Here is a 57,671-nt window from a genome sequence, read left to right as displayed (position 1 = left end):
TTTGCAAATGCCTTAGTGTCTAATGAAACAACGCCAACAACATTACAAATTGCAATGCCAATACAACGTAAAGATATTAATGTAATGGCTGTAGATGATAATAGAGCGAACTTAAAACTTATCTCTGCAATGTTAACCGATAGAGTTCATCGAGTAACAACTTGTAAGAATGGTAAAGAAGCTGTTGAACATGCAAAAAATACACCTTTTGATATTATCTTTATGGATATACAAATGCCTATTTTAGATGGTGTCAGTGCTTGCGCCCAAATTAAAAAGGACTCGCTCAATCAAGAAAGTCCTATCATTGCAGTAACAGCTCATGTACTCCCTGGTGAAAAAGAGCAGTTCTTACAGAAAGGGATGGATGACTGTTTAGCAAAACCGATTGATGAACTCGCATTACAAGCTATTATTGATAAATGGGCACCAAATGCACAAATAATGGAGGCAGCTCCTCAAGAAGAAATAGCTAAGCTCCCTCATAAAAAAATACCAGCTATCGTAAAGAAATCTTTTGATTGGGAGTTGGCATTACAGCAATCAGCCGGCAAGAGTGATTTAGCTAAAGAGATGTTGAGTATGTTATTAGAAGAGTTTGATGATATTCGAAAAATAGCAAATAGTGCGATTAATGGCGATGTAGATAGTGAACAATTTGCAAAAGCAATCCATAAATTTCATGGTGGCTGTAGTTATAGCGGCGTTCCTAAATTAAAAAATATCGCAGGATTAATTGAAAAAGAGATCAAAAATTCGATCAATCCAGACTTGTTAGAACCTGAATTATTGGAACTATTAGATGAGCTGGATAATGTAGAAAAAGAAGCAAAGACTTATTTAGCATAAAAAAACTATCTACTGAGCACTTGCTCTGATAATTGAAAAATTAAAGATCGCGATGAATTTTAATACCGATTACATTAAATATGTTATCTAAATTTCGCGCTGGAAACACTGTTCCATTCAAAGCGTAAATGACTGTTTCTTTTGCGAAATTTACAACGAGGAATCAGGCTGTTTTAACAAGTAAAATAGATAAGCTATTTATTGTGATTGGTATAATAAGTAATTAACCTTAGTTCTGAATAAGCAAAGCGATACAACACTGCTATTTCCGTGGATTTCTGCGTTAAATTATCTATCAATAACCCGCTTTGAACTACGCAAAAGTAAAGGTACTGTATAATAAAAAATAAAGGCCTATCAATTATAGGCCTTCACTTTACTACTTTTTGAGATAACAAAGGTATCACTTACCTATTATTTAATACTGTCAGAGCTCTCTAATAAGTTTCTATGGTCATCCTTATCCATGTGCAATTGACGGGTAGGGAATGCGAATTCTGCCCCATGCTCAATCACTATATCGGCTACTTTTAATAAAACATCCTGCTTCACTTCATGAAACAAAATCCAATTAGTTGTTTTAGTGAAAGTATAGATAAAAAAGTCTAAAGATGAATTATTAAATAAATCAAAGTTAACAATCAAAGTCTGTGACTGATCGATATCAGGATGATTTTGTAACATCTCTCTAACCGCTTTTATAATATGCTCGACTTGTTGAATATCTTTATAACGCAGGCCAAAGTCTTCTTTAATACGTCGATTAGTCATACGAGATGGATTCTCTACAACAATGGTTGTAAATAAACTGTTTGGCACGTAAATAGGACGTTTATCAAAAGTACGAATACGCGTCACACGCCAACCAATTTCCTCTACAGTCCCTTCAATTGACTTGTCAGGGCTACGGATCCAATCCCCCACTTTAAAAGGTTTATCCATATAAACCATGGTTGCACCGAATAGATTTGATAATAAATCCTTAGCCGCCATACCAACAATTAATCCCCCCATACCACCAAATGCTAAGACACCAGAAATACTCACACCTAAAGTTTGAATAATAGATAAGGTAATGATGGTAATAATGGATAGTTTTGCTAATTTAGATAATGCGGTAACCGTCGTTGTATCTTTTGCATCATCGGCGATATAAGTATGTTCCGCTTTATAAACTAAACGCCAAAATACCCAACCAATCAAAAATAAAATGGCGACCTTTTGAACAGCCGGTAAATAGTCAGAAATGGCAAACTCTTCACTTTCTGCGATCACTCTCATTGACATTGATGTACCCATCAAGACAATCACCCAATTGATCGGTTTATTAACGGCATAGAAGACAATATCATCCCAACTATTTAACGTTTTAGCGATCATATTTTCTGCTCTTCTTGCAAAATAGCGCCAAACTAATTGCAATAAAAGAGTGATGCATAACATTAGAGCGAAGTTAGCAACCCAATTTCCAATATTTAAAGTAAGTAGCCAGTCACTTACATAAATTTCAGCTTGTTCAAACATATAAATCCTTAGGGTAAAACGAAGACGTTAAGATAATAGCAACTGATGATACTCATAAAAGACTAAAAGCTAAACCAGTTACAACTACTAAACAATTGATAAGTAGAGTCAATAAAACAACATGAACGAAAAAAAGTTCAGTATAAGCAATAAAAAAACACTTTTTATAGCAAGTAATATTACACTTTTTGCTATTAAGTAACCGTCATTAAACTCTAAAAAACGATCAATTCAATTCGAATAATACCGATGCATTCAATAAGTGATCTAAATTTTACGCAGGAAAAATGACTTAGTTTAAGGCGTAAATTGAGCCTTTCGAAGATTAACTTCGTTAATCGTCTATCGGAGAATTAACCAAAGGATGTTAATTCTTTAATGGTTGTTCCCTTTACGAAATTTACAACGAAGAAATAAGTTATTTTAACAAGTAAAATAGATCAGTTAATTAGTGTGATTGGTATAATTATCGATTAAAGTAGAAAATATTTCTTATTATTAAAAATCGCTTAACGCTCTATTTAAGACTCCATTAAGCCCAGCCGAAAATAACATCATATATTTAGCACCCACCAATAAATATAACCAAAAGTCAAAATCGATAAATATAAAAAGAACAATTTACACCAGGAAGGTCAATGATAACGATTGATAAACTGAGTTTATTTAAGGCATCGAATTTAAAGGTAATTTTTAATACGTTAAACCTTTGTCCTTCTTATGCCAGCCTATTACTTCTAATTTCAAAAAAATTTAAAGGTCGATTGAAAAGTAATAACACTATAACCATTAAAGCTAATCGTTCAAATGGAGTCGCTTTAATGGTTTAAAGGTTTAAAAGAAATAAAACTTTATTTATGATGCACATCCATTTGTGGATAAGGTATTTTAATGTTTTCACTATCTAGCGCATTTTTAATACTTTCAGTTAGGGCAAATCGTACAGACCAATAATCACCTGATTTGACCCAAGGTCGAACCACAAGGTTCACGCTTGAACTTGCCAACTCAGACACAGCGATTTGTGTGCCAGGTTCAGTTAATACTTTATCATTGGCTGATATTGTGGCCTCTAAAACGTGTTTGACATGTTTCAAATCAGATTGATAACTAACTCTTATAATGAGATCAATACGACGTACAGGCTTACGAGAGACATTCACAATATTACTTTTTAAAATCGCAGCATTGGGTACAACGATATGCTTATTATCACCTGTCCTTAATATGCAATGAAATAATTGAATGGATTCAACTGTCCCAGCAGTTCCCGCTGCCTCAATAAAGTGTCCTATTTTAAAAGGACGTAAAGTGACTAATAAAATACCCGCTGCAAAATTAGATAAGGCCCCTTTTAAGGCTAAGCCGACCGCAAGTCCTGCTGCAGCAAGAATAGCCACAAATGAAGCAGTTTGAATGCCTAAATGCCCTCCTCCTGCAATAAATGTCATTGCAATCAGCGTATAACGCGCAATAGCAGAAAGGAAATCGACAATAGTTTTATCAACTTTCTTCTTGGTTAATATACGCGATAAAAGGTTAGATAGTGTTCGCGCAATATATAAACCAATAACAATGATTAATATCGCAACAACAAAGTTCACGATATAACTTAATATCAGTTCATTATGATCACGTCCCCAACCAATAAGCTGCTGAAGAAAAGGAGTTTCTACTATTGAAGTGCTTGTCACTTCTGTGTTTTCTAATGACATTTTAATTCCTAATATGCCGATTTAATAATTTAAAGTTGATTAAAAAAATAACCAGTTTGAAGTTTATTAAGAAAGACGACTCAATGATGAATTCAGTCATTATATTCGTCCGAACATTTTTATTAATGCTTTATCGATTAATTAAATAATCTGTTACAAACTTCCTTTTTTACAACCTTCTTTTTACAAAATAAGGTTTACAAGGTTGCCTTCACAACATTGTTTTTACTACATACCTTTTACAGAGATTAGTAACGTAAAGCACACTGTTTAAATAAACAATACAGCGGCTATTTATTAAACTGACTACCTGATAAATAAAAGCGTATTAATAATATCAATTACATTAAATAAGTGTTCTAAATATTACGCAGGAAAAATGACTTAGTCTAAGGCATAAGTTGAGTCCTTTCGAAGAATAACTGAAAGAGGTTAATTAGAGTGATTGGTGATTGGTGATTGGTATAATCATATTATTCAAAAATCAATGACAAAAAAGCCACTTAGTTTTCACTAAATGGCTTCTCAATAAAGATAAATAATGGATGTTAGAAAAGATTATTCTCTAACGTAAATAACTTCCATCATTTCGTCTTCATCATCCCAATCTTCATCATCAATGTGAACAGCACCTTCAACAGCATCAATCGCTGCTTTATGGTAGTCATCCCATTGGAATTCAACTTGCTGACGCTCTTCTTCTGGTGTGAACTCTGTAGGTAACTCTTCAAGATACGCTACTAACTCTTTACATACGTCATGTGTACCTGTTTTAGAAATAGCAGCCACTTTATAAACTGGACCATCCCATTCAAGTGCATCTTTAACACGTTGCATCACTTCTTCAGCTTCATCTTCTAATAATAAATCAGTTTTATTAAAGACTAACCAACGTGGTTTAGCTGCCAATTTCGGGCTATGTTTCTTCAACTCTTCTAAAATGATCAACGCATTCTCAGCAGGATCACTTGCATCGGCTGGTAGTAAATCAATCATATGTAATAACACACGACAACGCTCTAAATGACGTAAGAATCGAGTTCCTAAACCAGCACCATCAGAAGCACCTTCAATCAATCCAGGAATGTCAGCAATAACAAAACTATTACCGTGTCCCATACTTACAACACCTAGATTCGGAATCAAGGTAGTAAACGGATAATCAGCTACTTTTGGCTTTGCAGCAGAAACACTTCGAATGAACGTTGATTTACCAGCATTAGGTAAACCTAACATGCCGACATCGGCTAAAAGTAATAACTCTAATAATAAATTACGCACTTCACCTGGCGTTCCTTCAGTCTTTTGACGAGGAGCTCGGTTAGTAGACGTTTTAAAACGTGCATTACCTAAACCGTGAAAACCACCTTTAGCAACCAGTAGTTTTTGGCCATTCTTAGTTAAATCACCAACGATCTCACCAGTATCATCATCACGACAACGAGTACCTACAGGTACTTTAATAATTTTATCTTTACCACGAGACCCAGTACAGTCTGAAACTTGGCCATTTTCACCACGATCTGCATTATAAAAACGAACAAAACGAAAATCGATCAGCGTGTTTAAATTTTCATCTGCTTCAAGGTAAACATCGCCACCATCACCGCCGTCGCCGCCATTCGGACCACCACGAGGAATATATTTTTCAGTACGAAAGCCGACGACTCCGTTGCCACCGTCACCAGCGTCAACTTTAATCTTTGCTTCATCAACAAACTTCATTACAACCTCCAAAAAACATATTCACTACTTAAGTAGCGATGATTATACCCATTTCTATTGATCATAGATCACATTTTTTATTTTCAATAGAAATAGATAGACAAAAAAAAACCTCGCATTTGCGAGGCTTTTTAAAATTTGCTTCGAAAAAATTATTCAGCAACAATGCTCACGAATGAACGTAAAGGCATGCCTTTCTTTTCGAATTTAACAGTACCAGTCGCTTTAGCGAATAGTGTGTGGTCTTTACCTAAGCCAACATTTAGACCAGCGTGGAATTTAGTACCACGTTGACGAACTAAAATGTTACCAGCTAAAACAGATTCGCCACCAAAACGTTTAACACCTAAGCGTTTACTTTCTGAGTCACGACCGTTATTAGTACTACCACCAGCTTTTTTATGTGCCATTTTTAATAACTCCTAATTAAGCGTTAATCGCAGTAATTTTAATTTCTGTAAACCACTGGCGGTGACCAGCTTGCTTACGAGAATGTTTACGACGGCGGAACTTAACAATTTTAACTTTCTTGCCACGACCGTGAGCTACTACTTCTGCAGTAACTTTACTACCTTCAACGTATGGAACACCAACTTTAACATCTTCAGCACTTGCTACTAATAGAACTTTATCAAATTCTACAGTTGCACCAGCTTCAACATCAAGTTTTTCCAAACGAAGAGTTTGTTCAACAGCAACACGGTGTTGCTTGCCACCACTCTGGATAACAGCGTACATGTTTCTTACTCCGTTCAGGCATCTCGTGTTGTTTTATTTCAAACATAACATCGAGAGCGCACTAATTAATCACAATGGACGCGGATTCTACAGAGACATTCTTACTTTGGCAACGAGTTTTGGTTAAAAAATTGCAATTAGTTTGTTGCTTCCTCTTTTAATCCTAAAACTTCAATAAAAAACATTGTAAATCAATGCTATGAAGATCGTGATATCAAAGCTTATGAATAATATTATTTTTAATTTATTTAACAACCGAAAACAAAACAAAAAAAACGATATTTAGCAGTAAAAAACAAGTTAAAATAATAATTAATAACGATTAATACAACGCAATAAAGTAATGAATAATCGAGCTAATTTAATGGCTATATTTTAAGTACTATTCCCTTTCTTATTTATTGAAAACAGCTTGCCAACAACCATTCAAGAGTAAGAAAAGCGATTTGTAATCAAAAATTGTTTTACTTATTTTATTGTTAATCGTTTTTTAAATGTGACTCAACATAAAACTACTAACGCTCTTTAAACGTAGTTTTATTTTAGAATTCACAGTAAAAGTAAAAAAGAGCAAAAAAAGCATTAAAAATGAACAAAATAACATACTAAAAATCAACTAAATAAAGCTTAATTTAACACTTATTGATTAAATGATGATTAAGCGTTTGTTAATGCAGTTAGGGTGTTGAGATATGTTCAATAAACGGCAATAATACACGCATTATTTTCAAGACATCCAATGGGACTTTTTAGGCATGGATATTAAACAAATTCAGCAGCTTTCTTCAACAAACATGACTCAAGTAAATCAATTGATTACTGAGCAATTAAGCTCTGATGTTGCGTTAATTAATCAGCTTGGCTTTTATATTATCAACAGTGGCGGTAAACGAATTCGCCCATTACTAACTGTGTTAGCAGCACAAGCGGTAAATGTTTATAACCCAGAGATCACCAAACTTGCAGCCATTATCGAGTTTATTCATACAGCTACCTTGTTACATGATGATGTTGTTGATGAATCAGATCTTCGTCGAGGTGAAAAAACCGCTAATGCTTTATTTGGTAATGCCGCCAGTGTTTTAGTAGGTGACTTTCTATATAGCCGCTCCTTTGAAATGATGACCGAGCTTGAAAATTTAAAAGTAATGAAAGTACTTGCAAGCGCGACCAATGTGATTGCAGAGGGTGAAGTATTACAATTAATGAATTGTAATAATCCTGATACCACTGAAAAAACGTATATGGATGTTATTTACTTTAAAACAGCAAAATTATTTGAAGCGGCAACACAGCTAGTGGCTGTATTAGGAAAGCAGACAACAGAAGTTGAAACTGCACTACTTAATTACGGTAAATATTTAGGCACTGCATTCCAATTAACAGATGATGTAATGGATTATGCATCTGATGCCAAAGAAATGGGTAAAAACACCGGTGATGACTTAGCAGAAGGTAAACCTACATTGCCATTACTTTATGCGATGCAGCATGGCACAGACGCTCAGAAAGCCTTAATTAGAGAAGCTATTGAAAAAGCCAATGGTATGCAAAACTTTGGTTTAATCATGCAAGCATTAAATGACACTAAAGCACTTGAATACACTAAACAACGTGCAATGGAAGAAGCTGATAAAGCCATTGAAGCGATTTCAATCTTACCTGAAAGTGATTACAAAGAGGCAATGATTAGTCTTGCTCATATTGCAGCTAATAGAACAAGCTAAGCAATAAAGATAATAGAGGATACAAAGAGAAAGCCCCCTTTCCTTTGTTCCCTTCTATCTGATGTATCAATATTAGCCTCAAATATCCGTTACATTTCAGCCGTACCTGATAGAAAGCCCCTTCTTTAAACTCACATTTTCATTCAGAATTCCAAGTCCACTAGTCCATTAATTTTTTAATTTAAGGTTATTGTTCATCTATTGATAAAGAATAGCGATCAAGGTAATCACTGCGTCTTAAAAAATTAATAATTAAAGTTAATACCGATTAAATTTAAATAAGTATTCTAAATTTCACGCAGGAAAAATGACTTAATTCAAGGCGTAAACTGACATAAATGGCTATTCCCTTTACGAAATTTACAACGAAGAAGCGGACTATTTTAACAAGTAAAATAGATAAGCTATTTATTGTGATTGGTATAAGTCGGCAGAAAAAACTCAATAATCTTAGTTGTGTATAAATCAGGAAAGTTATCGAAGCAATCGCCGAGTATCGATGCTTATTTAACACAGAAGTTTTCGGAGTTATATTGACCGATTCACTTATTCGGCATGACAATTAAACGACTATGTAACATTATTAAGATAAAAGGGTATAACTAAACGCAACCTTACATAAACAAGAAGCCCGTTATATTCTGCAATATAACGGGCTTCTTAAACAATCATTGTATTGATTAAATCAATTAGTTAAATGGGTTAACTTGAATAATTGTTTCGTTACGATCTGGACCAGTTGAAATTATATCCATTGGTACGCCAGTAATTTCTTCTAAACGCTTGATGTAAGCTTTAGCATTAGCAGGCAGTGCATCGTATGTTGTTACGCCAAATGAAACTTCAGACCAACCAGGCATTGTTTCATAAATTGGAACAGCTTGTTCATAGCCATCAGCACACATTGGCGGAACATCAACAACTTTGCCACCCGGCATAGTGTAACCAGTACATATTTTAATTTCTTCTAAGCCGTCTAATACATCAAGCTTAGTTAAACAAAAACCAGTAATACTGTTTAATTGAACAGCACGTTTAATTGCAACAGCATCAAACCAACCTGTACGACGTAAACGACCTGTTGTAGCACCAAATTCATGACCAATAGTACCCATGTGGTGACCAGCAGGGTCTAATTTATCAATACCATCGTAAAGTTCTGTAGGGAAAGGGCCAGAACCGACACGTGTAGTGTAAGCTTTAACGATACCTAACACGTAATCAAGATGTGTTGGACCAAAACCACTACCAGTAGCTACGCCACCCGCTGTCGTGTTTGAAGACGTCACGTATGGGTAAGTACCGTGGTCAATATCAAGTAATGTTCCTTGAGCACCTTCAAATAAGATGTTCTCACCACGAAGACGCGCTTTATCAAGCTCGTCTGTTACATCAATAACCATGCTGATTAAAAGCGGCGCCATTTCAGTCATTTGAGCAAGTACTTCTTCGTAATTTACTGCTTCTACTTTGTAGTAGTTAACTAATTGGAAGTTGTGGTATTCAATCACTTCTTTTAGTTTTACAGCAAATTTAGCCATATCGAATAAGTCATCTACACGCAAACCACGACGAGCAACTTTATCTTCGTAAGCTGGACCGATACCACGACCGGTTGTACCGATAGCTTTATTGCCACGCGCTTTTTCACGCGCTACGTCTAATGCAACATGGTAAGGAAGAATTAAAGGACAACCTTCACTGATTGAAAGACGTTCTTTGGCAGGAATACCTCTCTCGATAAGCATGTTCATTTCTCTGAACAATGCATCAGGCGCTAATACAACACCATTACCGATGACACATTTTACGTTTTCACGCAGTATGCCAGATGGAATCAAATGAAGTACAGTTTTCTCTCCATCGATTACTAGTGTATGGCCCGCATTGTGGCCACCTTGATAGCGTACAACCCATTGTGCTTTGTCTGTTAATAGGTCTACTACTTTACCTTTACCTTCATCACCCCATTGAGTGCCAAGAATTACTACATTTTTTCCCATCAGAATCACATATCTCTAGCGAATTGAGCGAGGATTTTAGCAAAGTTTAAACAGTTGAATCAATATCTTTGTTAGTTAATACGCAGATAAATAATTTTAAATAAAAAAAAGGCCGATAAATCGGCCTTTTTACAATAAGTTACTGTCATTTTCACCGAAGGTGATTCACATCAGTTTATTGTTTAGACCCCATGTATTTAAAGAAATCAGAGTCAGGACTTAACACCATTACGTCTTGTTTGTCTGCAAAACTCTTTTGGTAAGCTTGCATACTACGCATAAAGGCATAAAACTCAGGATCTTTAGAGAATGATTCAGAGTAAATTTTAGATGACTCTGCATCACCTCGACCACGTATCTCTGCCGACTCTTTATTTGCTTGAGCTAGCATGATTGATACTTTACGGTCGATATTAGCGCGAATGACTTCAGACTTCTCTTGACCTTCTGAACGATGTTCTCTTGCTACCGCTTGACGTTCTGCACGCATACGCTTGTAAATACTGTTGCTTACACCATCAGGTAAATTAATTTTCTTGATGCGTACATCAATTACTTTAATACCTAACTCAGATGAACGAGCCATACGTTTAAGTGCTGTTTCCATCACTTCACCACGTTTACCCGAGACAATATCTTTAATCGTATGAGAACCGATTTCGTTACGTAAACCATTATTAATTTTACGTTTCAATAATGCTTCAGCTTGTACTTTATTACCACCTGTTGATAAGTAGTAAACCGCTAAATCATCTATTTGCCATTTAACATAAGAATCAATAATTAAATCTTTCTTTTCTGATGTTACAAAGCGATCAGGTTGATCATCTAACGTTTGAATACGAGTATCCATAATACGAATAGAATCAATAAATGGCACTTTAAAGTGTAATCCAGGTCCGTAAACGACTGGATTATTATCACTATCACGCTTCACTTTACTGAATTGCATAACGATGCCGTTTTGGCCTTCAGATACAACAAATGCGCTGCTGATAAAAGCCAAAAACAAAATTGCTGGCAGTATTAATAATTTCTTCATTAGTCTCTCCCAGTAGTACGGGTGCTACGTGAATCTCGAACGCTAGTAGCAGCCTTTTCATCTAAATCCGCTTGTTCATCGGCACGAGAACGTGTTTCAATTTCTGTCTGAATAGGTAAACGAGAAGCACCATTAGCTGGGTTACTCATTAATTTATCAAGTGGTAAGAAGGTTAAGTTGCCACCAGCTTTGTTATCAATCAATACCTTAGAGCTATTGCTTAATACTTTTTCCATTGATTCGATGTATAAACGTTGACGAGTCACTTCAGGGTTAGCCTGATATTCAGGTAGTAACTGATTAAACTTAGCAACTGCACCTTGTGCTTGTAATACGATACCTTCTTCATAAGAACGTGCTTGTTGTTCAATACGTTTCACTTGACCACGAGCAATTGGTTCTTTCTCACGCTCATATGCTTCTGCTTCACGAACAAAACGTTCTTCATCTTCTTGTGCAGCGATTGCATCATCAAATGCATCTTTAACCTGCTCAGGAGGACGAGTCTGTTGTAAGTTCACATCAAGAATTTGAACACCCAAGTCGTAAGGTGCAATGATTTTATCAAGCATCTCCCACGTTTCTTGGCGAACAACTTCACGACCTGTTGTTAAAGCATCATCCATTGTTGAATGACCAATAACAAAACGTAAAGAACTGTCTAATGCTTGTAATAAACTATTATCAGGATTCGTTACACTGAATAAGTATTTTTCAGGTGAAACGATACGATATTGAATTTCCATTGACACTTGTACGATATTTTCATCTTCCGTCAACATAAAACCAGATGTTGGTAACGTACGGAAAGCTTCAACGTTAATAGGAATAATTTGATCTACAAATTTTGGATTCCAGTGTAAACCAGGTTCAACTTGTGAATGGTAAGCACCTAAACGTAGAACAACACCACGGTCAGATTCTTTTACTGTGTACCAACCACTTGCAAACCAAACAAGTACAATGATAGTTAAGATAGCAATAGCAACAAACTTCCCACCGTTAGCGTTACCGCTACCACCCGTTGGTCCTTGAGTTGATTTTTTGCCAAACAAGCTACCTAAAAACCCAGATATTTTTTGAAATACAACATCTAGGTCAGGCGGACCTTGCTCATTCTTTTTATCGTTTTTGTTCCACGGGTCTTGATCTTTTTTATCATCTTTACCCGGTTCATTCCAAGCCATGTTAGCTCCTGATTTACTCATAAATTGAATTAATAAAATCTGTTTAATAATGAATCATTTAAAAGAATTTACCACCTACTCAAACTGTTACTGCAATGTAACAATGTTCACTCTAATAATAAAGAGTTTATGACATATTAGGTCCATTCTTCCTTATCTAATTCTGCGACAGTTTCGTAGTTAGTATCCACTACAAACTCTTCTATATAATCGCCTTCTTGTTTTATCAGACGCTGCCAATCAGTATTATTAAGACGGATATTAATAACACTATTACCATTTTCTGCATACGCTTCATTTTCAATACATTCTAATTGATAGAATAAAGCACGTAATTTACCCTGTGCAGGTGGTATTGATAATTGCAAAGAACGAATCTTTCCAGATAATAGACTGGTTAATGCATTAAATAAAAGATCGACACCAATATCTTTTTGAGCAGATAACCAAACTCTGATCGGTTGCCCTAAGTCATCATAATCAATTCTCGGTTCCGCTTTTTCTAATGCATCTATTTTATTCATCACCATTAACGTAGGCACTTCGCCAGCGTCAATTTCATTTAACACATCTTCAACAGCATCAACGTTAGCTAAATAGTTCTCATCCGAACAATCAATGACATGCAGCAATAAGGTTGCTTCACGCGTTTCTTGTAATGTCGCTTTAAAAGCAGCAACAAGATCATGTGGTAAGTGACGAATAAAACCTACTGTATCGGCTAAAACACAGGTACCCACATCATCAACAGTAATTTTTCGTAATGTAGGGTCTAAAGTCGCGAACAGTTGATCGGCAGCATACACCTTCGCAGCGGTAATTTGATTAAATAATGTAGACTTACCCGCATTGGTATAACCAACCAGTGACACCGTAGGCACTTCATTACGTAAACGCGAACGACGACCTTGTTCTCGTTGTTTCGCCACTTTTTCTAAACGGGATTTAATAGTGGTAATACGCGCGCCTAATAAACGTCTATCACTTTCAAGCTGTGTTTCACCAGGACCACGCATCCCGACACCACCTTTTTGTTTATCAAGGTGTGACCAACCACGAATAAGACGACTCGACATATAATGCAATTGGGCAAGCTCAACTTGTAGCTTACCTTCATAAGTTCTTGCTCTTTGCGCAAAGATATCAAGAATAAGTGCTGTTCTATCAAGCACTAAACATTCACAAATCTTTTCCATATTACGTAATTGTGCTGGTGTTAAAGCATGATTAAAAATAACAATATCAGCTTCCATTGTACGCACTGTATCAGCGATTTCTTGTGCTTTACCAGTACCAACAAAATAACGAGCATGAGGTGATTTACGTGGGCCAGTTACGGTTGCAACTGAATTAACTCCGGCAGAACTGACCAGCAGCTTTAATTCATCAAGATCTTCTTTATTATTTTCATCTGAAAAAGAAACATGGACTAAAACAGCCTGTTCACCGGCTTCGTAACGTTCAAACAATTAACTCTCCAATAGATTAAGTAAGAATTATAAATAGACCTCAATCCTACCACAGCTATAAAATGATTAGATAAAAAAATGGCCTGCCTGTTGGCAAGCCGTTACTATAGCCATGATTATAAATGTAACCAAAATTTATAATTTACTTATTCTTCATGCGCAATAGTAGGGACAGCCCGAGAAGGAACGACTGTTGAAATTGCATGTTTATAAACCATTTGACTCACGGTATTCTTTAATAGAATAACAAATTGATCAAAAGACTCTATTTGCCCCTGTAATTTGATGCCATTGACTAAGTAAATAGCGACTGGAATACGCTCTTTACGCAGAGTGTTCAAGAATGGGTCTTGAAGGGATTGTCCTTTTGCCATTAGCTTGTCCTTATTATTATTTTTATTATAACTGGACGTCAGTATATCTAAGGCTTAAAAAAAAACCGAGTCAAAGACTAAAATTTTGATCCGCACCTCTTTCTATCCCTTTGTATTTTAAATAACTAACGGTTTAATCGATTTTACGCTGTGGTTATAAAATCGATTTAATCTTTTCGAAGTTATCTTGGCTAGCACTCTCTAACCACGTAATGTTTTGTTTCCAGCCTCGTAACCAGGTCATTTGCCTTTTAGCAAGTTGTCGAGTCGCCACAACACCTCTAAAACGCATCTCTTCATAATCTAATTTACCTTCAATATATTCCCACATTTGTCGATAGCCGACACAACGCATAGATGGTAAATCTAAATGTAAATCTCCACGTTCAAATAAGCCTTTTACTTCTTGTTCAAAACCAGCCTTTAGCATTAAATCAAAACGCCTTTCGATACGTTTATGTAAAACAGACTTCTCTGAAGGAGCAATCGCAAACTGATGCACATCAAAAGGAATCGGATCACTCTTAATCGCAGTCAACTCGGTCATACTTTTACCGCTAATACGATAAACTTCAATAGCCCTAGCTAAACGTTGTGGGTCATTGACATGAATGCGCTCAGCTGAAACAGGATCAATAATACGTAATTCATCGTGCAATGCTTGCCAGCTTGTTTCATTCACTTGTTGTTCTATCGCAGCTCTTATTTTTGTATCGGCACTAGGTAGTGGCGATAAGCCCTCAACTAATGCTTTATAATAAAGCATGGTGCCACCCACTAATAATGGAGTATTACCTCTAGTAACAATCTCATCCATTAAACGCAATGCATCATCACGAAAATTACCCGCGGAATAGCTTTCTTTTGGATCAATGATATCAACCAGTAGATGTGGAGCTAATGCTTGCTCTTCTGCACTGGGTTTTGCAGTACCAATATCCATTCCTTTATAAATAAGCGCAGAGTCGACACTGATAATTTCACAACGACATTGCTGTGCTAGTTTAATCGCTAAATCTGTTTTCCCCGATGCGGTTGGGCCCATTAAAAAAATAGCTTTTGGAAGTGGAGATGAACTGGTGTTGGACATACTACTGAATACCTTGTAATAACAACGATAAGTTGGGCTGTTTAAAGCAATTTTGTAAGTGTTCTACTGATAATTTAATTAATGAATCCAAAATTATTTCTATTTCAGATATCGATAATATTTTGCTTGGCTCATTTTCTGCCAATAAATGGCTCAACTGATCGCATAATGATTTAATCTGAGACTCATCATTCTTGATAGTTTCAAAGCTCATCGCATCTAAGCCGTCTGACTTCATACCAAGGTATTCAAATACTTTAGGTAGAATAGTTGCAATTGGTGCATGCCTAAAAGCGGCAGGAACTTGGCTAACAATTACAAATTGAGGTTGAAATTTATAAGTGAAGCCTAATCGATTTAATATCGTAGTCGTTTGCTGTGCGATATCTAACATATCAGACTCTAATTTAAAACGAACCGGTAGCAATAACGGTTGTGAAATTACTTCACCATCTTGCCATCCGCTATATAATCGTTCAGACACCAATGCTTTATTGGCTAATGTTAATGACATTAGTAACAACCCATTATTAGATAACTCACACCAAGCCGGAAAAACAGGTTGTATTAGCAAATGCTCAGCATCAATCATACTAATCACATGAGCCGCTTTATATTGGCTACTTTTACTATCAAAGGACGGTGCTGAAGGAGCAATATTTTGCTGGTACGCTTCAGCGACAAAATCACAATAGGCATCAACTTGTTGATGATCTAATTGAGGACGTGGAACCGCTCCTGAGTAATTTCCTTGGCCATAGCTATTACCTCTACTACTTCCTTGCGAACTATCATAACTATCATGACGACTAGGATTACTACTTCCTTCATAACTGCCGTTACTAACATTGTTAGCGTTACTCGGATTATGGTGAGCACTTGGACCTTGCTCATCATAATTGATATTAGAGGGTGGTTGATAAGCATGTTCTGAAACGCGTTGATTACCCGCTACTTGCACATTATCTTCATCTAGCTCATGCCCTAGCAGAGAACTGTCACTTAGCGTTGCATTTAATGTACTGCTAATAAAGTCATGCACCCAGCGCGCTTGATGGAATCTAACTTCATGTTTAGCAGGATGAACATTAACATCCACCTCTTTAGCATCACATTCAATATAAATGATATAACCAGGAAACATACCTTGCGGTAAGAAATGCGCATACACCTGCCTAATCGCATGATTAACTAATTTATCGCGAATCATTCGGCCATTAATATAACAATATTGAACATCAGCTAATGGCCTAGGGGATAACCGATCAGATACCCAACCTGAAATCTTTAATGCTTGATCCGCTGTTTCAAAAAAGACAGCATGCTGCATAAACTGTTCACTACAAATTGCCGCAATTCTCTTTTCTTGTTGAGCTTGTTCTGGCGCTGCACGATACTGTCTGATGACTTTATTATTATGCTTTAAGGTGACTGCAATATCGAAACGACTCAATGCAATACGTTTAATTAATTCATCAATATGCTGAAATTCAGTTTTCTCTGTTTTTAAAAAACGACGACGAGCAGGTGTATTAAAAAACAAATCCAATACTTCAACCGTCGTTCCTTGAGGATGAGCTGCAGGTTGAATACTTACTTGCATATCACGCCCTTCAGCAATAGCTTGCCATGCTTGCTCTTGGCCGACAGGTTTTGAAGTAAAAGTTAAACGAGAAACAGAGCTAACACTGGCTAATGCTTCTCCTCTAAAGCCTAAGCTTACAATCGCTTCGAGATCATCAAGGTGACTTATTTTACTCGTCGCATGACGACTTAAAGCAAGTGTTAATTGCTCTTTATCGACACCGTTACCGTTATCCTTAATGCGTATGCATTTAGCACCGCCCTGCTCAATCTCAATATCAATACGAGTTGCGCCCGCATCTAAACTATTTTCAACTAATTCTTTAACCACTGAAGCAGGTCTTTCAACCACTTCTCCAGCCGCTATTTGATTAGCTAATCGTGCAGGTAATATCTGAATAGGCATGATAATAAACTCGTAAAACTAACTAACAGGAATGGTTAACACTTGACCAATAGCCAATGATTTTGAACGCAACTTATTGGTTGATATAATCGCGCTTGTTGTGGTGCCATAACGTTTAGCGATCACAGACAAAGATTCACCACTTCGCACTTTATGTTTCTTTCTAACAAAGTTTGTCGACGGTATTTTTAACTTTTGCCCCACTTTTAACGAGTTAGATCGCAAGTTATTAAACTGTTTAAGTTGTTGTGTTGTTATGTCGTACTTATTAGCGATCACAGATAACGATTGCCCTCTACTCACTGTATGTGAAGCAGGACGAGTTGGCACAATATAATTTGAACTTGGGATTCTTAAAGTCTGCCCCGCAAGTAATCGCGAAGAGCTCAGATTGTTATACGCTTGAAACTGTTTAGCAGTGCGGCCATATCGTTTGGCAATAACAGACAGAGACTCGCCGCTTTTAACTTTATGGTGAGTAGGTTCAGGTGCTTTAACTACCTTTTTAACTGTACTAACATTTACACTGTTTTCACCAGGTATTTTAATCTTTTGACCAACGTATAAAGACGTCTTTTTCAAGTTATTATAAGCAACCAAATCCGCTGTGCTTTGATTATATTCTCGAGCAATCAAAGATAACGCTTCTCCAGATTTCACTGTATGTACAACCGGTTTTTTAATTACTTTTTTAACAACTTTAGGAGAGACCGAAGACTGAATTTTTCCTCCCGGAATGTTAATCTTTTGACCAACGTATAAACTGGTCTTTTTTAAGTTGTTATAAGCGACTAAATCAGCAGTGCTTTGATTATATTGTCGAGCAATCAAAGACAATGCTTCACCAGACTTTACTGTATGTACTATTGGTTTTTGAGCGACTCTTTTAACTACTTTTGGTTCTGATGAAATAGCAGTAGATTGGGTAACTCCACCCGGTATTTTAATTTTTTGACCAACGTATAAACTAGTCTTTTTTAAGTTGTTATAAGCGACTAAATCAGCAGTACTTTGATTATATTGTCGTGCAATCAAAGACAATGCTTCACCAGGTTTTACAATATGCGTTTGTTCTTTTTGAACTGGCTGTTGTGCTAGTGAAGATGCTTCATTGCTACCTGGGATCTTAATTTTTTGCCCTACAAGTAGAGACGTTTTTTGTAATTTATTATGAGCTACTAAACCCGCGATCGATTGATTATATTTATTCGCGATAATAGATAATGATTCGCCACGTTTTACAGTATGTGTCGTTGCTTGTTGAATTGGTGCAGCAGCTTGCTGTGAACTTGCTTCAGGCTTATCCTCAATGACATGATAATTCTCAGGAATACTCAATACTTGGCCAATACGTAAAGAGCTCGATTTTAAATGATTAAAATCTTTCAACTTGGCACTGCTAACACTATAACGTCTTGATAAGACTGAAAGTGATTCGCCGCTGCGCACGGTATGTTTAATAGCACGTTTTTTCTGTGCAAATAAACTACCTTGTGGAGGTTTCTCACTAAAATGTGTGTAAATACCTTTGAAAACGGCATTAGCAATTTTGTTTTGAAACTCAGCTTGATTCAATAAACGCTCTTCAGTGCGATTGGTAATAAAGCCGGCTTCCACTAAAATTGATGGAATGTCTGGAGATTTCAATACCGCTAAACTGGCATGCACAGGTTCTTTTTTATGCATGGTTGTAACTTTAGACAGTTCACTTGTTACTAAGCTACCAATGTTAAAACCAACACCCATTGTATTACCCATGGACATGTCTAATAACATTCTATTTAAGAATGGCACACTATCCGAGTCTTGAATTAAATCGCCAGCCCCACCTAATAGCTCTGATTGCGCTTCATTCCTTTCCATCCAGCGTCCTAACTCAGTAGTCGCTCTTCGGTTAGACAATACCCAAACAGAGGCCCCTTTAGGTCGACTTGAGGTAAACCCATCAGCATGAATAGACACTAAGAAATCAGCTTTACCTTTACGAGCAATCTCAGAACGTTTATTCAAGTTAACAAAGTAATCACCCGTTCTAATTAAAAAAGCCTGCATGCCTCTTTGAGCATCAATAACATTCTTTAAACGTTTGGCAATTTCTAACGTCACTTTTTTTTCATAACTATATTTACCTAAAGCGCCCGGATCATCACCTCCATGACCAGCATCAATAGCAACAATAATATTACGTCCATTAGGCGTCGCAGAAATTTGGTTAGGTACCTTTGTTGCAATCGTTGGTAAATCGATAACTAGACGATGCCCATAAGGTTTTGCAGGCGGTAAGCTGAAAATTTTAGCTTTACTGACTTCTTTTAAATCAATAACTAATCTAAAAGTATTCGCTTTAGCCGTTTTACTTTCTCTTATATCAGTTATTAATTTGCCTTTGTTTTTAATTGTTTTTAAATTAGCTTTATTGATTGTCCCAGTAAGATCAATCACTAAACGATCAGGGTTAGTCAGGTAATGGGTCTGATATTGAGGTTTATTGCTGAGATCAAACACAACACGAGTATTATCTGGAGAAGGCCATGTACGAACGCCTTTTAATTCAGTTTGTGCGGCAGAAACACTTAAACTAATACTTTGAATCATCAGTAAGCTGCACAAAAAAAGCACTCTCGAATAGGATAATCGCTTTAATAATATCGTGAAAGTTTGCTTTATCATCATAAGTTATTTAATACTCTTAAACCATTTTCGGTATTTGCTTGTAAGGTAATTTCTCGTTGTTCGCCAACATAAACAAGCGTTAAATCAATATCCGCGTTAGGTAAAAAACCTACACCACGTTCTGGCCATTCAACTAAAGAATGGCTCGTTTCACCAAAGTAATCGCGGATCCCCATAAATTCTAATTCTTCAGGATCTGATAAACGATATAAATCAAAATGGTACACTTGCCAATCAGCTAACTCATAAGGTTCTACCAAGGTATAAGTTGGACTTTTCACATTGCCCACATGGCCTAAACCTTGTATGAACCCTCGCGTCAACGTCGTTTTCCCTGCGCCTAAATCACCGTGTAAATAAATACAAGTTGCAAGCTCACAGGCTTTACTTAAGCGTTGGCCAAACAGAACTGTTTGCTCTGCATTCTCTAATTTTTCTTTTAATATATTCGACATTGAGTTTTATTAACTTCCAATATAAGTAACCAATTTAGGTAAATAGTGCCATTTAATAATATCTTGTTAGATAGTTATAATATTTTATTAAGTAACTATAATATCTTCTTAAGTAACTATAATATCTCGCAAAACAAGCATATCAATAGATAAACAGTATTAAGTCATTATTTTCAATAGTATCAGAAAGCATATAGACCTCACTACCCCTAGCAAAGTTCGCTTTAAAGCTGCTCTATCATAAACTAAGTCACCTGTTAAAAAACAGTACTTTTAGTCACTCAAAAAATATAACGAGTATGGTAAACTTACGCTAATAAAAGATGCTTAAATAACGAGCCCTTATTTTTAATTTAAAGTGAATAATTTAAAACAAATAATGAAAAATAATCAACACATTGAAAATACATCGCCAACAGACTCAATTCCCCAAGTTACTTTATCTGAAACAGCGCTTTCTGAACTTGCAGATAATATAAAAAAATGGGGAAAAGCGTTAGGTTTTCAAAAAGTGGGTATTACTGATATCGACCTTAAAGATCAAGAAGCTAATTTACAAAAATGGTTAGATAACGATTACCATGGCGAAATGGATTACATGGCAAAACACGGAATGAAACGTGCTCGTCCTGAAGAACTATTGCCAGGAACAGTACGTGTTATTTCTGCTCGTATGGATTATTTACCCGATGATGCGCAATTTGCGTCAAACCTAGAAGATAAAGATCTCGCTTACATTAGTCGTTATGCACTGGGCCGCGACTACCATAAAGTACTACGCAAAAAGCTAAAACAATTAGGCGATAAAATTCAAAGTGAAGTAAAAGCATTAGGTTTTCGACCTTTTGTTGATAGCGCACCAGTATTAGAACGTCCATTAGCAGAAAAAGCAGGATTAGGCTGGGTTGGGAAACATTCGTTATTACTTGATAAAGAGTCTGGATCTTGGTTTTTTATTGGTGAGTTATTAGTTGATTTAGCATTACCTGTCGACAAACCACAATCTAACCAATGTGGTCAATGTGTTGCGTGCATCAAGATTTGTCCAACTCAAGCTATTGTTGCACCTTATGTTGTGGATGGAAGACGCTGTATTTCATACCTGACTATTGAATTACAAGGTGCTATTCCTAATGAGTTTCGTAAAGCGATTGGTAATCGTATTTATGGTTGTGATGATTGCCAATTAATTTGCCCTTGGAATCGTTTTGCAGAAACTACTGAAGAATCCGACTATCAAGCGAAAGATTTTTTACAAAACCAATCCTTAGTGAGCTTATTCGGCTGGTCTGAAGAAATTTTTTTAAAGAATACAGAAGGATCTTCCATTCGAAGAATAGGTCATCAACGTTGGTTAAGAAATATAGCAATAGCCTTAGGCAATGCACCGAGCAGTATTGAAACAATCACAACTTTACAAGATAAACTAGCAACAAGTGATGATGAGATGGTCAATGAGCACATTGAATGGGCGTTATCAGAGCAACAACAAAAATTACCGATGAATATAGATAGATTAAATAATCGTTTAATTAACGCCGTTAAAAAAGGCTTACCAAGAGATGCCTAGTTTAAAGACTTAACTTAGAGACTTAATTTAGATAATTAGTGTAGGTACTTACATTGGAAAGGTTAGTCAGTTTGATTGATTTAGTTTGTTGCTAAGACGAAAACACGAGTATTTGAGGTTATCAGCAATAATGATAAGTAGTGTTTAAGCGAGTTAATTAGCTTAAACACTACTTTCTAAATATAGGTTATCTATAGCGAAGCATTGACACTTTCTAAATCTTGCAAAGGCCAACGTGGTTTCGCTTTTATTTCTAACCCTTGAGTGTGCCCTGCTTTAAGACGTTGCATCCCAGCATAAGCAATCATTGCACCATTATCGGTACAAAATTCACTGCGAGGATAAAACACTTCTCCGCCTAACTTTTTCATCGTAGCAGCAAGTTGTTCACGTAAAGCCGTATTGGCACTAACACCGCCAGCAACCACTAAACGTTTCAAGCCAGTCTGTTTTAAAGCACGCTTACATTTTATTGCAATCGTATCAATAACTGCTTCTTGAAAAGCATAAGCAATGTCAGCTTGTGTTTGAGCATCTTTACCTTCACGTGCAATCGTAACAGCTGCAGAGGTTTTTAAACCACTAAAGCTAAAGTCTAAACCAGGTCTATCTGTCATCGGACGTGGGAACTTAAAACGACCGGCAATACCTTGCTCAGCCATTTTAGCTAAACGCGGACCACCAGGGTAATCCAATCCTAGCAATTTCGCTGTTTTATCAAAAGCTTCACCAGCAGCATCATCAATACTTTCACCTAACAAAGTATATTCGCCAATATCATCAACTTGGACTAATAAGGTATGCCCACCTGACACTAATAATGCAACAAACGGAAAGTCAGGTTTATTCTCTTCTAACATAGGCGCTAGTAAGTGACCTTCCATGTGGTGTATTGCGATTGCAGGCTTATCCCAAGCAAAAGCTAAACTACGACCAATACAAGAGCCTACTAACAACGCCCCTACCAGACCAGGCCCAGCAGTATAAGCAATGGCATCTATGTCATCTTTAGTACAGTTAGCCAGTTCAAGCGCTTCTTTAATAAGCGGAATTGTTTTACGAACATGATCTCGAGAAGCTAATTCAGGAACAACACCACCATAATCAGCATGTAACTTAACTTGACTATATAATTGGTGAGATAATAAACCTTGTTGATCATCATAAACGGCAATACCCGTTTCATCACATGATGTTTCAATGCCCAAAATTCGCATAATAAACAACCTCATAGCAGTAATATCAGGCTAACTTAAGAGACGTTACCCAGATAAAATAAAAAACTAAATAAAAAATTAAACGCATTCTAGCGGAAAAGCACAGTAAAGATTGCTTTTTTTAACGATCTTCATTATAAAATGCAGATCTGAAGATCATTAGGATCTTTATACTTTTTTAATTAAAATTAATGCGGAATTTCTTTACATTATCCCCTAAATAGGATTAAAATCTCGCACCAATTTAAATGCACTGGTCAATTTACGACCGTAACCATAAAGGTAATAGGCATATGCCAGTAATTAAACTTCGTGAAAACGAACCATTTGACGTAGCACTACGTCGTTTTAAACGTTCTTGTGAAAAAGCAGGTATCTTAGCAGAAACACGTAAACGTGAATTCTTCGAAAAACCTACTACAGTTCGCAAACGTGCTAAAGCAGCAGCTGTTAAACGTCACTTGAAAAAACTTTCTCGTGATAACGCTCGTCGCGTTCGTCTATACTAGAATAGTTAAAGGTTCTCGATGTCTTTAAAAATAAGATTACAAGAAGAGCAAAAGCTTGCAATGCGTGCAAAGGATAAAGTCCGTTTATTGACTATCCGCTCATTAATAGCCGCTGTGAAACAAATTGAACTCGACGATCAAGTTGAGCTGGATAACGATGCTGTTACGGCAGTTTTAGTTAAATCAGTAAAACAACGTAAAGATTCAATTAGTCAGTTTGAAAAAGCTGACAGACATGATCTTGTTGATATTGAAAAAACAGAACTTGCTATCTTAGAAGAGTTTTTACCTCAAGCACTCACTTCGGAAGAAGTTGAAACACTTATCAAGCAAGCAATAGCATCTTCTGGTGCACAAGGTATGCAAGATATGGGTAAAGTGATGGGGCTACTCCAAAAAGACATTCAGGGAAGAGCAGATATGGCTCAAGTTAGTTCGCTTGTAAGAGCAAACTTAAAGTAGACATCACTTCTCGTCTCTGATTAAAAAAGCCCCAGCTTAATTTAAGTCTGGGGCTTTTTTGTTTTAATAGATAAATTTGTAAAGTAAAAAACTAATCCCTTAAGGTTTATTAGTTATTATTCCTAGCATTAACCGTTTCAAATAAATATCAATATTGATTGAACCAATGACAGTAAACTTCTCTCTATAATATATTCAGTTTAGTTATCTTGTATCGTTATAATAGTAACGAGTATACTACTGACTTTTCTACCTACAGGACTCAAAAATGGCTGGCCGTATTCCTAAAAATTTCATTGACGATCTAATTTCACGTACTGATATCGTTGATGTAATTGACAGCCGTCTTAAATTGAAGAAAAAAGGCAAAAGCTACCGTGCACGCTGTCCTTTCCATAATGGTAATAACGATTCAACTTTCTCAGTAAGTCCAGATCAACAGTTTTATCATTGTTTTAATTGTGGTGTCAGCGGTAATGTTTTATCTTTTTTAATGGAATATGATGGCATTGAATTTGTTGATGCGGTTGAAGTACTAGCAGAATCATTATCCATTGACATACCTCGAGAAGATTCAGGACAAACACAATCAACACCCACTTACGTTGACAGAAAAGATCTTTATCAATTAATGAGTGACATCACTCGTTTTTACCAGCAACAACTGCGTACACATAGCAATAGCGAAAAAGTGATTAGTTACCTAAAAAGTCGAGGCTTATCAGGTCAGACAGCTAAATACTTTCAAATTGGTTATGCCCCTGATGGTTGGGATGAAGTACGCAAAAAGTTTGCAATAAACAAACAAACTGAACAGCAATTAGTTGATGCAGGTATGCTGATCAGTAAAGATAGTGGCGGTAGTTACGATCGTTTCCGTGACCGCTTAATGTTTCCAATTCATGACAGACGTGGTCGAGTCATTGGTTTCGGTGGGCGCGTTTTTGATGATACAACACCAAAATATTTAAACTCGCCTGAAACACCTATATTTCATAAAGGCAAAGAACTTTATGGTTTATATCAAGTCAAACAATACGAGAAAGACGTTCAACGTATCTTAGTCGTTGAAGGTTATATGGATGTAGTTGCATTAGGGCAGTTTGATATTAACTACGCGGTTGCATCTTTAGGCACAGCGACCACACCAGATCATATTCAATTATTATTTAGACAAACCAGTGAAGTTGTTTGTTGTTTTGATGGTGATAGTGCAGGACGAACAGCCGCCTGGCGTGCACTTGAAAATGCCCTGCCCTCTATTCAAGATGGCAGAACATTACGCTTTATGTTCCTACCTGACGGAGAAGATCCTGATAGTTTAGTGCAAAAAGAAGGTAAAGCCTTTTTTGAAAAGCTTATCGATCAAGCAATGCCTTTATCTGATTTCCTATATCAGCACTTATTATCACAAGTTGATATGCGCAGTGCCGATAGTAAATCAAAATTAGCACAGCTAGCGATTCCATTACTCACTAAATTACCTGATTCAGTGTTTAGACAAATGATGGAAACACGCCTAATTAGCTTATTAGGTATTGAAAAAGAAGGATTAAAAAAATTATTACCTGCCGCCACAACAGTTGAAAGAAAGCAAACATCACAAAAAATAACGCCGATGCGTTTAGCGATTTCTCTATTACTACAACAACCAAAAATGGCTTATCAATTACCTGAAATACCTGAATTTAAAGAGATACAAATACCTGGGATAAATCTTTTGAATACACTACTTGAAATGTGTAGAAATGCCCCCCATATAAATACAGGAACGTTAATAGAGCATTGGCGAGGTTATCCCGAAGAAAAACAATTAATTACCTTAGCAACTTGGGATAATCAAATAAAAGAAGATAAATATGAAGAGTTTTTCTTTGATATATTAGATACTTTTTTATCAAAATACTTCACCCAACGTATTGAATTTTTAAAACAAAAGTCCAGACAGGGCGAGGTTTTAACAAAAGAGGAAAGAGTGCAACTAGCACAACTTTTCATAGAACAAAAATAAGATTAATGGGATTAGCATAAAAATCAATTTAAGCGTATACTCGAGCGCTTATATTTTTTCCCATTTACACCACATTTTACGACTACTTTTTGGATGGTACCTATGGCGCAAACACCTCAATCTCTACTGAAAGAATTGATCATTAAAGGTAAAGAGAACGGCTTCTTAACCTTCGCAGAAGTGAATGATCACCTTCCGCAAGATATCGTGGATTCAGAGCAAATTGAAGATATCATTCAAATGATCAATGACATGGGTATCCGAGTTGTTGAAACAGCTCCTGATGCAGATGATCTTATTTTATCTGGTACAGATAACGACGAACCTGATGAAGATGCAGTAGAAGCCGCAGCACAAGTGCTAGCGACTGTAGAATCTGAAATTGGTCGTACAACTGACCCAGTACGTATGTACATGCGTGAAATGGGCACAGTAGAACTACTGACACGTGAAGGCGAGATTGTTATCGCTAAACGTATCGAAGAAGGTATTAAAGAAGTACAAAATTCAGTTTCTGAATACCCAGCAACTATCCGTAACTTATTAGATAACTACGATAGCTACGAAGCTGAAGAAATGAAATTAACTGATTTAATCAGCGGTTTCATTGATCCAAATGATGATATGACTCAAGCAGTCAGTGCAACTAATATCGGTTCTGAATTATCAGAAAAAGAATTAGAAGATGACGATGCTGATAAAGAAAATGACGAAGAAGAGGAAGAAGGTCCTAAAGGTCCTTGTCCTGAAGAAGCCGCTGAGAAATTTGCAGAGCTACGTCGTTTAAATAACATTGTTGAAAAATCAATTACAAAAAATGGACGTAAACATGCAGATACATTAGCTGCAATTAGCGAACAAGCTGAATACTTCCAACAATTTAAACTTATCCCTAAACAGTTTGACCGTATGGTAAAACTGATACGCGGTAATATGAATGCAGCACGTGTTCAAGAACGTTTAATTCTAAAAATCTGTGTTGAACAGTGCAAAATGCCTAAAGCAGATTTCATTAAAATGTTTAAAGGCAATGAAACGAACAGCGCATGGTTAGAAAAACTATTATCAGGTAACGAAGTTTTCGTTGCAGGTATTAAAGAGTCAGAAGAAGACTTAGAGCGTTGTATTCGTAAAATGTTAGCAATCGAAGTGGAGAGCACACTAAGTATTACTAACTTAAAAGAAATATCTCGTGCAATGAGCATTGGTGAAACTAAAGCTCGTCGTGCTAAAAAAGAAATGGTTGAAGCTAACTTACGTCTAGTTATCTCGATTGCTAAAAAATACACCAACCGTGGTTTACAGTTCTTAGATTTAATCCAAGAAGGTAACATCGGTCTAATGAAAGCCGTTGATAAATTTGAATACCGTCGTGGTTACAAATTCTCAACATACGCTACATGGTGGATCCGTCAAGCAATCACTCGTTCTATCGCTGACCAAGCGCGTACAATCCGTATTCCTGTACACATGATTGAAACGATTAATAAGCTTAACCGTATCTCTCGTCAAATGTTACAAGAAATGGGTCGTGAGCCACAGCCTGAAGAATTAGCTGAACGCATGATGATGCCTGAAGATAAAATTCGTAAGGTATTGAAAATAGCTAAAGAGCCAATTTCAATGGAAACACCGATTGGTGATGATGAAGATTCACATTTAGGTGATTTCATTGAAGATACAACCATTGCATTACCGGTTGATAGTGCAACAAGCGAAAGCCTAAAAAATGCAACTAATGATGTATTAGAAGGTTTAACGGCTCGTGAAGCTAAAGTACTACGTATGCGTTTTGGTATCGATATGAATACTGACCACACGTTAGAAGAAGTGGGCAAACAGTTTGATGTAACACGTGAACGTATTCGTCAAATTGAAGCAAAAGCACTACGTAAACTTCGTCACCCAAGTCGTAGCGAACAACTTCGTAGCTTCTTAGACGAGTAAACTCTGCCATTAAAGTAAGGTTTATACATTTTGTTATATAAATCTTATCTTTAACGCTGATTAAATAAGCAATCAAACGCAATAAGCTAGACAGTTAAAAAACTAGCTTATATAATCAGCGAACAAATTTAGGCCCTTTAGCTCAGTTGGTTAGAGCATACGACTCATAATCGTCAGGTCCCCCGTTCGAGTCGGGGAAGGGCCACCATATTGTAGAAAGGCGTAATAGATTAATTTCTGTTACGCCTTTTTTTATATCTTCAATTTAAAGTTTAATAACTTGCTGTCGCTATAGATCAAATCAAAGGGTTTAATAAAACCTTCTATTAAAAAAAAGATTAAGTGACTACCTATAAAAATATAATTTAAGATCTTTCCACTTACCTTTTTACTGATTACTTATAATAAGAAAATCAGACTTCAAACAAATACTAATTATGCACCTTCGATGACAATCATCATTTTTTTTAGCTTGATTGGTTTTTAATGTTTTGGGCTATAAAGCCTGATCAATAAAAGATTAAAGCATGTAAAAGAACTTAACCTCAAAGAGTTTGAGGTTGATTGACCGTGGTTGCATGATAAAATGAAATTCCCTCCTGACATATGCCTATGCCTAGGGTTTCACTACAATAGAGTTAAAATATTTTATGAGTGCTTCTGGTTTAAATAGTATTGAAAAAAAAGCAGCATTTTCGCTTGCTGCTGTTTTTGGTCTTCGTATGCTTGGCCTATTTATGATCCTACCTGTTTTTGCTATCTATGGAGAACAATTAGCAGGATACAGCCCGATGTGGATTGGTTTAGCAATTGGTGCTTATGGTTTAACACAAGCGATGTTACAAATCCCAATGGGTATTTTGTCTGATAAATACGGTCGTAAACCAATTATTTTAATCGGCTTGTTAATTTTTCTTTTAGGTAGTGTTGTTGCAGCAATGTCAGATACTATTTATGGCGTAGTATTCGGTCGAGCACTACAAGGCACTGGTGCAATTGCCAGTGCAATATTAGCATTAGCAGCTGATTTAAGCCGTGAAGAGCAACGCCCGAAAGTAATGGCAACGATTGGTATGTTTATTGGTTTATCATTCACCATAGCAATGGTAATGGGCCCCATCGTAGCGAAAGCTTTTGGTTTGAGTGGTTTATTTTGGTTTATCGCTGTACTGACTATTTTAGCGATGCTATTGATTCAATTCATGGTACCTCACTCAGTTAATAAAGCTCCTCGAGGCGATAGTGTTGCTTTACCTGCACAGCTTAAGAAATTGGTTCGTCACCCTCAATTATCACGTCTAAACTTTGGTGTATTTACTCTCCATATGGCGATGACAGCCTGCTTTATTACTTTGCCTAAGCAGTTTGTTGCTAGTGGTTTAATGCTTGAAGATCATTGGCAATTATATTTACCTACGTTAATTGGCTCATTCTTTTTCATGGTGCCATTCATGATTTATGCAATCAAAAAGCAGAAAGAGAAACAAATGTTGTCGGCTTCCGTTTTATTGCTGACATTGGCTCTGTTCCTTTTATGGTATTTACCGATGGGCTTTGCAAGCCTAGTAGTATTAGTGATTATGTTCTTCACTGCGTTCAATTATTTAGAAGCGACTATGCCGTCCATACTATCGCGAATTGCGCCTGCAGGTGTGAAAGGTAGTGTTATGGGCATTTACTCTAGTAGTCAGTTTTTAGGGGCGTTTACGGGTGGCGTTTTAGGTGGTCTAATTGCCAGTCGTTTTGGTGAACAATCTATCTTCTTAGCCATGGGTATTATTAGCGCAGTATGGTTATTAGTCACACTGGGTATGAAGCCACTTAAAAAATCGAAAAACTTCAGCTTTGCCATTAATGTTGAAAATGAAAAGCAAGCAGGTGAAGTAGCTGAGCAATTAATTAATATGCCAGGTGTCATTGAAGCAACGATTGTATTCACTGAAGCGATAGCTTATTTAAAAATTGATGAGAAAATAGTTAATATTGCAGATATTAAAGCGCTGCTTAACCAACCGAAATAATCAAGTTAATAGGCTGTTAAGGACCAATAGCAGCCTATTAACTTCCTCGATTCGACCTCGCCTTTACTTCTTTATACAAATATCATTTCACTGTATTGAATAACAAACTGATCTTGAATAACAACTAGCTCTGGTTAATAAACCTGTTCTGAATAATGGAAAGTTGGTTGTGAATAACGCAGTATTTTAAGTATTAGTTCAAACGAGTTTAGATCGCTTGAAAGATATTGAATATGCTGTTCTTGTCTATTCTTAGCTCGTTTAGTTTATTATACCAATCTAATACCAAAAGAATTAATAAGGTGATCATTCTTACTGGTTAAAATCACCCCTAACTGCGTTCTGCGTTTTGAAGTGAGAACAACTATCTTCTACAACTCACGCCTTATTAGTGTTAATTTTTCCTTCGCAATTTCTGATCACTTATTTAATTCCATTGGTATAAGTAATTATCTAGTCATTTATACTTGTTAAAATAAACCCTAGCTTCATTGTTAATTTTGTAATGAGAATAACGAGTGACTGCAATCAACACCTTGCTATCATTCATTTTCCCTAACGCCTAAATAGACCCTTTATTTATCCAGATTGGTATTATTCAATACAGTAAATATCTTCATTGCTTTTTCTTTAGAATTTTTTCTTTATAAGTTTAAACGCTTGTCTCTTGCGCTAATCACTCACTAGAGTGATTCAAGTAGTGAAGAAGCAACTATTCATTAGGCAAGAAAAAAGGCCTAGAGTGTTAACCCTAGGCCTTTTATTCATATCATTTACGCATCGCCCTTCGTAATAAAAAGAGCGAAAGATTGGGTTAGTTAAACCCGATTATATGTGGCGCCATACTCTGATAATCCACCGCCATAGCAATGCTCAAAGCGGTAATATTAACAATAGAGAAAGCGAACACTTGGCGAGCCCAACCACTAACATCAATATTACGACGGTAGCCTCTCAATGCCATTAATAACCACCAAAAACTAGTGGTACAAGCAACAGCCATAAAGGCAGCTCCTGTATAACCATTAATTGGCAATAACATCACAACTAACGTATATATTGCGATATACAATACGATATGGCGTTTTGCTTTATCGATCCCTTGCGCTACTGGTAGAACAGGAATATTCGCCGCTTGGTAATCTTTAAAGCGGAAAATAGCAATCGCATATGAGTGTGGCATTTGCCATAAGCTAAACATAACTAATAGTATTAATGCACCCGTATCAAACTGACCAGTCACAGCACAGTAGCCAACGACGGGTGGCACTGCGCCAGATAAGCTACCGATAAACGTGCCATAAACTGAATTACGTTTCATATACAGGCTGTATACACCAACATAAATAAAGTAACCAAAGGCAGCAAAAAGCACGGCAACTTGTGTTGTATAAACAATTAATAGACCGAAACCTATTATCCCTAAAACAATGCCGTGACATAAAGCAGTCATACCAGACATCTCGCCAGTCACGGTTACTCGTGTACGAGTTCGTGCCATTTTGATATCTATATCTCTATCAATCACATTATTAATAGCACAACCCGAAGCAATAACGAGCGATAAGCCAATTAACGTAGCGGTCATTAACCAAAGGTCTACATCACCTTTTGATGCGAGTAAAAAACCGCCCGCAACACTGATGAAGTTTCCCATGATAATACCGGGTTTAGTCACACTCCAATAACGACGAAACATCTTTAACCTCTTCTTACAAACTATCAGTTACTTTAAATTAGTACATCATCATTGCGTTAGATTCGTAAATAATCCAAACAGATAATCCCACTACCATGACGATAATCAAGGCACTGAATAAGAACGAGAACGTACTCGCTCTTCCATCTTCAGTGATGAAATTAAGGTGTAAGAAATACTTTAAATGCACCCAAATTTGCACAATAGCTAACGTAATAATGGTCCATAACGTGGTCACTTTTGAAAAGTCACCTGTCATTACCATATAAAACGGAATGACCGTCAAAATAACCGCTAACACAAAACCAATTAGGTAACCTTTAACGGTACCGTGAGATGCATCATTATGTGTTTCGTTATGATTCATTACATTACTCCCATTAAATAAACAACGGTAAATACACAAATCCAAACAATGTCTAAGAAGTGCCAAAATAAACTTAAACACATTAGACGTGTCACGGTTGGTTTACCTAAACCACGGCGTGCAACTTCGATCATCATTATCGCCATCCAAATTAAACCCGCTGTTACATGTAAACCATGTAAACCAACTAAAGCAAAAAATGAGCTTAAAAAAGCACTTCCCTGCGGGCCATTACCATGTTCAATAAGGTGAGTGAATTCATAGATTTCCATACCGATAAAGGTAGCACCTAGACAAAAAGTGATCGCTAACCACATTAAAGTGAGTGCTTTCTTTTGCCCTTGTGCGCAAATCATCGCAAAACCAAAAGTAATACTACTGATCAATAACGCAGCAGTTTCAACGGCAACAAAATCAAGTTCAAAAATATCTTTACCGGACACTCCGCCAACCGTATTCATAAATAACACGGCATAAGTAGCAAAGAACGAAGCAAATAAAAGACAATCGGTCATTAAATATAACCAAAAACCAAATACAGTATCGCCAGAAGTATCATGATGCTCATGTGCATGATCATCATGTGAGGCTAGTGCTGTATTTTCAGCCTCTACGTTGATAGATAACGTACTCATGCTTTTATCCCCTTACTGTTATTTTTAGCCGAACCGCTTAAGTTGAAGGCATTCTCTGTTGCTAACACTTCTTCTGGTTGCACGTAATAGTCAACATCATTGCTGTAACAACGTTTAATAAATACTGCAATAGCACCGACTAAACCAACAATCGCTAACCACCAAACATGCCAAATCATAGCGAAACAGAAGATAGTTAATGTTAGGCCCATCAAGACACCAGCAGCAGTATTTTTAGGCATATGAATAGGTTCATAGCTTGCTTTAGACTGATAAACTTGTCCCTTTTCTTTCATATCTGTCCATGCATCAATGTCATGTACTTCAGGGATCACAGCGAAGTTATACGCTTGTGGAGGTGACGATGTCGCCCACTCAAGTGTATGACCATTCCATGGGTCGCCCGTTTCATCATCAAGCGCTTCACGATCTCTAAAGCTCACAAACAATTGAACAACTTGACAAATAATACCGAACATAATGAGTACAGCACCGCCAGCAGCGATATATAACCAGATATTCCAATCAGGGTTATTAGTGTGGTTTAAACGACGCGTCATACCTAGGAAACCAAGTACGTAAAGCGGCATAAATGCAACAAAGAACCCAACAATCCAGAACCAGAAAGCTGCTTTACCCCAACGTACGTTGAGTTTAAAGCCCATTGCTTTAGGGAACCAAAATGCAAAACCAGCAAGGTAACCAAAGACCGCACCACCAATGATCGTATTATGGAAATGTGCAATTAAGAATAGGCTGTTATGTAATACATAATCGGCACCTGGAATCGCTAATAACACACCTGTCATACCGCCTACCGTAAAAGTAACCATAAACCCAAGTGTCCACATTACTGGGACAGTCATTTGTAAACGGCCACGGTAAATAGTAAATAGCCAGTTGAAAAGCTTCACCCCTGTTGGGACAGCGATAATCATGGTCATCACACCAAAGAAGGCATTAACGTTAGCGCTAGACCCCATGGTAAAGAAGTGATGTAACCAAACAATAAAGCCTAAAATAGAGATCGCACCACTTGCGTATATCATCGATGTATAACCGAATAAACGCTTAGAAGTGAACGTAGAAATGATTTCAGAGAAAATACCAAAAGCAGGTAATACTAAAATATATACTTCAGGATGACCCCAAGCCCAGAACAGGTTGATGTACATCATGGCGTTACCGCCACCATCATTGGTAAAGAAGTGGAACCCTAAATAACGGTCAAGCGTTAACATTGTTAACACGGCAGTTAATATTGGGAATGATGCTGCAATTAAGATATTAGCCCATGTACAAGTCCAAGTGAAAATTGGCATTTTCATCAAAGTCATACCTGGCGCACGCATTTTAAACACAGTCACTAAAAAGTTAACTGCAGTTAATAACGTACCAAGCCCAGATATCTGTAAGGCCCAAATATAATAATCAACTCCGACCCCAGGGCTAAACGTCAGCTCTGATAGTGGTGGATAAGCTACCCAACCTGTTTTAGCAAACTCACCAAAAACAAGTGAAATATTAATTAAAATCGCACCGCTGGCTGTTAACCAAAAACTTAAGTTATTTAAGAATGGGAAAGCAACATCACGTGCTCCAATTTGCAGCGGCAAGATGATGTTCATTAAACCAATCATAAATGGCATAGCCATAAAGATGATCATAATAACACCATGCGCTGTAAATATTTGGTCGTAATGCTCTGGAGGTAAAATCCCCGGGGCACCACTTGTTGCAAGCGCAAGTTGAGTTCGCATCATGATTGCATCACTGAAACCACGGAACAGCATCACTAAAGCAACGAAGATGTACATGATACCTAAACGTTTATGGTCCACCGACGTGATCCAATCACGCCAAAGTACGCCCCATTTTTTATATTTTGTAATCAGTGTTAAGAGAACAAGTCCGCCAATAGCAATGGCAGCCATTGTGAACACAAGAATTGGTTCATGGTACGGAATTGCATCTAAAGATAATTTACCTAAAAACGACATACTTATTCCTCGCCTTGGCTAATAGATGGTGTTGCTGAATGTTCAGCCATGTCATGAGGCATATCAGTCATTTTTTTCATACCTTTCATGTCTTTCATACCTGGCATATATTTCATGATAATGGTGTGGAACAACCCTTTATCAACATCGCCGTAATAGGTTACTGGGTTATTTTCACTTGCTTTAGCTAGTTCGTAATAATTAGCTTTAGTCAGTTTATTACCCTTTGCTTTTACATCACTTACCCATTTATCAAAATCACCTTGGGTAGGCGTTGCAATTGCATTAAATTTCATACCTGAGAAACCCGCGCCACTGTAATTTGCAGAGAAGCCTTTAAAGGTACCTGGCTCATTAGCAATTAAATGCAACTTAGTTTCCATGCCGGCCATTGAGTAAATTTGACTACCCAATTGCGGAATGAAGAATGAGTTCATCGTGCTTTCTGACGTAATTTTGTATTCAACCGGCACATTAGCGGGGAACACCAATTCATTTACCGTGGCAATACCTTGCTCAGGATAAATAAATAACCACTTCCAGTTTAATGAGACGACTTCAACAGTAAGATGCTTACCTTTCCCTTCGATCGGTTTATAAGGGTCTAAACTATGGGTTGATTCCCAAGTAATGACACCTAAAACAATCACGATAACGATTGGCACAGCCCAAACAAAGGCTTCAATTTTATTTGAGTGAGCCCATTTCGGAGCATAAATTTCATGAGTTTGTGTATCTCTATATTTCCATGCGAAATATAAAGTCATCACAATAACGGGGATCACGACAAGCAGCATCAGTACAGTAGCAATGATGATTAAATTCTTCTCATCAATACCGATTTGACCTTTTGGATCAAGTACTCCGCCTGAACAGCCAGACAATGCCAGCACTGTACTAGCTAACGCTATATTACAAAGGTTGCGAATTAACAATGGACTATCCTACTAATACCTATCAGCATCATTATTTTGTAAGCATCACTTATCCAAATGGGCGATAACACTGTTTTCAATCCTAATAGCTCACTATTGGGATTAAAAACACCTTGTATTTATACCAAGTACACTAATTAACTGATCTATTTTACTGGTTAAAATAACTTATTTCTTCGTTGTAAGTTTCGTAAAGGGAACAACCATTTACCTCAACTTACGCCTTAAACTAAATCATTTTTTCTGCGTAAAATTTAGACCACTTATTTGATGTCGTTGGTATGACTCATTTTTCATATGTAATGTTAAACAATTTAATTAAGCTAAATCGGTATAACCTAAATGTTGAAAGATGTTGTTTAAAAAATAAGTAGTTTAAAAACAACAGAGTAGATAATTCCCCAGTGTATTTTTATCATCAATAGAAAATGCTAACGATTAAAATAATGAGAAAATTAAGAGAGTTGGTTGAATCGCAAAAGACCGCTTTTATATAACTTAAAGATGAGTAATATTAAAAATAAAGCTCAACATGAATTAAAGAATATAAATAACAGTTAGCGTTCAACTAATTACAGAGGTGGTGCACGGCAACCATGAGAATTAAGTCCAATAAAGGACTGAAGTTTTTCACTAGTAGCAAAGGCCGCTTTTTGCAAAGCAATAGCGGTACGGCGGGCTGAAAAAAATAGAAATATTAACCAGCATAAGCCAATAAGTAATTGACCAGATAATGCAGGATCAGATAAAAAACTGAATATATTAACTAAAGAAGAATCAGCTAAAGTGCCTTCTATTAATAAAGTGCTTAACTCAGTAACATATTCAATAACGCCACTAAACATCATGATCGCATTAACGAATACAATAGTTAATATAGACAACAACTTTTGCTCAGCACAAAGGTATCGCGCACTCAAATAAAATCTATTTAGCATAGATAGTATTTTTATTTGCAAATAACGTTGTAAACTCAAAGCATTGGCCTTAGTAGTTATATAGATTTATTAAAAATAAACGAGTTAAACCCAAACGGCCTACTTCATTTTCAAAGCGTCCAATGTGATTCAAATCAAAAAAGCCTTAGTAAGCACTAAATTTTGGCAAGTATAACAAAGTCATTGTAGGCAACAAGTATAAAAGCCCTCAACAAGTAAGTTATTTAGTTTTAATTAAAATATAACAACTGACTAACGGCTATTACGTTATTAAAACGCTTAGCTGAAGTTCGCTATATTCCTCAAAACTAAAGATCTTATTTTTTATGAGATACCTAAGTAACCTCAGTTCTGGATAAGCAAAGCGATACAACACCGCTATTTCTATGGACTTGTGCGTTAAATTATCTCTCAATAACCCATTATTGCTTCAATAATTCACCTTGAACTAAGCAAAACTAACGGCACTGACTAGTAAAAAAATAGTACCTTATGATTTTAAATACAATTCCGCTTTCATTAACCAGAATTGAATCTGCCATTCAATATAAAACCAATGTATTTATATACTTATGAAATCTCATAATGGATCAAATTAACGATTAATAAGTAAGAAATATATTTAAACCATTAAGCTTTATTCTGCCTGCTAATAGTAGGAGATAGATTTTTCATTAGGAGTTTTTGAAGGGCATTTCTCTTTAACATCTAACAAAACATAGTAACGAGCGGACTATTCTTTTATAGAAGGTAATTGCCTGCGAAAATATTTTTAATTTTAAAACAAACACTTATAAGATTAAACATTACTAAGAAGCGACAGCAACACGCCCTTTCCCTTGATGCTTTGCTTGATATAATGCTTTATCAGCTTCAGACAACAATGTTTCGATGTTATGTACTTGTTTTGATAATGAAGAAACACCAATACTAACGGAAAACTTTAAATGACCAGCATCAGTTATAACGGTTAACGTAGCTAAATCTTTACAAAGACGTTCGGCAATTAACTTTGCATGTTCAAGGTCAGTTTTTGGTAAAATAAGTACAAATTCATCCCCTCCCCAACGACCAATAAAATCGCTTTCTCTAAGATTCTTTTTAGCAGTAATAGCAAATGATTGGAGCACTTTGTCACCGCTATGATGACCATTTTTATCATTGATTTTTTTAAAATTGTCGATATCTATTAATACACAACACAAAGCATTCGAATGCTGCTGTGCATAATTAAATTCTTCTGCCAATAATTCATTAAAGGCACGACGTGTTAATAGGTTAGTTAATACATCATAATTAGCTCGGTGTTCTAGACGTTCACGAAGTAGTTGTTGCTCTGTAATATCGATTACCGTTATTTGCGTGGCTTGTTCACCATCCCAGATAACTGTTCTTGATAATAAACTCACCCAGACTGTTGAACCATCAACACATATCCCTTTACTTTCAGTCTTAATAACACTTTCATCTCCTGCAAGTAATGATCTATTATCTCGGTGGGCCTGTTCATGGAACTCTGAAGGAATTAGCGGAAGAATAGTTTCACTATCAAGCAACGCTTGTTCATTCTTGAAACCAAACATTTGCGCATAAGCATTATTACAAAATAAAGGTTTGAAATTTTTATGTACAAGAATTCCTTGAATTGATCCGTCGACTAAAACTCGATAACGCTCTTCACTTAACGTCAAATTACGCTGCACCTCAAATTGATAACTTAGGTCAATAATAATAACCTGCATTGCAGGCTTCCCTTCCCAATCAATAATATTATCAATGGCAAGTACTGTTAATTCATTATTTTCTTTATCAATGTTTTTATAAGTACGAACACCAGGTTTCTGCTTACCAGATATAAGATCTTTATATGCTTCTATGGCTTTTGGATGTTCTGCTGGAGAAATTAATTCTAATATACTAGTAAGCGATAAAATGTCTTGAGCATTCTTATAACCATAAAAACGTGCGTAATTGTCATCACTATAAAGCGGCTCAAAGTCACGATGGACTACAACACCATAATGAGGGTCAATAAGTAATTGTTCAGAAAAACCCGACATGCTGTACCTACTCCATGATTAGCATAAACTCAATATATTTTAACGTGCCATTATACGTCTTTTGATACTCAATCGCTTCATCATAAGCGCTGACAAAAAAATAAGATGATCCATAAGAAACAGAAAATATCACATTTAACTGTCTTTTTGTTTACATTTATTGATTTAATATTGGCATGAACATTCTCAGGTAAGTAATAATCGTTATTTTTACCATAAGGTGTTTGTGCTATTAATATGCAAAAAATTAATTACTTAAAATATTTTCTCCTTCTTCAGGGTCTCGAGCTTTAGCTGCTTGTTCTTTTATATCTTGATGATCACTACTAATATCATCATCGCTGTAGTCTTCGAATTTGTTAGTCATTTTACTGGAAGCATTGTTAAACAGGGGATCTTTCTGTTGTTTAAAAGGTCTATTATCTTCTATACTTTGTGACAAAATAATTCGCTCTCTCGCATCATCTGGCATCGTAATATTTTCTTCCAGAAAAACCTCAACTACTTTTTTCATCAGAACCGATGAGATTTTTAACTGACTGTTAATTTCACTGTTAATCCAAAAATAAAGTCGTAAATTACAAGTTGATGAGCCCAATGAGTTAACCAATACTTGAGGAGCAGGCTCTTCCAATATAGCAGGATGTTGTTTCATAATATTTTCAACTAAAGACTGAGCATAATCAAAATCAGCATCGTAACCAATACCAATATCAAAAGAGGCTCTTATGTTTGGATTTGCAGTAAGATTACGTATCGCATTTTTATAAATTGTCGCGTTAGGCAATTGAATATGATCGCCATTAAAATCAACCAACGTAGTTGCGCGAGAAGTCATTTTCTTGACAACACCTAAATATCCGGCTACTTCAATAATATCGCCTAGTTTAAAAGGACGTTGAATACTTAATAATAAACTCGATAGAAAATTTTCAGCAATATCTTTAAACGCAAAGCCAACAATTAACCCCAATACGCCTGTACCACTTAATAAAGCAACAGCAAATTGTGTCAGTCCAACAAGCCGTAATAATATGTATAGGCCTAGCAAAACGATTAATAGGCTCATCGTTCTACGAATCACTAATTGTATTAATCGGTTACTCATCGTTTTAGTTAATGGTTTAGTGATCAAATTAGCAATAGGTTTTGATAGCCAAAAAAAGTGACAAAAATAACTAAACCAATAAATATTGAAGGTAATTTATCTAATACTACTTGAGAAAACTGAACTAAATCATCTATGACCATTTGAATTTTCATCATTTTCCACTCATTATTATTGTTCTGAATAGGGTATCTTTTAAACTACTTAAATAGCCTTTATATGTAAATAACCTCATTAATGAAATAATTCTTTTAATAATTTAATCATAAGTTTTATTTAAATACAGATAGCCTTAACACACCTTACTCGCAATAAATAATATAAAACTAAGCTTATATTCTTAAGCCAATTACCGTTTAAGGTGAAAAATTCAGCAAACAATGAAATGAACAGATTCTAGACAGAAAGAGGAAGAGGAAGATCTAACGAGTTATACCAATGGAATTAAATAAGTGATCAGAGATTGCGCAGGAAAAATTGACACTAATAAGGCGTGATTTGTAGGAGATAGTTGTTTTCACTTCAAAACTCATAACGCAGTTAGGGGTGATTTTAACCAGCAAGAATCATCACCTTATTAATTCTTTTGGTATTAAAATCGACACTTTCTAATAACGAAAACGTTTGCTTCATAGTTTGCCCTTTGGCCGGTTAGCTTGAAAACTAATTCAGCGTTGTAACTTTTGTTAAGGACTAGCGATTGTCATCATGTTACGCCTTGACTTGGAGCTCAAGCTAACGACTAAACAAAGCACCTTGAACGGTTACAGTTACAACATACGATAAATAATGGGATTGGCATCTTAATCCTAGAATAAATTTATTGTTCTCGAAGAGACCTTAAAAGTTGCTTATATTACATGCCCTCTTTTCTTTATTTAGCAACTAATCAACAGTTGATAAAATCGCATCAACTTTAGCATTAATTTCTTTCAAATCCTGTTCAGCTAAAGACTGTTTAGATTGCTGCTCTTTAATCATTTTGGTTTGTCTAATAACAAAGTGTTTTTGTTCATCATTACCAGCAAACATCATCAACTCCTGCAAAGAGACAAGCAATCGAATAGTCACTGATACATTATTATTTGCCTGCTGTCTTATTTGATCAAATGCAGCCTTAGCAATGTATTTAAACGTAGGCACTTTGCAAATGACTCTTAATATACCAGCTTGATCAACATGTTGTTTTTCTGGAAATGTTCTTTTAGTTAATAAGCATAATGTAGTATTAAGTTTATCAATACAGGTAATGGCAGAATACGGGTCGTTAATACCTGGAGAAAGCGCACGTAATGCTATTTCTACTAATTGATGAATTGCAAACTCAGGATCTTGAACTGGCGTTCGACAAGCGCCAAGGACAATCAGTGCCGCTATTTTTTTAATAGCATTATCATCAATTGAAGTGTCTGAGTGAGCAATCGCCATAACCGAGCCTTCAACGACAAAATCACCGGGCTTAAAATGGCATTCAATTAATATATCGCTTTCTTTAGCAAGCATTAACAATCCTTCTATATCAACTGTTTGAACATAACCACTGCATATTGATAATATGTTTTTTTGATTGCTTCGCGCCCTAAAACCTTCACCTATCGAATTAAGTGACGTTTCTACTTTATTCGTGTATTGGCAGCTTGGAAATAACTTCTCAATACCATTTTGTAGTTCGCAATAAACATCATCAATGACAATATCTGCTTGGATAGATTTAGCCACATGGTGAATAAAGTAAATTAAAACACCAACACTAATACAGGTCATAGCAACAGCGATGATAACGGTTAACCCAGGTTTAAAAGCATAAGGTTCTTGAAAAGAAATAGCACAAAAAACTAAAATACAAAATAAGAAGTTTGAGATAAAGGCGCCGAGAACAAATTGAGTGCCTATATCCATCATGAAATTACATAGTAAACGTGGTCCAAATTGCGAAGAAGCTAAGGTTAAAGCAACAATCGTAATAGAGAAGGCAATACTGGTCACTGTAATCATCGCTCCAGCAATCATCGCTAACAAAGAGCGTATCGCCTCGATGTCCATTTTATAAATAATAGGAATAGAGAGATCTAAGCTAGTAATAAAGAAAGCATCAATACAGACTGTAAAAATGGCCAATAAAATAGAGGCTAACACCATAGCACCTGGTAAAAACCAAAAACTAGAGCGTGCTTTTTCTATCAATAATGCATATTTCATAAAATTAAATTGCAAATTTTCACCTTCTTTTTTATTCGGTAAGGTCTTTAAAATAACTAGTTTTGATAATAACTCATTTACGTGAGAATACTTTATAAAGAAACTGTTCAACTGAAAGGAAAAATATGTGTGGTATACAAAAGGGAAACTTAGAAAGAACAATTAGACGTTAAGAGAGCTGGTTTAATATTTTCTACTGAAAAAGCACTAACAATGCTTATTTAAAAAAATACCGCCATAAAATATTTTCATGGCGGTATTTTTATCTAATTACAATGCTATTTAACAGAGTTTAGTAATTAACAATCAGTGTCTTGAGCTGCAACACCCTCTTTAGCACTTTCACAAGCATCTTCAATTGCATTGCCTGCATCTGTTGCCATATCGCTTGCTTTATCAGTTACACTGTTAACAGCATCATTTACCGAATTACCTGCATCTGTTGCCATATCAGTTATTTTTTCGCCGCTTTCTTCAGCAGCAACATCAGCACTGTCAACCATCTCAGTCATTTTTTTACCCGCAGAGTCTGCTGCTTGACCAGCTTCAAGAACAACTTCATCGACTTTTTCACCAGCTTCTTTAACTACATTGTTTACATCAGTAGCTACCTCGTCAACCTTTTTACTTGTTGTACTTTCAGGCTTATCATCACATGCAGCTAAAGCAAATACAGCAGTTAAAGCGATAATAGAAGTTGTTAAATATTTTAATTTGATCATGATTATTTCCGTTGGTTAATTGAATTGTTAAGAGTCATTATTTGTAAATCCTTAATCTTTATTAGGTTCTGTATTAGTAAACAAAGAACGGTTAATAACTAAGGATTTAAGATAATTAACTCAAATATCGCTGGTGAGACAGGTATGAATCAAGAAAGTTCGGCTATTTGTCAAATAAGTAGGTTAAATATCAATGAGTAATCAAATATATAGTTTTTGTGAGTCTATACCTGCATTGATAAGGTTGGTTAATAAATTTAATTTTTTACTATACGATTTCTTCCCGTTGCTTTTGCTTTATACAGTGCATCGTCAGCTCTGTGTAGCCAGTCTTTAAACTCTTCACCTTCTTTCATGGTTACCATGCCAGTACTAAAAGTGATTTGACCAACTGTATCTAACTGAATTTTTGAAATTTTTTCTCGTATCTGATCCATCCTATTAAACGCGCCATCAGCAGTTGCCTCCCATAATAAAATAACAAATTCTTCGCCTCCCCAACGGCATATGAGGTCTTCTGTTCGCATATTATTAACGAGTTCATTAGCAAACCGACACAAAACCTGGTCACCGACGTTATGACCAAAGGTATCATTTACTTTCTTAAAATGATCAATATCTAGAATAGCTAACGTAATAGTTGCACCATGTCTCTTCGCTCTAGCAAGCTCTTTATCAAGTAAAGACATGAAAGCTCGACGATTATAAAGATGAGTTAAAGGATCTTTAGAAACAAGTTCTTCCAATTTGTCATTTTGTTCACTCAACAAAGCGTTTTTAGTGGATATTTCTTCTGTACGTTCATTCACTACTTTTTCTAAATGTTCTGTGTGTGAACGAATTTTTTTAAAACTACCTTTGAAAGCTTTGGATAATTGGCCAATTTCATCTTTAGAATTAACCCCTTCAAAGTCATGATTTTTACTGCTAACCGCTACTTTTATCTCTTTAGTTAATTTAATAATGGGCCTTGTTACACTATTAGATAGTTGGCTAATAAAAATTAAAAATATCGCCATTAAAATAGATGAAATAATTAATATGTTATATAAGATTTGATAGATAGCGATAAAGATTTCAGACTCTTTTGTCGTCACAAATAGTGTCCAACCAGGTAAGTAGTCGACTTTAGAAAATGTCACAATTTTAGACTCATTAATGGCAGCATCCATATAACGACCATAACCATGATCTTGTAAATTAATTTGTTTTACTATTTTATAAAAACCAGGATAACTTTTACTTTCTTCAGTTGAAAGTGTGCTTTTCAATACAAGCTTTGCAGAGGGGTGTGAAACAATTAAATTGTTTGAATCCACTAGCCAAGCATAACTCTGCTTTGTGAGTTTAATCGGTGACAATTTTTTAGTTAAAGCAGATATAGGCACTGCAACGGCAATACTACCTATCCACTCTTGTTGATTATTTAGGATAGGAACAGCCACCATTATCACAGGTGTTTTTTCAAACTTACTCTGCATGAGTACTGTAATATTATACTCTTTTCCTCGCCACTGCTCTCCATGCACGAACAAAGGATTAGTTACTTTATTTTCATGTCCTAACACATCGGTTAAATTAAAGTTTTTATCAACATAAATAGCATTAATGAAATTTCCTTTGCCTATCATCATCAGCCTTTGTAGCTGCTGCATAATAAAGGGTTTATCATTGGTTTTTAATTGAGGGTTATCGCTAACCATTTGCAACATAGCAACATACTGAGCAAACTCTTGACTGAGTAAGTTAGCATGCATTTTTGAGATGTCAGTCGATTTTTCCAATTCGAGATCTAGCACTCGTTCACGCTCATTAATAAAAACAATCGTTAGAAGGAGGCAGGTAAAGATAATCATCGCGAGAGAAAAAATAGTGATTACTTTTGCTTTAATACTTTGAAACATAAAGCCCCTAAAAATTTTCGACTTTCAATCTACCTAACTAAAAACGTCGAATAAAAAAGAATATTAGTTGAATATACATTGTAAAGTTGAATAAAAAAATAATTATCAAGTTTCAATCAAAAATAGCCACTATTATTAGGTATTAAATTAGAGACTAAATATTAAGTTTTAAAGATCAAATTCGACATATTAGAAACAAAAAATACGATAATATTTACTTTAAACGATTCAGGGCTCTAGTAAGTGAAACACTTATCAACACTGAATAACTCACCTTCTAATACGATACGTTTTCCGTTAAATAGAATGGTAAAAGTAAATCATTGTTATCTTAAGTAGAGTCTAATAGTTAGCATCAAAAATGATACAAGTTGTAATTAACAATACAGCCAGTTAAATATATCCTAGCAAAACAGAATATTTACTTTAAGCTAATCAATTATTAGATTTGTAATGAACAGGACTGCATATGAGTGACTTATCTCCATCACGTATTAAAGAAATTTTAAAATTTGACCAACAACAACGCTTTCAATACTTATGTAAAGAAGTTAATAAACAAAGACAAATTTGGTTATTAATAGATGAACATGGCTGCGTTATGCTTAATACGGAAGATGAAGATTGCGTTCCAGTATGGCCTAACAAAGAGTTCGCAGAAGAGTGGGCAACAGAAGAATGGGCACACTGTAAAGCAGAAGCAATAAGTTTAGATAAATGGTCTGAACGTTGGACACGAGGACTAGAAGACGATGAGTTATCAATAGTGGTATTCCCAGATAAAGACCTTAATGGATTAATCTTTTTCCCTGATGAATTTGAACATGAAATAAAACTACAAGCTAAAAAGTAAGCGTGTAGATTATTGTAAGTGTATGGCGCGTCATACATTTACAATATCCATTCACCATAAAACGTTCCAATAAAAAATAGTCGACCTACTGTAGTATTTTTAGAGTTAAAATGTAGAAAACTTAAAAGAGCGAACCATAAAAAATAAGAGTTTATATGAACAAAGTATTTATTTTATTACAACAAAATTGGTTTTCAAAAATAAGTTTCTTTTTTACACTACTGTTTCCTCTTACCCTATCTGCACACCCTCATGCATGGGTTGATACCAACACTTACATCGAAAGTGATGACACACATATTACTGCTTTACACATGACTTGGACATTTGATGCAGAAACATCCACCTACATGCTACAAGGCGAAGATGTGAGCCCTGAAAAAAAGGATGCAACATTACATAAGCTAGCACAAGGAGTGGTGGGCAATATGTATAACGAACATTATTTCACATACTTGTATGACGGAAATGAGCCCGTTCGCTATAAAGAAGCGCGTCATCCACAACTCGTCCAAGATGGTAATAAACTAGTGCTTAGTTTTGAATTACCCTTATCAAACCCAATTACTTTTAAAGATAAAAAATTCAAACTCTATATCTATGATGAAACTTACTTTGTCGATATGTCATGGTTAGATAAAAGTAATATTCAACTATCTGAACAACTAACAACACAATGTACGAATGAATTACTAGCTCCTAAAGCGTCAGATGAATTACGTGCATATACATTATCGCTAGCAAGTGACGTAGCACCCGATAATACAATCGGCCAATTATTCTCTCAGAAATATCAGCTACACTGTCAATAAGCCAAAAAGACGAAACCAAGTGTAAGTAGCTCATTCGTTCACGATAAAAAAGCCCTGCTACTGACTGCCATGAGTGTTTACGATCATGAATACTTACTATCATGACCATCAGCACTCTTCCTCCCCTTTTCTAGTCCTAGGAATTATTATGCTGTCTATCTTTGATATTTATAAAATTGGCATTGGTCCATCCAGTTCACATACTAGTGGGCCTATGTTAGCCGCTTATTTATTTGCCACTGCTAATCAACACGCTGTAACACGTGTTACTAATATAAAAGTTCAGTTATACGGTTCTTTATCATTAACCGGTAAAGGCCATCATACAGACCGAGCATTGATGTTAGGGTTAATGGGATTTAAACCTGATACCGTTAAAACGAATACTGCTAATCTGCTATTAAAAGCAATATCAGAGACAAAAAAATTGCCTTTTTTAAACCAGTACTCAATTGCTTTCGACCCTGATATTGATATTGAATTTCTTCGTGAAAGCTTGCCTCTACACGAAAATGGCATGCGTTTAATTGCTTATCAAGGCGAGCAAGAAATAGATTCGCATACTTACTACTCTACTGGTGGCGGCTTTATTAGCACGGCAGAAGAGTTATTAAATCCCATTAAAACACCTAAAAATACGGTGCCGTTCCCGTTTAACTCCGCTGAAAGTTTATTGAATCTAGCAGACCAAAATGGCTTAAGCATTGGGGGGTTAGTGTTAAAAAATGAACTGAGCTTTTGTACTGAACAACAACTTGATGAAACAACCACTAAAATTTGGAAAGTTATTTCTCTATGCCTAGAACGTGGTTTACAAACTGAAGGCATATTAGAAGGTGGTTTGAAAGTAGTACGTCGAGCGCCAGCTTTATTCAAAACACTCAAAGCCAGTGAAGGGATAGATAACGATCCAATGAGTATTTTAGATTGGGTCAACTTATACGCATTTGCAATTAGTGAAGAGAATGCCTCTGGTGGCCAAGTTGTTACCTCGCCGACCAATGGCGCAGCGGGTGTTATCCCCTCAGTATTAATGTATTACAACAAATATATTCGTGAAATAGATAATACTCAGTTAAAAGACTTTTTGGCAGTATCCGCTGCCATTGGCATGTTATACAAAATGAATGCCTCCATTTCAGGAGCTGAAGTCGGCTGCCAAGGTGAAATCGGTGTCTCTTCATCAATGGCGGCGGCAGGTTTAACGGCGATTCGTGGCGGTAGTAATGAGCAAATATGTATTGCCGCAGAAATCGCAATGGAACATTCACTCGGAATGACCTGTGATCCTATTGGAGGTTTAGTACAAATCCCTTGTATAGAGCGTAATGCGATGGGTGCAATGAAAGCAATCAACGCGTCTAGAATGGCATTGAAACGCAACAGTAAATCACTAATCTCATTAGATAAAGTAATAGCGACTATGTACCAAACAGGGAAGGATATGAACAAAAAATATCGAGAAACATCACAGGGAGGATTAGCTGTCATTCACATGGCGCCACCTTGTGAGTAAGCTTTATTTGTGGTGTTTTTTTGTAGAAGTTTTTAACCGCTTTCTTTAATGTATTTTTTAGTGTTTTTTGTGATTTTTTAATTCATAGCCAGTTCATCGCTCTCTAATAAAAAACCTCTAAGCATCTAATAAGGTGCATAGAGGTTTCTATTATAAAGCCAATTAATCTGAGGTATTTACCTCAGCATTAGTCTTGCTTTATTTATTGATTTTTAATAACTCAACGTCAAAAATCAATAATGAACCAGCAGTTATTTTACCTGCGTTACGGTTACCATAAGCGAGTTTACTCGGAATGAAGAAACGGAACTTATCACCTTCAACCATCAATTGAACGCCTTCAGTCCAACCAGGGATAACTTGATTTAAACCAAAAGAGATTGGCTTGCCACGATCGACAGAGCTATCAAATACCGTACCGTCAAGTAATGTGCCGTGATAATGCACTTGTACGTTACTTGTTGCAGTCGGGTACTCAGTCCCTTCACCTTTTTCTAGTACGAGATACTGTAATCCAGACTCAGTTGTTTCCACGCCTTCTTTAGTCGCATTTTCAGCTAAGAAAACCTCACCTTTTGCAATATTTTCTGGTGCGTTTTTTCCTGCATTCATAGATTGAAAAATGAAAAATGCGACGATTAAAATTGCTGCGATTAAAATAAATTTGACCATTATAAATACCTATTGTTATTCAAATATAAAATGAAGTGCGACTGTACTAAATTTTAGAGCTTAGTTTAAGAGTTGTATAAGAATAGTTTTAAATAGTTTGATAATAATTCAGTTATGAAAACTATGAAGTGGGTATAAGACTCAATGATTGATATTAAAATAGAATGATTAATAAGTGCTTGAAGGCTATTGATACTTTAAATAGAGTCACTAATACTATACTGCTAAAGTGCTTACAGCATTACGTCTTATGCAATTAAAACGACAGGCAATAAAAAACGAGGTTATTGATATAACCTCGCTTGTAAAAATAAACTTATCTATATTTGCTATCATTCAAGGTGCAAAATATAGCAAGCAGTGAAGTCAACAGATGTTAAGCAGAAAGTGTCGATCTAACTGGTTAAATCGACACTTTTTAACAACAAAGATGTTTAATCTCTAGATGTTACTGTTTTCTCTTCGCTTACACGTAACTCTTCATTAAGTAGTTTTTCTACATGGCCAGGTGAATGCGTTCCACCAGAAATTAAACGATACATGGCAGGAATAACAAATAAAGTCACCACGGTTGCAAAAGCCATCCCGAAGAACACCACGGTACCGACAGAAATACGACTTTCAGAACCTGCACCATTAGACATAATTAACGGAATAGAACCAGCTAAAGTAGTAAATGCTGTCATTAATATTGGGCGTAAACGACGTGCAGACGCATCAATAATAGCAACTTCTAACGCATGGCCTTTATCTCGTAGCTGGTTAGCAAATTCAACAATCAAAATACCGTTCTTAGTCACCATACCAATTAGCATGATCATACCAATTTGACTATAAATATTAAGCCCTTGCTGCATCACAACCATACCAATAAAGCCGCCTAATACGCCCATAGGCACGGTAAGCATAACCACTAGAGGATTGATAAAACTTTCAAATTGCGCCGCTAATACTAAGTAAGCCACCAGCAACGCTAAACCAAATACAATGAAGACACTGCTTCGATTTTCTTTGTATTCTTTTGATTCTCCAGTGTAAGAAATAGTAATATCACTTGGAAATAACTCAATGGCTTTAGCATCTAAATAATCTAATACCTCACCTAATGATTTACCTTCTGCTGCACTACCACCTAAAGTAATCGATTTTTGTTTGTTGTAATGCGACAGTCTATTTGCCGATGCAACCTCTTCAATATTAGCCAATGTATCTAAAGTAATTAACTCACCATCTCTAGTACGCATGTAAATTTGACTTAAATCACTTACATTATTAAAGCTATTTTCATCGCCTCGTAAATAAACGTCATACTCTTCACCACGCTCAACATACGTCGTTTCACTTCGACCGCCTAACATCACTTCTAATGTTTCAGAAATATCATCCAAACTAATGCCTAATTCAGAAGCACGCTCTTTATCTAAAGTAACCACCAGTTCAGGTGTTTTTTCCGAGTAATCAAGGTCACCACCAACAACCATGCCATCAGCTTCAGCCTGTTGTCTTAACAATTCAGCATACTTTTCTAACTCTTGGTAATCTGAACCACCTAATACAAACTCGACTTGGTCGCTCGATCCCCCTCTGAATCCAGGTAATAAAGGGCGAACACGGATATCAGGTAAGTTTTTTAACGCTTTATTAACTAGCCCTAGAGCTTGAGTAGCTGAAACAGCTCTATCATTCCAATCTTCCAATACCATGATAACAAAACCTGTTTGGTCACCAGCATTACCACCAAAAGCAGGCGCTTGAGTACTAAATGATTTAATAACGCCCTGCCCTAATAAAGGCATTAAACGCTCTTGCACAAGATCCATATTCGCAGACATTCGATTAAAACTGGTTCCTTCAGCGCCTTTTACGAAAGCAAAAATCACCCCTCTATCTTCTTTAGGTGCAAGTTGAGAAGGCACTTGTTGCATCAAGAAATAACTACCTGCAATACAAGCAAGAATGACTAATGGTGCCGCTAAACGCAATTTCATTGCACAATGTAAACCACGGCGGTAAACATTCTCTAAACGGTTAAACTGCTTATCAACCCAACGATTAAAGCGATTCTGTTGTTGATGTTCTTTCAACATTTTACTGGCAAGTACTGGTGTTAAGGTTAATGCAATAAATGAAGAGAAAATAACAGACATGGCTAATAACACAGAGAATTCAGTAAATAATAATCCCACCATACCGTCCATAAAGGAGATAGGTAAAAAGACCATTACTAATACTAACGTTGTGGCAATAACGGCAAAGCCAACTTCTCTAGTCCCTTTATAAGCTGCCATTAAGGGTTTTTCACCTTTTTCCAGATGATGGAAAATATTCTCAACAACAACAATCGCATCATCGACCACCAAACCAATCGATAAAATAAGCGCCATTAATGTAATCAGGTTAATTGAAAAACCAAAATAATAAGCAGCAATAAAAGAAGAAACTAATGAAACAGGCACGGTAATAGCAGGAATAATAGTCGCTCTTGCTTGGCCTATGAATATATATAAAACCAAAATAACTAAACCACCGGTTATCATTAAGGTGTTATAAACTTCATCAATAGATCGTTCAATGAAGACCGTTGAGTCATAATTTAAGACCAAATCAGTATTATCAGGTAAGAATTGTTGGATATTATCCACTTCTTTGCGCACAGACTTCGCAACTTCAAGTGGGTTTGCATCTGTTTGCGTAATAATCCCCAAGCTCAGGTTTACAATACCGTTATTTTTAAACGCAGAATTTTCATTTTCTGCACCAACATAAACTTTAGCAACATCTTTTAAATAAATGGGTGTGCCGTCATTAGCGGTGCGGACCACTAAATAATCAAAGTCTTGAGGTTCTGCATACAAACGAGCGGTTCGAACTGACATCACAGTGGTATCATTTCGCACTTCACCACCTGGGCTTTCAACATTTTCGGATTCCAATGCTGAAATAATGTCACTGACGGTCACCGAACGTCCCGCCATCATATCCGGTTGTAATTTAACGTACATTACTTTGTATAAGCCGCCAGTAACGCTAACCGAGCTAACACCAGTTATTAAACTAAACCTGTCTGTTAAAGCACGTTCTGCATAGTCGGTTAATTGTGTTCTATCCATAGTGGATGATTTAAGATTGATGTACATGGAAGGTTCACCAGAACCATCATCTTTGGACACAATAGGTTCATCAGCTTCGTCAGGTAAAGCACGTTCCGCTTTTGCCACTGCATCACGTATATCACTAACACCTTCCGTTAAATCCCAACCAATATCAAAGGTAACGGTAATACGAGACATGCCATTACGCGTAACAGAATCTACTTCATCAATACCACTGATCCCGGTTACTTGATCTTCAATAACAGAAGTCACTTGGCTTTCCATAATGGTGGCGCTTGCGCCTTCATAGCGGGTAGTGATTGAGACAACCGGGCTTTCAACATCTGGCATTTCTCGCACCGCGAGCTTTTCAAACGAAACAATCCCGAATACACACAGCAATAGACTTAATACTATTGCCATTACAGGGCGTTTTACAGATACATCGGATAACCACATTATTTGCTATCCTTTTTAGACTTATTTAATTTTGCCGTTTTATCGCCCTGTTTTTTAGTCGTACTTAAGTCGTCAACAGTTAACCCATCACGCATATTAACCAAACCTTGTACAACAATACGTTCACCTACTTTTAAACCTGATTCGATGATTGCTTGATCTTCAATGCGTGCACCTAACTCAACTTCTCGGCGCTCTACTTTACTGTCATTTGTTACAACGTAAACAAAACGTTTAGTGCCTGAATACTCAATTGATTGCACGGCAATGATAGGTTCATTAACCGCTTTAAAGACAAGGCGAGCAGACAACAACATACCCGGTTTTAATTGCAGGCTTGTGTTATCAAACAACAAGCGTACGCGAAGATTTAATGTATCGGGATTAATACGAGAATCAATCGCCATCACTTTCCCGGTAAAAGTACTATCACCCCAAGCGCGCGTCGTTGCAGAGACATCCATCCCTACTTCTATCTGAGATAGATAACGTTCAGGGACAGGAAGATCCAAAGTCATTTGCGATAAGTTATCTAATGATAATAACGTTTCACCAATTGAAACATTCTTGCCTTCACTAAAATCAAGTAACCCAATGGTGCCGGCAAAAGGAGCAACAATACGGTGATTATCGACAAACACTTGAGCCGCTAATAATCGCGCTTTACCAATCGCCACAGCTGATAATTGTGCATCTAATTCAGTTTGAGTAATCGCCTGCTTTCTAATAAGACGTTGGTAGTCTTTTAATGTTCGTTGTTCGTTCGCTAAATAAGCTTTCGCTTCTGCCAATAATGCATTCGCTCTAGCGTTATCTAATGCAATTAATAACTGTCCTTTTTTAACTGTCTGATTGGCATCTACTGCTATTTTTGTCACTTTAGCGGCCACTTCTGATGCAATGCTAACGTATTGTTTCGCTTGTAACTTACCAATTAAAGACAAAGATTGAGAGACCTCATGCGTTGCGACTATCTCACTTTTGACAGAAACAACCGGTGCAGCAAAAACAGAATGACTAAACGAACTCAGTAATAGACTAATTAGTATAAAAACAGTATTTAATTTATTCATTATTTTATCTTCTAAATAAGTGGGTAAGACGAGCAAAAAACAATCAACAGCATCCAGCTATTACTTCCTATCATAAAGTAAAAAGAGCAAAAGATTGTGAAGAAAATATGGAGAAATCATAATAAATTTGAAACAAAACAAATAATTAACAATATTTCACTTATCAAAAGCGATAAAACCCGCTAGTTTTTTTGTAAATAGCCATATTAGTTCACAACAACAAATAACCATCGATGCTTATAATTAAGATCTATAGTAAATAACAATAACTGTATCGAAAACAGTTAAAGCATAATCAAAAAGAATGAAAGCTAAAGTAATTATTAGGAGCATTTATGGTCGTTATATTATTTCGTTGGGAAATTAACCCTGTGCATGAAAAAGTATTTAAGGAAGGTTGGACTGAATTGGTACAGCGTAATATTGAAAAATATGGCGCATTGGGTTCTCGTTTACACAAAACAAAAGATAACCAATGGGTTTCTTATAGCCAATGGATTAGCGAAGATCATTATTTAAAAGCACAGGGGCTAGAAGATAAACATGAAGGGGCAAGAGTTAAAATGCTAACCGCTATTATTAGTGCAGCAGAACCTTTAGTGTTAGTGCCCGTATTAGACCATTTAATATCCAGTAAACTCTAGCCGCTCACAATATGTAGCCTCCTCGTATATTGCTTACTTAGATGTAAATTTAGACTTAACCCTAAACGTTAACACCAATGTAAATAGACTCAACAGTCCACTCTAAACAGTAAATATTGGCATCGTTGATCAAAGCTCATTAATATTGGTGCCCTCGGTTTAACAAGATGAGTTAAAGATAGATTAATATCTTTAACTCATTTGTCTCAGTATTCACTATATTTGATTTAAACGATTTTTAAGGCTTTATCATTTAAATAACGTTTAGGGCTTCATTCTCTAAATAACCTTTAAGTTAAATAACGTTTAAGACTTTATCCATTGTTAAACGCGTTTTAGCCAGTGAAAAGTTATAATCTTCAGACGGATGATGATAACCAATAGCTAATGCAACATGACATTGATAGCCACCTAATTCATCAGCAAAAATCTCACTAATTAGCTCACTATCAACCCCTTCCATTGGTGTTGAATCGACTTTCAGACGAGCTAAAGTGTGCATTGCGTTACCTAATGCAATATAAACCTGGGATTTAGTCCAACTTTCATTATTGCCTTGTTCGTCAGTATTAATATCAGCAAAAGCATAACTACCAAATGCTTTTTCTTTATCTTCCAATTTAGTACGTTTATCAGCAATACCTTGGTCGACCACTTTCTCATAATCAGCACGCGTGTAAGCTGGATTATGTGCAAATAAAATAATATGTGAACAAGCTAAAACATGATGTTGGTTAAATTGAAATTTATTAGCAAAAGAACCGACCATTCTTTGTTTTGCAGCATCACTTTCAATCACAATAAACTTCCAAGGTTGTGAGTTTATTGATGAAGGAGAAAGGCGTAATGCTTGATACAACACATCAAGATCTTGCTGATCTACCTTTTTACTTGCATCATATTTTTTCGTTGTGTAACGCGTTTCTAAATCATTAATAATTTGATCATGTATTGCCATAATGTCGAATCTCATTTATTGGGTGGATAATATAAGTTGTCATTAAACGTATAATTGTTATTAAAAGATATCGTTGTTATTGAAAAGGTCTTGTTGTCGTCACAAGGTCTCGTTGTCGTTAACAGTGTCGTTATAATCATCTCAACTATTTTAGAAAGTGATATTTTGAAAAGTGATTGTTCACCGCTATACCGCTAATAATGAATAAACATATTGTACACTTGATTCTTTTATTTGATAATCACACTTAAATTTGAATAACTTGATAATTATTTTTGAATATATATCACTTAAACGATCTCAAATTAGCCATCAGAATTGCTGACCTACAAAATATTTCAGCAGCCAGCCGTGAACTTAATTTAACACCAGCCGCAGCCAGCGCAGCATTAAAGCGCCTTGAACAACGATTAAACTGCCAATTATTTGTTCGCTCAACACGTAACATGCGATTGACAGAAGAAGGCCAACTGTTTATTGAAAGTAGCCGTGAAGCAATCAATATCCTAGAGCTAGCAAGTAATACATTAAACAATAATAACGACCAATTAAGCGGTGACTTAGGGTTAAGCATGCCTTCAGATTTAGGCAGAAATATTGTGAGTGCTTGGATAGATGAGTTTTTAGTCTCCGCCCCTTCTTTAACCCTCACCTTATATTTAAGTGACCACATGAGTGATTTAATGGATCAAAAAATCCAACTTGCACTTCGATACGGGCATTTAACGGACTCAGTACTTAAGCGTAGATATTTAACTTCATCACCTCGTTATGTAGTCGCTTCACCAACTTATATAAAAGAGTTCGGCCAACCAAATAGCCCTGCTGAGTTACAACAACATAAATTATTAAGCTGGAATCTAGGCAGCAAAAATCTTCAACAATGGACATTTAATAAAGACAATCAGCGTATACAAACTCCTATATCTCCAATCAAAACCACCAACGATGGTGCCTTATTAAGACAATGGGCAATAGCAGGACAAGGTATTGCTTATAAAAGTTGGATAGATATTGCAGAAGATGTAGAACAAGGAAGGCTAAAAGTACTATTAACAGATTACCTAACTGAAGATGTGCCCTTACAGCTCGTTTATTTACAAACCGATTACCCTAGAAAACAGTTGCGTATGGTGATTGATTTTTTACAACATAAATTCAGTGAGTTTAGTAAACGATATCCGCCGCCTTAGCTAAGCCTTTATTAATGTTTAGTGTTTAGTGTTTAGTGTTTAGTGTTTAGTGTCACAGTGAAATATCCCTCAATTAACGTAGGAAGGTTAACTTGAGATGATAGACATAAAGATAGGTATAGTATTTAACCTACGGTATTCAACTAATAACACCATAATCAATAGCATCAATAGCATCAATAGAGCTAAATAATAGATGTTGTCCAGAGCCTGTCCTGAAATCTGTGTAATTGCCTATCATTAACTTAATCAGATTAAGGATAGGTAATTATGAAAAAAGAAGAATTAGAAGCATTCGCCCTTAAAGCATCAAAGGGATTAAAGTATCAAAAAGACTTACTCGATTTCACTCAAATGCTCACTAAAATCACCGTCGAGGCAGCACTGAATGCTGAACTTGACGAGCACCTTGGATATGAAAAAAACCAACAGAGCAACGTTGATAACTATCGAAATGGTAATACATCTAAAACATTAAAAACTGAAGATGGGCAATTTGAATTAACCACACCACGCGATAGAAAGGGTACCTTTGAGCCAGAGTTAGTTAAAAAGGACCAAACTCGTGTCTAAAATCACTAACGCTGTCATAGAAGAAGTGACTGAGTGGCAAAATAGACCATTAGATGCTATTTACCCTATTGTTTATCTTGATTGTATTGTCGTTAAAATTAGGCAAGATAACCGAGTGATTAACAAGGCTGTATTTCTGGCTTTAGCCATTAATCTAGATGGCGAAAAGGAATTATTAGGGCTTTGGTTTGCAGAGAACGAAGGGGCTAAGTTCTGGTTAAATGTACTCACTGAATTACAGAACTGAGGTGTTGAAGACATATTAATTGCTTGTGTAGATGGCTTGAAGGGTTTTCCAGATGCGATTAATACCGTGTACCCAGAAACGCATATACCGCTGTGTATTGTGCATATGATACGCAATTCACTCCGATTCGTCTCTTGGAAGCACTACAAAGCCGTCACCGCCGATTTAAAGTTGATTTACCAGGCTGATACAGAAGAAATAGCACGGGCAGCACTTGAGTCGTTTGGAGATAAGTGGGATGGACAATACCCTAAAATATCAAAGTCTTGGAGTAACAACTGGGATAACTTAAATACGTTTTATCGTTATCCGCGAGATATCAGGAAAGCGATTTACACAACGAATGCGATAGAGTCATTAAACAGCGTCATTCGTAAGGCCATTAAGAACCGTAAGGTGTTTCCAAGCGATGATTCAGCAAAGAAAGTCATCTATTTGGCGATTAGAGCCGCGTCGAAGAAATGGTCAAAACCGATCCATAGTTGGAGAGCTGCCATGAATCGGTTTATAATAGAGTTTGAAGACCGCTTGAAAAAGCATCTGTAAAAATGGTAATTACACAGAATTATTTACAGGGTCGTTGTCCACCAGCGAAAAAGCGAATCAATGATTGCCTAACCGACCTTCATCTTTCCCCTATACCATATCCATATAGTATTTCCATATAGTATTTCCATATAGTATTTCCATATAGTATTTCCATATAGTATTTCC

43 protein-coding genes, 1 tRNA gene and 3 pseudogenes (1 of these 47 running past the window's edge) are annotated in these 57,671 nt (G+C 36.1%); 15 read left to right on the top strand and 32 right to left on the bottom strand.

The window, feature by feature from the left end:
• Positions 1-849, top strand: the final stretch of a protein-coding gene (gene barA, locus V6255_RS09315) for a two-component sensor histidine kinase BarA (protein WP_341627899.1). Its footprint begins 1,929 nt before the window's first position; the window shows 849 of its 2,778 coding nt (coding positions 1,930-2,778); its start codon lies off the left edge, out of view; it ends in the stop codon at positions 847-849.
• A gap of 414 nt (positions 850-1,263) precedes the next feature.
• Here the strand turns inward: barA and V6255_RS09310 are convergent, their stop codons facing one another.
• The 5 genes from V6255_RS09310 to rplU form a co-directional block, all read right to left on the bottom strand.
• Positions 1,264-2,373: a mechanosensitive ion channel family protein gene (locus V6255_RS09310; RefSeq protein WP_341627898.1), complete on the bottom strand. Its 1,110-nt coding sequence runs from the start codon at positions 2,371-2,373 to the stop codon at positions 1,264-1,266.
• A gap of 851 nt (positions 2,374-3,224) precedes the next feature.
• A complete protein-coding gene (locus tag V6255_RS09305; protein WP_341627897.1) occupies positions 3,225-4,088 on the bottom strand; it encodes a mechanosensitive ion channel domain-containing protein in 864 nt (287 codons plus the stop codon).
• Between the two features lie 558 nt (positions 4,089-4,646).
• Positions 4,647-5,813, bottom strand: a complete 1,167-nt coding sequence (gene cgtA, locus V6255_RS09300; RefSeq protein ID WP_341627896.1) for an Obg family GTPase CgtA — start codon at positions 5,811-5,813, stop codon at positions 4,647-4,649.
• 152 nt (positions 5,814-5,965) lie between these two features.
• Positions 5,966-6,223 carry a 50S ribosomal protein L27 gene (gene rpmA, locus V6255_RS09295; protein ID WP_025563510.1) on the bottom strand — a complete coding sequence of 86 codons (258 nt, stop codon included), beginning with the start codon at positions 6,221-6,223 and terminating at the stop codon, positions 5,966-5,968.
• Between the two features lie 16 nt (positions 6,224-6,239).
• Entirely contained in the window at positions 6,240-6,551 is a 312-nt protein-coding gene (gene rplU / locus V6255_RS09290) for a 50S ribosomal protein L21 (RefSeq protein WP_025563511.1), read from the bottom strand.
• Positions 6,552-7,306: 755 nt separating this feature from the next.
• Here rplU and ispB point away from each other — a divergent pair.
• Positions 7,307-8,278, top strand: a complete 972-nt coding sequence (gene ispB, locus V6255_RS09285; protein ID WP_341627895.1) for an octaprenyl diphosphate synthase — start codon at positions 7,307-7,309, stop codon at positions 8,276-8,278.
• Positions 8,279-8,967: 689 nt separating this feature from the next.
• On the opposite strand, the gene V6255_RS09280 is transcribed toward ispB, so the two are convergent.
• The 10 genes and pseudogenes from V6255_RS09280 to tsaE all read right to left on the bottom strand — a co-directional run bounded on the left by V6255_RS09280 (position 8,968) and on the right by tsaE (position 20,561).
• Complete coding sequence (locus tag V6255_RS09280) at positions 8,968-10,281, bottom strand: adenylosuccinate synthase (RefSeq protein ID WP_341627894.1); 1,314 nt, start codon at positions 10,279-10,281, stop codon at positions 8,968-8,970.
• A gap of 175 nt (positions 10,282-10,456) precedes the next feature.
• Positions 10,457-11,323 (bottom strand): protease modulator HflC, encoded by an 867-nt coding sequence (gene hflC, locus V6255_RS09275; RefSeq protein ID WP_160063274.1) that lies wholly within the window; start codon positions 11,321-11,323, stop codon positions 10,457-10,459.
• Positions 11,323-12,510 carry an FtsH protease activity modulator HflK gene (gene hflK / locus V6255_RS09270; protein WP_341627893.1) on the bottom strand — a complete coding sequence of 396 codons (1,188 nt, stop codon included), beginning with the start codon at positions 12,508-12,510 and terminating at the stop codon, positions 11,323-11,325. Before hflK ends, hflC begins: the two co-directional genes overlap by 1 nt.
• 137 nt (positions 12,511-12,647) lie before the next feature.
• Positions 12,648-13,979, bottom strand: a complete 1,332-nt coding sequence (hflX, locus tag V6255_RS09265; RefSeq protein ID WP_341627892.1) for a ribosome rescue GTPase HflX — start codon at positions 13,977-13,979, stop codon at positions 12,648-12,650.
• Positions 13,980-14,125: 146 nt separating this feature from the next.
• Positions 14,126-14,353, bottom strand: coding sequence for an RNA chaperone Hfq (gene hfq / locus V6255_RS09260; RefSeq protein WP_025565420.1), 228 nt, complete (start codon positions 14,351-14,353; stop codon positions 14,126-14,128).
• A gap of 154 nt (positions 14,354-14,507) precedes the next feature.
• Entirely contained in the window at positions 14,508-15,443 is a 936-nt protein-coding gene (gene miaA, locus V6255_RS09255; RefSeq protein WP_341627891.1) for a tRNA (adenosine(37)-N6)-dimethylallyltransferase MiaA, read from the bottom strand.
• A 1-nt stretch (position 15,444) separates the two neighbouring features.
• Positions 15,445-17,433, bottom strand: coding sequence for a DNA mismatch repair endonuclease MutL (gene mutL / locus V6255_RS09250; RefSeq protein ID WP_341627890.1), 1,989 nt, complete (start codon positions 17,431-17,433; stop codon positions 15,445-15,447).
• An 18-nt stretch (positions 17,434-17,451) separates the two neighbouring features.
• Positions 17,452-17,592, bottom strand: a pseudogene (locus V6255_RS09245) (LysM peptidoglycan-binding domain-containing protein); the annotation flags it as partial.
• Positions 17,593-18,759: 1,167 nt separating this feature from the next.
• A pseudogene (locus tag V6255_RS19305) lies at positions 18,760-20,028 on the bottom strand (N-acetylmuramoyl-L-alanine amidase); the annotation flags it as partial.
• A gap of 74 nt (positions 20,029-20,102) precedes the next feature.
• Complete coding sequence (tsaE, locus tag V6255_RS09235) at positions 20,103-20,561, bottom strand: tRNA (adenosine(37)-N6)-threonylcarbamoyltransferase complex ATPase subunit type 1 TsaE (RefSeq protein ID WP_341627889.1); 459 nt, start codon at positions 20,559-20,561, stop codon at positions 20,103-20,105.
• Positions 20,562-20,940: 379 nt separating this feature from the next.
• Between tsaE and queG the strand changes: the two genes are divergently transcribed.
• Positions 20,941-22,131, top strand: coding sequence for a tRNA epoxyqueuosine(34) reductase QueG (queG, locus tag V6255_RS09230; RefSeq protein ID WP_341627888.1), 1,191 nt, complete (start codon positions 20,941-20,943; stop codon positions 22,129-22,131).
• 191 nt (positions 22,132-22,322) lie between these two features.
• Here queG and tsaD read toward each other — a convergent pair whose 3' ends face one another.
• Positions 22,323-23,348 (bottom strand): tRNA (adenosine(37)-N6)-threonylcarbamoyltransferase complex transferase subunit TsaD, encoded by a 1,026-nt coding sequence (tsaD, locus tag V6255_RS09225; protein ID WP_341627887.1) that lies wholly within the window; start codon positions 23,346-23,348, stop codon positions 22,323-22,325.
• 293 nt (positions 23,349-23,641) lie between these two features.
• On the opposite strand from tsaD, the gene rpsU reads away from it, so the two are divergent.
• The 6 genes from rpsU to V6255_RS09195 all read left to right on the top strand — a co-directional run bounded on the left by rpsU (position 23,642) and on the right by V6255_RS09195 (position 30,298).
• A complete protein-coding gene (gene rpsU, locus V6255_RS09220; protein WP_025563760.1) occupies positions 23,642-23,857 on the top strand; it encodes a 30S ribosomal protein S21 in 216 nt (71 codons plus the stop codon).
• Positions 23,858-23,875: 18 nt separating this feature from the next.
• Positions 23,876-24,319 carry a GatB/YqeY domain-containing protein gene (locus V6255_RS09215; RefSeq protein ID WP_341627886.1) on the top strand — a complete coding sequence of 148 codons (444 nt, stop codon included), beginning with the start codon at positions 23,876-23,878 and terminating at the stop codon, positions 24,317-24,319.
• A gap of 268 nt (positions 24,320-24,587) precedes the next feature.
• Positions 24,588-26,330 carry a DNA primase gene (gene dnaG, locus V6255_RS09210; protein WP_341627885.1) on the top strand — a complete coding sequence of 581 codons (1,743 nt, stop codon included), beginning with the start codon at positions 24,588-24,590 and terminating at the stop codon, positions 26,328-26,330.
• Positions 26,331-26,432: 102 nt separating this feature from the next.
• Positions 26,433-28,277: an RNA polymerase sigma factor RpoD gene (rpoD, locus tag V6255_RS09205; protein WP_341627884.1), complete on the top strand. Its 1,845-nt coding sequence runs from the start codon at positions 26,433-26,435 to the stop codon at positions 28,275-28,277.
• Between the two features lie 131 nt (positions 28,278-28,408).
• A tRNA-Ile gene (locus tag V6255_RS09200) sits at positions 28,409-28,485 on the top strand.
• A gap of 442 nt (positions 28,486-28,927) precedes the next feature.
• A complete protein-coding gene (locus tag V6255_RS09195; RefSeq protein ID WP_341627883.1) occupies positions 28,928-30,298 on the top strand; it encodes an MFS transporter in 1,371 nt (456 codons plus the stop codon).
• 814 nt (positions 30,299-31,112) lie between these two features.
• Here the strand turns inward: V6255_RS09195 and cyoE are convergent.
• From cyoE to V6255_RS09135, 12 genes are all read right to left on the bottom strand, one after another.
• A complete protein-coding gene (gene cyoE, locus V6255_RS09190; protein WP_341627882.1) occupies positions 31,113-31,997 on the bottom strand; it encodes a heme o synthase in 885 nt (294 codons plus the stop codon).
• A gap of 37 nt (positions 31,998-32,034) precedes the next feature.
• Entirely contained in the window at positions 32,035-32,364 is a 330-nt protein-coding gene (gene cyoD, locus V6255_RS09185; RefSeq protein ID WP_341627881.1) for a cytochrome o ubiquinol oxidase subunit IV, read from the bottom strand.
• A complete protein-coding gene (gene cyoC / locus V6255_RS09180) occupies positions 32,364-32,999 on the bottom strand; it encodes a cytochrome o ubiquinol oxidase subunit III (RefSeq protein ID WP_025563771.1) in 636 nt (211 codons plus the stop codon). The genes cyoD and cyoC overlap by 1 nt, the downstream gene beginning before the upstream one ends.
• The gene (gene cyoB / locus V6255_RS09175) at positions 32,996-34,999 is read right to left on the bottom strand and encodes a cytochrome o ubiquinol oxidase subunit I (protein WP_341627880.1); all 2,004 of its coding nucleotides are present in this window, start codon (positions 34,997-34,999) and stop codon (positions 32,996-32,998) included. Before cyoB ends, cyoC begins: the two co-directional genes overlap by 4 nt.
• Before the next feature lie 2 nt (positions 35,000-35,001).
• Positions 35,002-35,934 carry a ubiquinol oxidase subunit II gene (cyoA, locus tag V6255_RS09170; protein WP_341627879.1) on the bottom strand — a complete coding sequence of 311 codons (933 nt, stop codon included), beginning with the start codon at positions 35,932-35,934 and terminating at the stop codon, positions 35,002-35,004.
• 572 nt (positions 35,935-36,506) lie between these two features.
• Positions 36,507-36,911: a hypothetical protein gene (locus tag V6255_RS09165; RefSeq protein WP_341627878.1), complete on the bottom strand. Its 405-nt coding sequence runs from the start codon at positions 36,909-36,911 to the stop codon at positions 36,507-36,509.
• 770 nt (positions 36,912-37,681) lie between these two features.
• Positions 37,682-38,932 carry a sensor domain-containing diguanylate cyclase gene (locus V6255_RS09160; protein ID WP_341627877.1) on the bottom strand — a complete coding sequence of 417 codons (1,251 nt, stop codon included), beginning with the start codon at positions 38,930-38,932 and terminating at the stop codon, positions 37,682-37,684.
• Positions 38,933-39,179: 247 nt separating this feature from the next.
• A complete protein-coding gene (locus V6255_RS09155) occupies positions 39,180-40,040 on the bottom strand; it encodes a mechanosensitive ion channel family protein (RefSeq protein ID WP_341627876.1) in 861 nt (286 codons plus the stop codon).
• Positions 40,041-40,063: 23 nt separating this feature from the next.
• Entirely contained in the window at positions 40,064-40,198 is a 135-nt protein-coding gene (locus tag V6255_RS09150) for a hypothetical protein (protein ID WP_341627875.1), read from the bottom strand.
• A 727-nt stretch (positions 40,199-40,925) separates the two neighbouring features.
• Positions 40,926-42,254 carry a DUF2254 domain-containing protein gene (locus V6255_RS09145; RefSeq protein WP_341627874.1) on the bottom strand — a complete coding sequence of 443 codons (1,329 nt, stop codon included), beginning with the start codon at positions 42,252-42,254 and terminating at the stop codon, positions 40,926-40,928.
• 284 nt (positions 42,255-42,538) lie between these two features.
• Positions 42,539-42,961, bottom strand: coding sequence for a hypothetical protein (locus tag V6255_RS09140; protein ID WP_341627873.1), 423 nt, complete (start codon positions 42,959-42,961; stop codon positions 42,539-42,541).
• 257 nt (positions 42,962-43,218) lie between these two features.
• Positions 43,219-44,865 carry a diguanylate cyclase gene (locus V6255_RS09135; RefSeq protein ID WP_341627872.1) on the bottom strand — a complete coding sequence of 549 codons (1,647 nt, stop codon included), beginning with the start codon at positions 44,863-44,865 and terminating at the stop codon, positions 43,219-43,221.
• 469 nt (positions 44,866-45,334) lie between these two features.
• On the opposite strand from V6255_RS09135, the gene V6255_RS09130 reads away from it, so the two are divergent.
• The 3 genes from V6255_RS09130 (at position 45,335) to V6255_RS09120 (ending at position 48,046) form a co-directional block, all read left to right on the top strand.
• The gene (locus V6255_RS09130; protein WP_341627871.1) at positions 45,335-45,718 is read left to right on the top strand and encodes a DUF2750 domain-containing protein; all 384 of its coding nucleotides are present in this window, start codon (positions 45,335-45,337) and stop codon (positions 45,716-45,718) included.
• A 155-nt stretch (positions 45,719-45,873) separates the two neighbouring features.
• Positions 45,874-46,530 (top strand): DUF1007 family protein, encoded by a 657-nt coding sequence (locus V6255_RS09125; protein WP_341627870.1) that lies wholly within the window; start codon positions 45,874-45,876, stop codon positions 46,528-46,530.
• 148 nt (positions 46,531-46,678) lie between these two features.
• Positions 46,679-48,046, top strand: a complete 1,368-nt coding sequence (locus tag V6255_RS09120) for an L-serine ammonia-lyase (RefSeq protein ID WP_341627869.1) — start codon at positions 46,679-46,681, stop codon at positions 48,044-48,046.
• 198 nt (positions 48,047-48,244) lie between these two features.
• Here the strand turns inward: V6255_RS09120 and V6255_RS09115 are convergent, their stop codons facing one another.
• From V6255_RS09115 to V6255_RS09105, 3 genes are all read right to left on the bottom strand, one after another.
• Entirely contained in the window at positions 48,245-48,718 is a 474-nt protein-coding gene (locus V6255_RS09115; RefSeq protein ID WP_341627868.1) for an FKBP-type peptidyl-prolyl cis-trans isomerase, read from the bottom strand.
• 434 nt (positions 48,719-49,152) lie between these two features.
• The gene (locus tag V6255_RS09110; RefSeq protein WP_341627867.1) at positions 49,153-52,269 is read right to left on the bottom strand and encodes a multidrug efflux RND transporter permease subunit; all 3,117 of its coding nucleotides are present in this window, start codon (positions 52,267-52,269) and stop codon (positions 49,153-49,155) included.
• Positions 52,269-53,342: an efflux RND transporter periplasmic adaptor subunit gene (locus tag V6255_RS09105; protein ID WP_341627866.1), complete on the bottom strand. Its 1,074-nt coding sequence runs from the start codon at positions 53,340-53,342 to the stop codon at positions 52,269-52,271. The genes V6255_RS09110 and V6255_RS09105 overlap by 1 nt, the downstream gene beginning before the upstream one ends.
• 335 nt (positions 53,343-53,677) lie before the next feature.
• Between V6255_RS09105 and V6255_RS09100 the strand changes: the two genes are divergently transcribed.
• Positions 53,678-53,986: an antibiotic biosynthesis monooxygenase gene (locus V6255_RS09100; protein WP_341627865.1), complete on the top strand. Its 309-nt coding sequence runs from the start codon at positions 53,678-53,680 to the stop codon at positions 53,984-53,986.
• Between the two features lie 295 nt (positions 53,987-54,281).
• On the opposite strand, the gene V6255_RS09095 is transcribed toward V6255_RS09100, so the two are convergent.
• Positions 54,282-54,938, bottom strand: coding sequence for an NAD(P)H-dependent oxidoreductase (locus tag V6255_RS09095; RefSeq protein ID WP_341627910.1), 657 nt, complete (start codon positions 54,936-54,938; stop codon positions 54,282-54,284).
• A gap of 281 nt (positions 54,939-55,219) precedes the next feature.
• Here V6255_RS09095 and V6255_RS09090 point away from each other — a divergent pair, with 281 nt between their 5' ends.
• Both V6255_RS09090 and V6255_RS09085 read left to right on the top strand, forming a co-directional pair.
• Positions 55,220-56,137, top strand: a complete 918-nt coding sequence (locus V6255_RS09090; RefSeq protein ID WP_341627864.1) for a LysR family transcriptional regulator — start codon at positions 55,220-55,222, stop codon at positions 56,135-56,137.
• A gap of 270 nt (positions 56,138-56,407) precedes the next feature.
• Positions 56,408-57,503 (top strand): annotated as a pseudogene (locus V6255_RS09085) (IS256 family transposase).
• The last annotated feature ends 168 nt before the right edge of the window (positions 57,504-57,671 follow it).

This window comes from Psychromonas arctica (assembly GCF_038155225.1).
GTDB lineage: Bacteria > Pseudomonadota > Gammaproteobacteria > Enterobacterales > Psychromonadaceae > Psychromonas > Psychromonas arctica_B.
This window is presented reverse-complemented; position numbering and strand designations above follow the sequence as displayed.

What these genes read in the sequence shown, in the direction of transcription:
- V6255_RS09310 (WP_341627898.1), bottom strand. Translation starts at nt 2,373, where the DNA reads ATGTTTGAACAAGCTGAAATTTATGTAAGTGACTGGCTACTTACTTTA.
- V6255_RS09305 (WP_341627897.1), bottom strand. Translation starts at nt 4,088, where the DNA reads ATGTCATTAGAAAACACAGAAGTGACAAGCACTTCAATAGTAGAAACT.
- cgtA (WP_341627896.1), bottom strand. Translation starts at nt 5,813, where the DNA reads ATGAAGTTTGTTGATGAAGCAAAGATTAAAGTTGACGCTGGTGACGGT.
- rpmA (WP_025563510.1), bottom strand. Translation starts at nt 6,223, where the DNA reads ATGGCACATAAAAAAGCTGGTGGTAGTACTAATAACGGTCGTGACTCA.
- rplU (WP_025563511.1), bottom strand. Translation starts at nt 6,551, where the DNA reads ATGTACGCTGTTATCCAGAGTGGTGGCAAGCAACACCGTGTTGCTGTT.
- ispB (WP_341627895.1), top strand. Translation starts at nt 7,307, where the DNA reads ATGGATATTAAACAAATTCAGCAGCTTTCTTCAACAAACATGACTCAA.
- V6255_RS09280 (WP_341627894.1), bottom strand. Translation starts at nt 10,281, where the DNA reads ATGGGAAAAAATGTAGTAATTCTTGGCACTCAATGGGGTGATGAAGGT.
- hflC (WP_160063274.1), bottom strand. Translation starts at nt 11,323, where the DNA reads ATGAAGAAATTATTAATACTGCCAGCAATTTTGTTTTTGGCTTTTATC.
- hflK (WP_341627893.1), bottom strand. Translation starts at nt 12,510, where the DNA reads ATGGCTTGGAATGAACCGGGTAAAGATGATAAAAAAGATCAAGACCCG.
- hfq (WP_025565420.1), bottom strand. Translation starts at nt 14,353, where the DNA reads ATGGCAAAAGGACAATCCCTTCAAGACCCATTCTTGAACACTCTGCGT.
- miaA (WP_341627891.1), bottom strand. Translation starts at nt 15,443, where the DNA reads ATGTCCAACACCAGTTCATCTCCACTTCCAAAAGCTATTTTTTTAATG.
- mutL (WP_341627890.1), bottom strand. Translation starts at nt 17,433, where the DNA reads ATGCCTATTCAGATATTACCTGCACGATTAGCTAATCAAATAGCGGCT.
- tsaE (WP_341627889.1), bottom strand. Translation starts at nt 20,561, where the DNA reads ATGTCGAATATATTAAAAGAAAAATTAGAGAATGCAGAGCAAACAGTT.
- queG (WP_341627888.1), top strand. Translation starts at nt 20,941, where the DNA reads ATGAAAAATAATCAACACATTGAAAATACATCGCCAACAGACTCAATT.
- tsaD (WP_341627887.1), bottom strand. Translation starts at nt 23,348, where the DNA reads ATGCGAATTTTGGGCATTGAAACATCATGTGATGAAACGGGTATTGCC.
- rpsU (WP_025563760.1), top strand. Translation starts at nt 23,642, where the DNA reads ATGCCAGTAATTAAACTTCGTGAAAACGAACCATTTGACGTAGCACTA.
- V6255_RS09215 (WP_341627886.1), top strand. Translation starts at nt 23,876, where the DNA reads ATGTCTTTAAAAATAAGATTACAAGAAGAGCAAAAGCTTGCAATGCGT.
- dnaG (WP_341627885.1), top strand. Translation starts at nt 24,588, where the DNA reads ATGGCTGGCCGTATTCCTAAAAATTTCATTGACGATCTAATTTCACGT.
- rpoD (WP_341627884.1), top strand. Translation starts at nt 26,433, where the DNA reads ATGGCGCAAACACCTCAATCTCTACTGAAAGAATTGATCATTAAAGGT.
- V6255_RS09195 (WP_341627883.1), top strand. Translation starts at nt 28,928, where the DNA reads ATGAGTGCTTCTGGTTTAAATAGTATTGAAAAAAAAGCAGCATTTTCG.
- cyoE (WP_341627882.1), bottom strand. Translation starts at nt 31,997, where the DNA reads ATGTTTCGTCGTTATTGGAGTGTGACTAAACCCGGTATTATCATGGGA.
- cyoD (WP_341627881.1), bottom strand. Translation starts at nt 32,364, where the DNA reads ATGAATCATAACGAAACACATAATGATGCATCTCACGGTACCGTTAAA.
- cyoC (WP_025563771.1), bottom strand. Translation starts at nt 32,999, where the DNA reads ATGAGTACGTTATCTATCAACGTAGAGGCTGAAAATACAGCACTAGCC.
- cyoB (WP_341627880.1), bottom strand. Translation starts at nt 34,999, where the DNA reads ATGTCGTTTTTAGGTAAATTATCTTTAGATGCAATTCCGTACCATGAA.
- V6255_RS09160 (WP_341627877.1), bottom strand. Translation starts at nt 38,932, where the DNA reads ATGTCGGGTTTTTCTGAACAATTACTTATTGACCCTCATTATGGTGTT.
- V6255_RS09155 (WP_341627876.1), bottom strand. Translation starts at nt 40,040, where the DNA reads ATGAGTAACCGATTAATACAATTAGTGATTCGTAGAACGATGAGCCTA.
- V6255_RS09150 (WP_341627875.1), bottom strand. Translation starts at nt 40,198, where the DNA reads ATGATGAAAATTCAAATGGTCATAGATGATTTAGTTCAGTTTTCTCAA.
- V6255_RS09140 (WP_341627873.1), bottom strand. Translation starts at nt 42,961, where the DNA reads ATGATCAAATTAAAATATTTAACAACTTCTATTATCGCTTTAACTGCT.
- V6255_RS09135 (WP_341627872.1), bottom strand. Translation starts at nt 44,865, where the DNA reads ATGTTTCAAAGTATTAAAGCAAAAGTAATCACTATTTTTTCTCTCGCG.
- V6255_RS09130 (WP_341627871.1), top strand. Translation starts at nt 45,335, where the DNA reads ATGAGTGACTTATCTCCATCACGTATTAAAGAAATTTTAAAATTTGAC.
- V6255_RS09125 (WP_341627870.1), top strand. Translation starts at nt 45,874, where the DNA reads ATGAACAAAGTATTTATTTTATTACAACAAAATTGGTTTTCAAAAATA.
- V6255_RS09120 (WP_341627869.1), top strand. Translation starts at nt 46,679, where the DNA reads ATGCTGTCTATCTTTGATATTTATAAAATTGGCATTGGTCCATCCAGT.
- V6255_RS09115 (WP_341627868.1), bottom strand. Translation starts at nt 48,718, where the DNA reads ATGGTCAAATTTATTTTAATCGCAGCAATTTTAATCGTCGCATTTTTC.
- V6255_RS09110 (WP_341627867.1), bottom strand. Translation starts at nt 52,269, where the DNA reads ATGTGGTTATCCGATGTATCTGTAAAACGCCCTGTAATGGCAATAGTA.
- V6255_RS09105 (WP_341627866.1), bottom strand. Translation starts at nt 53,342, where the DNA reads ATGAATAAATTAAATACTGTTTTTATACTAATTAGTCTATTACTGAGT.
- V6255_RS09100 (WP_341627865.1), top strand. Translation starts at nt 53,678, where the DNA reads ATGGTCGTTATATTATTTCGTTGGGAAATTAACCCTGTGCATGAAAAA.